Consider the following 57,671-nt stretch of genomic DNA (forward strand, 5'->3'; position numbering starts at 1 on the left):
TGGATGTCGCTGAAGCGCATCATCGGCTCCCACTTCGCCAACTACCGCGAGGCCTGGGAGGCCAACCGCCTCATCGCCAAGGGCAAGATCCACCCCACCCTGTCCAGGACCTACTCCCTCGAGGAAACCGGCCAGGCCGCCTACGACGTCCACCGCAACCTGCACCAGGGCAAGGTCGGCGTGCTCTGCCTCGCCCCCGAGGAAGGCCTCGGCGTGCGCGACGAGGAGATGCGCGCCAAGCACCTCGACGCCATCAACCGCTTCCGGCCCTGAACATCCGGGAGTGAAGCCCATGAAAACCAGAGGAACAGACGTGCAAGACATAGTGGGACCCGGCCGTGCCGTCGGAATCGTGGGACTCGGGACGGTCGGCGAAGCGTTGCTGAACATGGTGGCCGCCACCGGGTGCCCGGTGGTCGGCGTGGACCACGACCCCGACGTCGTCGCCAGGGTCGGGCAACGCCTCAAGCGCAAGGACACCGGCGAGACCGGAGGGTCCGTCTCCTGGACACTGTCCGCCGAGATCACCGCGCTGGCCGACGCCGGTGTCGTGGTGGAGGCGGTGGCCGAAGACCCCGCCGCCAAGCGCGACGTACTTCGCCGGCTGCGTCAGGTCTGCCCACCCGACACGGCCATCGTCACCACGGCCTCCTCGCTGCCGCTCTTCCCCCTCAGCACCGCCGCGGGGCGTCCCGACCGGATCGCCGGCCTGCGACTGCTGCGCCCGCCGGCGGTCGGCAGGCGCGCCGAAGTCGTACGCACGTCACTGACGTCCGACGAAACTGGTGACCTGGTGGAACGCCTCGCGACAGCCATCGGCCTCGAATGCGTCGTTCTCGGGCACCGTGCGAGCGGTTTTGCCGCGCGGCTCGTCCACCTGTACCTCAACCGTGCTGCGGCCATGGTCGCGGAGGGTTTCGCTTCCCCCCGAGACGTCGACACCGCGATGCGCCTCGGTTGCGGACTGCCGTCCGGTCCGTTGGAACTGATCGACGAACTGGGCGTGGACGAGGTCCACAGCTGCCTGGAGTCCCACTGGAAGCGCACCGGTGAGGAAGCGTTCCGCCCGGTGCCGCTCCTGACCTCGATGCTTCGAAGGGGCACCCTGGGAAGGAAGACCGGCCAGGGCTTCCACCGCTACGACGACCAGGGTCTGCCGGACGAGAGGACCCCTGACGAACGGGGGCGTCCCGACTCCCCGGCATCCGGCGAGCCGGTACGCCACGTCGGCGTGTTCGGTTCCGGCACGATGGCTCGCGGGATCGCGGAGGTGTGTGCCACGTCCGGCCTCCGCACCACCTTGGTGGCTCGAAGCACGGACAAGGCCCGGAGCGCCGCGACGGCCATCGAGGCATCCCTGGTCAAGGCGGTGCGCCGGGGCAGGATCACCCCGGCACGGAAGAGGGACGCGCTGGCCGCGCTCGCCACCGTCGACGACATCTCGGCGCTTTCCGGCTGCGACCTGGTCATCGAGGCTGTCGCGGAAGACCTCCAGATCAAGCGCGGCGTCTTCGCGCGGCTCGGGGCGGTCTGCCGACCTGGTGCGATTCTGGCCACCACCACCTCCAGCCTGTCCGTCGCGGCCTGTACGGCTCCGGCCAACCGGCCCGGGGAGACGCTCGGCCTGCACTTCTTCAACCCCGCGCCGGTGATGAAGCTGGTGGAGCTGGTACGGGCGCCGGACACGGCCGCACACGTGACGGAAGCGGGCCGCGAGTTCTGTGCCGTCCTCGGCAAGGTCCCGGTGGCCTGCCCGGACCGAGCGGGTTTCATCGTCAACCGCCTCCTCTTCCCATATCTCAAGGATGCGCTGCGGTTGTCGGACGACGCCGCTCTCGACGTCGTGGCGCTCGACACCGCGGTGGAGCGGGGATTCGGATACCCGATGGGACCGTTCACCCTGCTCGACGCCATCGGCCTGGACGTCTCCCTGGCGATCCTGGAGCGTCTGCACGCCGAGTTTCCCGAGGCGGGCTGCGAACCACCAGCCGTTCTCAGGGAGCTGGTGGACGAGGGCTGTCTCGGACGCAAGGCGGGCCGGGGACTGCGCCGGGCGTGAGCTGTCGCTCAACCCTCCGGAGTGCCCACTGAGTTGAGCGCGACGGAGAGCTCCGCACGGCCCCGCAGCCCCAGTTTCCGGTAGATGCGGGTCAGGTGCTGTTCGACGGTACTGGGGGTGACACCGAGCTGCTCGGCGATCTCCCGGTTGGTCAGACCGTCCTGGGCGAGATGGGCCACCCGGTGTTCGGCCCTGCTCAGCGTATGGAGCTCCTCCGTCGCCGCCGGCGGCCTCATGCCGGGCCCCGCGTCGGTGCCGGCGCCGCACAACCGGTCGTACAGCATCTGCGCCTGCTTGCGCAGCCACGGGCTGCCCGTGTCCGGCTGTGCCAGCTCCTCCTCCAAGAGGCGCACCGCCTCGTCCCTGTCACCGAGCCCGGCGAGCGCTTCGGCGGCATAGACGCGCCAGGCCGTGAAGACGGACACCCTGAGCTGCCACGCGGCCATCAGGTCCCGGCACGCGTAGAAGTCGCCGAGCGCCGCTTGGTGACGCCCCGCAGCCAGGTGGAGGCGACCGCGCGCCTGCAAGTAGTGCAGTCCGGGCAGGGACTGGAACATCGACTGCGGTACCGGGACACGGAAGCATTCGGCCGCCGCCTCGAGGTCCCCGAGACTGACGCAGGCGAGAACCTTGGCGGACAGCGGCAGACCGACAGCCACCCCCCAAGCCGACGGGGGCAGCAGCGTCAGGGCCTGCTCCGCGCGGGTCAGCGCGGTCGTGAAATTGCCCAGCCAGCTCTCCAGGGTCGCGCTGGCGGTCAACAGGACGGCCCGGCAGGTGGTCGTGCGCTCCGAGCACCCCACGACCAAGCGGTCGCACCAGTCCGCGGCTCTCTCGAGGCGGGAGGCGCGAATCAGCGAGATCAACGCGGCCATCGTCGGCGCCAGGAGCGGCTGGTGCGGCACCTGCGCCTGCAGCAGCTGCTCGGCGGCTCCGCACGCGTCGTCGGTGGGTCCCTCGGTGAGCAGCAGGGCGAGCACCAGCGCTCCGTCCCACTGCGGATCCACTGACACGATGCGCCGGCCCGGATCGTGCGGGGACTCCAGGGGGCTGTGCCGATATCGCGCGCCGTAGGTGGGAAAGAAGTACGCGAACCACACCCGCAACACGTCGAGGCGGGCGCGTGCGTCCTGGGGCAGCTCCTCCCGCACGGCATCGAGGTCGGCGAGGAGAGCGCTGACCTCCTGTGTCCGCCCCGACCACAACAGATACATACCCAGCAGCAGACTGTGTTCCCGGCTCAGCCGGCCGGCCCGGTGCTCATCGAGCAGATCGGTCAGGTGCCAGCGAACCGCCCCCGGGTCCACTTCCCACTCCGCCTGCGCCAGTTCGGCCCGGACCACCGCACGCTGCGAGTCGTCGGCGGCGGCGTAGGCGGCCCGAAGGAAGGCGATGGCCCGTTCGGCGTCGTGCTCGTGCAGGGCCTGTGTGGCCGCTTCCCGCAGGGCAATGACCGCCCAGGGGTCCTGGACGGGCCGCGCGTGAATCAAATGGCCGGCCACTTCGCCCAGTTCGGCGTTGCTCTCGCGCAGTGCCAGCGCGGCGTTCCGATGCAGCCGTGTCCGTTCGTCGCTCGGAGTTCTCTCCAGCACCACGTCACGAGCCGCCTCCAGGTGGTAGCGCAGGCCGTCGGTCAGGCCGGCTGCCTCCAGGGCATTGCGTGACCGTGCCGCCTCACCGGCGGACATGCCCAGGTGGTGCAGGAGGCGCTCCACTCGCTCCGCGGTGGCCGACTCTCCGAGGACGGCGAGAGCCCGCGCGGTCCGCAGCCCGTCGTCGGACATCAGACCGTGGATGTACTGAACGGCGAACCGCACCGCGTCGGCACCAGGTGGAGGGAGGACCGCGCCCTGCTCCACTTCGGCCGGCGCACCGGAACCCGACCAGTCCTTCAGAAGCGCGTGCAGCAGGAGCGGGCTCCCCCCGCACGCCCGCCGCCACAGGGACACGGTCCGGTCGCCGACGCCGCTCCCCATGTGCTCTGCGAGCACTCCTTCGACACACGAGGCGCACAACGGGGCAAGGCGCAGCAGCGAGCAGCTGGGATTGCGCATGTACTCGGCGATCAGTAACGGACTCTGCTGGGGAAGGTCGGAGCTCCCGGTGAGCAGGATGAGGGCACGCAGTGGCGCCACACGGTGGATGACGTAGAGCAGACACCGCAGGGACTCACCGTCGATGTCGTGAACGTCGTCGACGGCGACGATCAGCGGTGTGCGCTCGGCGGCCGCGCAGACTGCGTCGTGCACCGCGGCGGCGACCATGGCGGGCGACTCGCACACGGCCGCGATCTCGTCCATGGAGTAGCCCAGACAGGACAGGAGTTGGGCGACGACGCCCAGAGGGAACGAGCGCTCCGCCACCGATCCCGTGGCGCTCAGCACGGTCACGCCCGCCCGTTCGGCCTGTCCTGTGACGTAGTCGACCACCCCGGTCTTCCCGGCACCTGGGGGGCCGAGAACCAGAGCGGCCTGTCCCCTACCGTCACGCGCCTGTCTAAAGAGTCCGTCAAGAAGTTGTTGCGCTCGGCATCGCTCTGCCAACTCCATGTCGGACATACTCCTTCCACGGCGCCTGGTTTCGGCCGCCACATGCACTGCTCATGCAATCAAAGCATGTCCGGCGAGACCCCCCTACCTCGGTGGCCCTCACTCTGCCGGTGCCCACCCGCCGCGACGCCGCAGGGGACGGCGGCCGGACCGGTCGCGCCCTCTTTGCGCGGCGAATTAGGGGGGAGCCACCACCCCCCTAATCGTCAACGCCCATGGAATTGGGGTTTCTTGCGGCACGTCTGACCATTGGCTAGCGTGCGAAGTCTTGCGGAGCCCCTCTCCTTTACCGGCTTTGTGGGCCCGGGGGACCCGACCGGCAGCAGCGAAGGGATGACGGAACAGTGGACGTATGGGTTACCGGTCTGGGCGCCATGACGCCGCTCGGCGGGGATATGCCGAGCACGTGGGCCGCAATGCTGAGCGGCGCCAACGGAATTGGGTATCTGAAGGACGAATGGGCCCAGCAGCTGCCCGTCCGAATCGCCGGGTGCCTGGCGGTGGATCCCGCCGGCTTCCTCGCACGGACCGAAGCCCGTCGACTCGACCGTGCGGAGCAGATCGCCCTCGTCGCGTCCCGGGAGGCTTGGCGGGACGCCGGCTCCCCGGAACTTCCCCCCGAGCGTCTCGCGGTCGTCATGGGCACCGGCATCGGCGGCGTCACGTCCCTGCTGGACCAGAACCACACGCTCGAGGTCAAGGGGCCGCGGCGGGTCTCACCCCACACCGTGCCCATGCTGATGGCCAACGGCCCCGCCGCGTGGGTCAGCATGGACCTGGGCGCACAAGGCGGCGCCCATGCTCCCGTCAGCGCGTGCGCGTCGGGGGCCGAGGCCATCGCCCTGGGCCTGGACCTCATCCGGGCGGGCCGGGCCGATGTCGTCGTGGCCGGCGGCGTGGAAGCCAGTGTGTTGCCCCTGCCGCTCACCGGCTTCGCGCAGATGATGGCGCTGTCCACGTCCAACGACGATCCGGCGCACGCCAGCCGCCCCTTCGACGCCCGGCGCAACGGCTTCGTCCTTGCCGAGGGGGGTGCGGTCGTCGTCCTGGAGCGAGCGGACCACGCCCGCGCACGCGCCGCTCGCGCCTACGCGACGGCCCTGGGAGCGGGCACCAGTTCAAGCGCCGCCCACATCACCGCCTCGGACGTGGCGGGACAGGTACGCGCCATGACCCTGTCGCTGCGCGACGCGCGGATCACCGGGCAGGACGTGGGGCACGTCCATGCCCACGCGACGTCGACGCCTCAAGGCGACGCGTGTGAATCCGATGCCATTGCCCAGGCCGTCGGTACGCACGCCGTGGTCACCGCCACGAAATCCATGACCGGCCACATGCTGGGGGCGTCCGGGGCCATGGGTGCGGCCGCGGCGATCCTGGCGCTTCGCGACGGCGTCGTGCCCGCGACCCGCAACCTGCGGGAGATGGATGCGCGCATCGATCTCGATGTGGTGACGGACGAGCCGCGCACGGGACAGTTCCGGGTCGCATTGTCCAATTCCTTCGGCTTTGGCGGGCACAACGTCTCACTCGTCTTCGGCCGCCCCTGACACCGGCAAGGCTCGTCAACTACCCGATCCTGGGAGCAAGTTGGCACTGCGGCTTGGCGCGTCACCGTCTCCGAGCGACATTGCCTCGACTTTTCCATCGAAAGAATTCCATGACATCCGAGATACCTGAAAACAGGTGCCCCATCCGCCTCGACGTGGATTTCTACAGAGATCCGCATGCTGTCTATCGGGCGATAAAACAACGCGGAAACAAACCCACTGAAGTCGTACTCGAAACGGGTATGGCCTACCTGCCGCCGAACCTGCGTGCCTGGGTGGTGACTTCCTACGAGGATGTCGAATTCGTACTGCGGGATCCCCGTTTCCGCAAAAGCATAGACAAGGCAATGCCGTTGTTTGCGGCGAGCGCCCAAGGCGGCGGACAGGAGCAGGACCGAAGCTCGCTGCTCTACGACAACATGGCGAACAACGACCCGCCGGTCCATACCGCCCTGCGCAAACCGCTCAACAGCTCCTTCACCGCGCGGGCGGTGGCTCCCAAGCGCCAGGCCATGCGGGAACTGGCCGAATCGGTCCTGGACGCCGTCGCAGGACACGAGTCGTTCGACCTCGTCCAGGATTTCGCCTTCCCTTACTCGATCGGCGTCATCTGTGACACGCTCGGGGTTCCGCGCGAGGATCGCGAGACGTTCCACCAATGGGTGCAGACGATCACCAGTGACGCGGAACCCGAGGTACTCCGGCGCGACGCGCAGCGGATGGTCGGCTACCTGCGCGGCCTCATCGCGCAGAGACGTGAGACGGGCACCGATGACATCCTGACGCAACTCGCCGTCTCGCTCAGCGAGTCGCAGGCGGTCGCCCAGGCGTACGCGCTGCTCGCCGCCGGGTACGAAACCTCGGCGAACCTGATCGTCACGGGGCTGCTGGTGCTGGAGTCGGAGCCGGATCTGAAGGCGCGTGTCTGGGGGGACCGGTCGCTCGTGCCGGCCGCCGTGGAAGAGATGCTGCGCCATCAGTCCCCCTTCAATCTGTCCCTGTACCGGTACGCCACCGAATCGGTCGAGGTGGGCGGGGTGACCATTCCGGCCGGCTCCATCGTGTTCCTGGCCTTCGCCGCGGCCAACCGCGACGGCGCGCGTTTCGAGGATCCCGACCGCTTCACGGTCGACACGCCGCGCCGTGAACACCTGGCCTTCGGCGGCGGCATCCACAACTGCATCGGCAAGCACCTCGCGCGTCTGGAGGCGGAGGTCGCGTTCGACGTCCTGGTCCGGCGCTGTCCGGAACTCGCCGTCCGCACGCCGCCCCAGCACAGGGAGTGGAAGGCCAGCCCCACCTTCCGGGGACTGAGGAGTCTCGTCGTCGCCCCTGGGCCACTGCGATCCGGCCCGGGCACGGCAGAAGCAGGTGAAGCAGCCTGATGAGCGCACGGACCCACCGGCCGCGACCGACACGGACGTACGCGGAACCAGACGCAGCCTCCATGGCCGTCATCGGTCTGTCGTGCCGCTTTCCCGGCGCCTCCGATCCGGGCGAGTTCTGGCGCAACCTCATGTCCGCGGCGGACAGCGTGGGCAGCGCTCCGCCCGGCCGCTGGGAGGAACGTGCCGGGCCGGCGCCCGCCGAACCCCGCACTCCCATCCGGCACGGCGGCTTCATCGAGGGCATCGACGAGTTCGACGCCAGGTTCTTCGGCATCGTCCGACGCGAGGCCGAGCACATGGATCCGCAGCAGCGGCTCCTGCTCGAGCTCGCATGGCAGGCCCTGGAGGACGCCTCCGTTCCCGCACAGGACCTGCGCGCGGCGCGCTGGGGTGTCTATGTGGGGGCGAGCGCGGATGACTTCAGGACGCGGTACTTCGCCTCCGGGTGCCTCGACCGGTTCGGGCACATGGGCTCGAGCCGCTCGCTGCTGGCGGGACGCATCTCCCACCACCTCGGTCTGCGCGGCCCCAGCGAAGTCGTCGACACCGGTCAGTCGTCCTCCCTGTGTGCACTGCACCGGGCAGTCGCGAGCCTGCAGCTGGGCGAATGCGATGCCGCGCTCGTCGCCGGCGTCAACCTCAACCTCCTGCCGGACGTCACCGACCAGGTGCATCTGTGGGGCGGTCTGTCCCCTGACGGCCGCTGTCGCGCCTTCGACGAGCACGCCGACGGATACGTCCGCGCCGAGGGGGGCGGCGTCGTCGTGCTCAAGCCGCTCGAGGCCGCCGTACGCGACGGTGACCACGTCTACTGCGTGGTGCGCGGCAGCGCCACCAACAACGACGGAGGCAGAGCCGGTCTCGGTGTTCCCAGCGCGGACGCCCAGCGCGAGGTGATCGAGGCCGCCCACCGCGCCGCGGGGATCACGGGTGCGTCGGTCGGCTACGTCGAACTGCACGGCACGGGCACACCCGTAGGTGACCCGGTTGAGGCCGAGGCACTCGGCGAGGCCGTCGGAAGGCGGCGCCCGCGGACAACGCCGTTGCTCGTGGGCTCGGTCAAGTCGAACATCGGGCACCTGGAGTCGGCGGCTGGCATCGCCGGATTCATCAAGGCGTGCCTGGTACTGCATCACGGGCAGCTGCCGCCGACCCTGCACCATCACCGCAGCCCCGAGGCACTGCCGTTGGCGGACCTCAACCTTCGGGTCGTCGGCGTGGACCACGACGAGAGCCTGGGAACCGACGAACTCGTCGGGGTCAGCTCGTTCGGCATGGGCGGCACCAACGTCCACGTGGTCCTGGCGAGTTCGCCCGTCGCTACGAGTCCGTCCGGTCGGCCCGGGTCCCGGACTCCGGCCGAGCAGCCCACCGCGGACACCGTGTGGTGTCTGTCCGGTCGCACCCGCGAAGCGGTCCGCACGCTGGCTCGCGCCCTCCTCGAACACACCTTCCCCACGGAGCGCTACACCGTGGGCGATGTGGCCTGGTCCCTCGCCCAGCGCGACGAGGGCGAGCACCGCGCCGCGGTGGTCGGCGGTTGCTGGGACCGGATGCGCGACGGACTGCTCAAGATCGTGGCAGGCCACGACCTGGCCATACCGGCGGACTGGCTGCACGACGGAGGAGCCGAACGAGTCGCCTGGGTATCCGTCGCCGGTACCTACGCCGCCCACGGAGACATCGCCGAGGTCGCAGCTCGACTGGGAACAGGACTGCGCAAGGTGCCCGGCCTGCCCACGTACCCCTTCGAACGCGACACCTTTCACGGACCCGCACCGCGCCGCTCCCTCGCCCCGGCCCCCGAACCGGCCACCGCGGCGCCGGACGAGGCCGTCCCACGCTCCCTGCTCGACGGCTGGGAGCAGGCTGCCGATCCCTCCGAACGGCTCTGGCTCATCCGGTCCTTCCTGGAGCGCGAACTCCTCGACGTTCTGGGCGAGACGGGCGACGGCCGTCCGAGCGTGGATCCCGACAGCACCTTCCAGGACCTGGGCGCCGACTCCATGTCCCTGCTCGAGCTCCAGGACCGTCTCACGACCGCCACCGCCGTGGAGATCCCGGAGTCCGCGCTCTTCGACCACCCGACGATCAACGACCTCGCGGCACACCTGAACACCGAACTGGAGGCACTCCGTGGCTGAGCACACAACGGAGCCCGAAGACATAGCCGTCGTGGGTATGGCCTGCCGCTACCCCGGCGGCGTGAACACCCCGGAGCGCCTGTGGGCCTTGGTCGACGAGGGCCGGGACGCCATCACCGACTTTCCCGGCAACCGCGAGTGGCACACCGAGGATCTGTACGACCCGAGCTTCGTGCGGCAGGGCGGGTTCCTGCACGACGCGGACCTCTTCGACGCCGACTTCTTCGGGATCAGGCCCGCTGAGGCGATCTCCATGGACCCGCAGCAGCGGGTGCTCCTGCAGGTCGCCTGGGAGGCGATCGAGCGGGCGGGCATCGTCCCGTCGAGCCTCAAGGGTTCACAGACCGGCGTGTTCGTCGGGCTGATGCCGAACGAGTACGGGATGCCGCTGTGGAAGTGGCAGGACGAGACGGCCGGTTTCATGGGCACCGGCACCTCACCGAGCGTGGCGTCCGGGCGGATCGCCTACCTCCTGGGCCTGGAAGGTCCCGCCCTGACCATCGACACCGCCTGTTCGTCGTCCGGCGTGGCGATTCACACCGCCGTACGGTCCCTGCGCAGCGGCGAGACGGACCTGGCGCTCGCGGGCGGCTGCACCGTGCTCACGGGGCCCGGTATGTTCGTGGACTACGCGAAGAAGGGTGCCCTCTCGCCGGACGGACGATGTCGCACCTTTTCCGACACCGCCAACGGAACCGTCTGGGCCGAAGGCGCGGGCGTCCTCGTCCTCGAACGCCTCTCGGCGGCACGGCGCAACGGGCGCCGCATCCTCGGTGTCATCAAGGGAACCGCCGTCAATCAGGACGGCGCGAGCAACGGCCTCACCGCACCGAGCGGCAAGGCTCAGGTCAAGGTGATCCGGCAGGCGCTCGCCGACGCCCGGCTCACGCCCGGCGAGGTCCAGCTCGTGGAGGCGCACGGGACGGCCACCAAGCTCGGCGACCCCATCGAGGCCAACGCCATCCAGGCCACCTACGGAGCGGACCGCGGCGACGAACCCGTGTGGATCGGCTCCTTCAAGTCGAACATCGGCCACTCCATGGCCGCAGCGGGAGTCGGCGGTGTCATCAAGTGCCTGAGCGCGATGCGCGCCGGCACCATGCCCAAGACACTGCACGTCGAGGAACTCAACTCCCACGTCGACTGGTCCTCGTCGGTGAACGTCCTGCGCGAGAGCAGGCCCTGGCCCACGGCACAGGGCGGCGTACGCCGGTGCGCCGTCTCCTCGTTCGGTGTCAGCGGCACCAACTCCCATGTGATCCTGGAGAGCTGGGACGAGGAGCCGATGGTCTCCGCGACCCCGGCGGACGCCTCCGACGGCACCACTCACGCCCTCACCCTCTCCGCCAAGACGCCCGCGGCTCTGCGCTCTCACGCCGCGAGGGTCGCCGAACACCTCATCTCCGGGACGTCGTCCGTGGCGGCGACCGCGCAGGCGCTCGCCACACAGCGCGAGCACTACGCCCACCGCGCCGTCGCCGTCGCGGGAGGACGAGAGCACCTGGCCGCCGCGCTCCAGGCGTTCGCCGACGGCACCGACTCCCCAGCGGTCGTGCACGACGAGGCACGGCGCATTCGACGCCCGGTCTTCGTGTTCCCCGGGCAGGGGTCCCAGTGGGACGCCATGGCCGTGCGGCTCCTGAAGGACTCCGACGTCTTCCGGCTGAGGGTCGAGGAGGTCGCGGGAGCCTTCAAGCCCTACCTCGACTATGACCTGCTGGCGGTGCTGGCCGGCGAGGACCGGGAGACGAACCGGGAGCGCACGGACGTCGTCCAGCCACTCACCTTCACCATGATGCTGGGCCTCGCCTCGATGTGGGAGCTCGCCGGTGTCCGGCCCGCCGCGGTGATCGGCCACTCGCAGGGCGAGGTCGCCGCCGCGTGCCTCGCCGGTGCTCTCAGTCTCGACGCGGCGGCCCGTGTGGTCGCCTGCCGCAGCCGCGTGCTGGAGGACGAGGGACGCGGCGGCATGGTGGCCGTGGCGCTCGGCGTCGAGGAGGCGGTGACCGCCACCCGCGAAGCAGGCGCGCATCTCGCCGTCGCGGCCACCAACGGCCCCGCCTTCACCATCTTGTCCGGTGACGACGAACCGGGTATCCGGCGTCTGCTGGACCGGTGCGAGGACCGGGACGTGTACGCCCGCCGGGTCCCGGCCAAGTGCGCCTCGCACTCACCCGTCATGGCCGAGCTCGAAGGCCGGATCATGGCAGGACTCGACGGCCTCCAGGCCTGCGCGGAGGACGTGGCCTTCTTCTCCACGGTCGAGGGCGACCGGGTGCGGGGGCAGGATCTGACCGCCGCGTACTGGTACCGGAATCTGCGCGAGCAGGTCCGGTTCGCCGAGACGGTCACGGCCATGGTGTCGCACGGCTACGACGCCTTCATCGAGATCAGCCCGCATCCCGTGCTCCTCACCTCGCTGCGCCAGATTCTGGAGCAGGCCGGCAGCGACGCCCCGGTGTGCGCCACCCTCCGCCGGGACCAGGGTTCGTACGAGCGGTTCCTGACGGCTGCCGCCGAGGCCTACGTACAGGGCCACGACGTCGGCTGGGCCGCCCTGCACACCGGTGCGTGGTCCGGGGGGCCGGCTCCGGACGGTCTCCCCACCTACCCGTTCCAAGGACGCAGGTTCTGGCTTCCGTCGCAGATGGAGACCACGGCCGTCTCCCCGCCCGCCGCCGTCCGGCCGAGCGCCGGCAGGACGCCGATCGCGGCCGGCGGCCACCCGTTCCTGACCTCCGTGGTCGAGACGGTCGACGGCACCATGGTGATGAGCGGGCGCCTGTCCGTGCGAAGCCACCCGTGGTTGATGGATCACCGGGTCGAGGACACGCCCTTGCTGCCCGGCACCGCCTTCGCGGAGCTACTGCTGACGGCGGGGCGCGAACTCGACTGCCCGGCCCTCGACGAGATGGTGCTCCGGGACCCGCTGCTCCTGCCGGTGGACGGGTCTCAGGTCGACGTACAGGTGACCGCGCGACGCGCCGACGCACAGGGGAAGCGGGCCGTGGCGGTGTACTCGCGCCCGGCGGCCGACACCGAGTGGCGCCAGCACGCGGAGGGCTTGGTGTCCCCCGAGCTCCCTCGGCCGACTCCCGCCGGCCTCACGACCGAGCCCGGTGCCGGACGCCTGGAGGCCGACACGCTGTACGCGCGGCTGCGCGGGATGGGGTACGGCTACGGCGACGCCTTCCAAGGCGTACGCGGTGGAGAGCACGGCGACGGCTGGGCCCGCTCCCGGGTGGTCCTGCCGGACAGCGCTCGTATCAACCACCACGGCTTCGCGCTGCACCCGGCGCTGTCCGACGCGGCACTCCACGCCGCCGTGGCCTGTGGCCTGATCGAACCGCCGGCAGCAGGGGACATCGCCGTCCCCTTCGTGTTCAACGGGGTACGGGTCGGTGACGGCGACGCTGCCGACCAGTGCTGGGCCGCTGCCCGCCGCGTGGCTCCCGACACGATCGCCCTCACCCTGACCGACGACCTCGGCCATATGCTGCTGAGCATCGACAGCATGGTGGTCCGCGGTCTCGAGCGGCCCGCTCGGCAGCCGGACCACGTGGAGGCCACGCTCTACACGACCGACTGGACGGAGGCCGAGGGCGAACGGGGTGTGGAACGTCGCCTGTGCGTCGTGGGCGCCGACGGGCCGCTCGCCGCGTCCCTGCGGAACACCGCACACGGTGGGATAACGGTGGCCACGCTCGACGAAGCGGTCATGGTCGTCAGGGCTCTGCCCGGAGACTGGCAGGTCGTCCTGTCCACCCCGTGGACGGGCCCCGGGACCGTGACCGCGGCTGACGTCCATGACACGGCGGCGTGGGCGCTGGAGGCCGTCCAGCGGTGGATGCTCGCCGAGGACCTCTCCGAGCGTGCTCTGCTCACGTTCGTCACCCGGAACGCGGTGGCTGTCCCCGGTGACGAGGCGCACGACCTGGCCGCGAGCGCTCTGTGGGGGATGGTCCGCACCGCCCAGACCGAGAACCCCGGTCATGTCCGCATCATCGACGTCGACGACGCCGCGGTCGCCGAACCGGACCCGGTCAAGGCGGCGTTGCGACGTTCCGAGGCCCAGCTGGCCGTACGCGCGAGCCGGGTGCTGCGCCCGCATCTGTGGCCGCACACCTCCGCCGGCGCCCCGTTCCCGGACTGCGGCGACGACACCGTCGTCATCACCGGCGGCACCGGCACGATCGGCCGTGCCCTGGCCCGCCACCTCGTCACCCAGAAGTCCGTGCGGTCCGTGGCGCTGCTCAGCCGCAGTGGCCGGCAGGCGCCCGGTATCACGGCCCTCACCTCCGAGCTGGAGCGCCTGGGCGCCTCGGTTCGCGTGCTCGAGGCCGACACCGCCGACGCGGAGCGCCTGCGCGCGGCCCTGGCCCAACTGCGTGCGGAGCGTCCGCTGGCGGGCGTCGTCCATGCCGCGGGCCTCCTCGACGACGCCATCGTGCCGAACATGACGCCCGAGCAACTGCACCGTGTCCTGGCGAGCAAGGTCGACTCGGCGCTCAACCTGGACGCTGCGACGCGTGCGGACGACCTTCGCTTCTTCACCGTCTTCTCCTCCCTGTACGGCGTGCTCGGCGGCCCCGGGCAGGCCAACTACGCCGCGGCGAACACCTTCCTGGACCACTTCGCGCACTGGCGCCGGGCCCAGGGGCGGCCGGCCAACTCCGTCGCGTGGGGTCTGTGGGACGAGGCGACGGGTATGACGGGGCACCTCGACGAGGCGGATCTGCTGCGACTGCGGCGCAACGGAGTGGCGCCGTTCACGGTGGCGGAGGGGCTCGCCCTGTTCGATGCCGCACTCGGCAGCAGCACCACCGCGGTGATCGCGGCACGTCTCGCGGTGTCCGATGCGACCGACGACGCGACGATGGACGCTCCGTTCCTGTTCTCCCGCCTCGCAGGGCGTGGAGCGACCCGGACCGGGGGGATGCGCAAACCCGCACCCGCACCCGCCGCCCCGCCCGCACCCACCGTCACCGCTGCCCCGCCGGCCCCGAGCGCCCCGGCTCTCCGGCCTCCGACGCGGCAGACGCCTGCCGCTTCCGCTCAGCCACGCGCCGAGGCCGACCGGCCCACGCGCCCGCAGGAGGCGGCCACCGTCCTCGACCTCCTGAACTCGCCGGAGGCATCACACGACCAGCGCGTCGCCGGCCTGCTCACCGTGGTCAAGGAGAGTGTGGCCGAACTGCTCGGCACCGAGCACCGGCGCGTGGACGCCCAGCAGTCCTTCTACGAGATGGGCTTCGACTCCCTCACCTCCATGGAGCTGCGCGTCCGCCTCGGCCGCAGGCTCGACATCCGGCTGGGCGCCACCGTGGTCTTCGACCACCCGACTCCGGAGGCACTCGTCTCGCACATCGTGGATCTGTTCCGGCCCGATGACGGTCGGGAGTCCGACGAGTCAGAGGAGCCCGGCCCAGGCCAGGTCAGCGAGCCGGACGTCGCCCCGGCCCCGGTTGCGGCGCCCGCGAGGCAGGGGGCGCGACAGAACGCGGACGCCGGCAGGACGAGGGAGGAACAGCCCTCCGTGCCCGACTCCGCCCCGTTCCCCCTGACCAAACTGCAGGAGGCATATCTTGCGGGCCGGGCCGGTGACTTCGAACTGGGCAACGTCTCCACGTACTTGTACGTGGAGGTCGACCTGACCGGCTTCGACGTGGCGGCGGCCGAGCACGCGCTCGACCGGCTCGTACGGCGCCACCCGATGCTGCGGGCCGTCTTCGACCCGGAGACCGGGACCCAGCGGGTGCGGGGCAGCGTGCCCCGCGTGTCGATCCCCGTCGAGGACCTGACCCGGCTCACGGAGGACGAGCGTGGAAAGCGGCTCGCCGCGATACACACCGAGCTGAAGGCCAAGGAGTTCGACGTCACGAGCTGGCCCCTGTTCGTGGTGCGCGCCACGGCCGTCAGCTCGACCGTGACGCGGCTGCACTTCGGCATCGACGTACTCGTCTCGGACGGCAGCAGCACCTCCGTCCTCTTCAAGGAGTGGGCGGATCTCTACGCGGACCCCGACACGGAACTTCCGGAACTGCGGTCGGGATTCGACGAGTTCACGCTCAGGATCCGCGAACAGGCCGCGGCGGCGGAGAGCGACCGGAGCAGGTCGTACTGGGGCGGTCGGCTCCAGAGCCTGCCCCCGGCTCCGGAACTGCCGCTCGCGGTCCGCCTCGCCGACGTACGGCGCCCCGTGTTCACCAACCGCTTCCTGCGCGTCGAGGCACCGGAGTGGGAACAGTTCAAGCGCAATGCCGCGGCAGCCGGTCTGACGGCGTCGGGCGCCGTGCTGGGGGCGTACTGCCACGTGCTCGCCGCGTGGTCCAAGACACCGGACTTCACCATCACCTGCCTGGTGTCGCAACGGGACGCGATAGCCGGTATGGACACCGCGAACGTCATAGGCAACTTCTCCTCCACGAGCCTGCTCGAAGTGCGGGTCGACCAGGCCGCTCCGTTCCGGGACACGGCCCGCCGGATCCAACGGCAGCTGATGCAGGACATGGAACACACCGCCTGTTCCGGCCTCGATGTGCTCAGGGACCTCGGCCGTATGGACGCGAGCGCGGGGCGGGCGCGCATGCCTGTCGTCTTCAACAGCACCATCGGCGGGGCCGCCGCGGGCGGGCAGGAGGCCGGTCCCGTGGGTTCGCTGTGCCGCATGGGTGAGACCGGCACGCCGGTATGGAGCGGGGTCCGCACCCCGCAAGTCATCCTCGACCACACGGCGTTCGAGGAGAACGGCGGTCTGATCCTCAACTGGGACGTGGTGGAGGAAGTGTTCCCGGAGGGCGTCGTGGACTCCATGTTCGCGGCATACGAAAGGCTGATTCGTGAACTCTGTCGCTGACTCCGCGTGGTTCGCGCCCGCCTGGGCGAACGACCCCGAGCTCGCGCCCGGTGCCGGCAGGCTCCAGCGCACCCAGGAGCCCGGGTTCCCCTCTGACCACACCCTCCATTCCCGTTTCGTCGAGCGAGCCGCGCGTACTCCCGACGCTGTCGCCGTGATCACACGGGACCGGCGGCTCAGCTATGCCGACGTCGACGCGGAATCGGCTCGTGTGGCCTGTCTCCTGGCAGAGCATGGCACGACCACCGGAACGTTGGTCGGGGTGGTGATGGACAAGGGCTGGGAGCAGGTGGTCGGCAGTCTGGGCGTGTTGCGGTCGGGAGGCGCGTACGTCCCCATCGACCCGAACTGGCCGGCCCAGCGCCTCGCCGCGGTGATCGCCGCCGCGGAGCTGGACACGATCCTGACCCAGCCCGCGCTGCGCAACGCCGTCGACTGGCCCGACGGCCTCACGGTGCTGGAGGTCGAGGCGCCCGACCCGTCCGAGAACGCCGCGGTCCACACGGCGCCGGACGTCCCGGTGACACCTCGTGACGTCGCATACGTGATCTACACCTCCGGCTCCACGGGCGTCCCCAAGGGGGTGGTGATCGAGCACGGACCAGCGGTCAACACGATCCTGGACGTCAACGACGAACTGTCGCTCACCGCGGACGACCGCGTCCTCGGCCTCTCGGCCCTCAACTTCGACCTGTCGGTCTACGACATCTTCGGACCTCTCTCCGCCGGTGGCGCGGTCGTGCTGCCCGGTCCGGAGGACGCCCGCGAACCGGCGGGCTGGCTCTCCCTGATGGCCGAGGGGAGGGTCACGGTGTGGAACAGCGTTCCCGCCCTGATGGCCATGCTGTGCGAGCACCTGACGTCGTCGCAGGACACAGATCCCCGGTCCCCGGACGCCCCGTCCTCGCTGCGCGCCGTCCTCATGAGCGGGGACTGGATTCCCGTGGCCCTGCCCGTCGAGATCCGGCGGTTCTTCCCTCAGGCGGCCTTGTGGAGCCTCGGGGGTGCGACCGAGGCGTCGATCTGGTCGATCTGGCATCGGATCGTTCCCGAAGACACGGCGTTGCCGTCCATCCCCTACGGCACGTCCATGCGGAACCAAAAGGTCTTCGTCGCCGACACGCTCCTACGGCCACGCCCCACGTGGGTCGTAGGCGAAATCTGCATCGCCGGCGTCGGCCTGGCGCGTGGATACCTCGGCGACCCGGAGAAGACCGCGAAGAGTTTCACCGTCTCTCCGTCCACCGGAGATCGCGTGTACCGGACCGGTGACTGGGGACGTCTCCTGCCCAACGGCGAGATCGAGTTTCTCGGCCGCGACGACATGCAGGTCAAGGTCGGCGGCTACCGGATCGAGCTGGGCGACGTGGAAGCCGCGCTGCTGCGATGTCCCGAGGTCGCGGGCGCCGTCGTCACGGCCCCCGGCGACCGGAGCCGCAGGCGACTCGTGGCGCACGTCGTGCTGGCGGCGGGCGCCAGGCGAACGGGCGCGGACATCAAGAAGGCCGCGGAAGAATTCCTGCCGCCGTACATGCTTCCCGCCCTTGTGACCGTGTGGGATGCACTGCCCCTGACGGCGAACGGGAAGGTGGACCGCGCCGCACTGGCCCGGCACGAGGAGGAGCCGGATACGGAGGATGAGAACGCTCGCCCTGCCACCGAGGAGGAACAGGCTCTGCTCTCCCTGTGGAAAGCCTTCTTCGAAACGTCCTCGCTCTCCGTCCTGGACAACTTCTTCGAACTGGGCGGGGACTCTCTACGGGCCGTACGTCTGATGGCAGTGGTGCGGAAGGAACTGGAGGTCTCATTGCCCGTTTCAACGCTTTTCTCAGCGCCAACAGTCCGGTCACTGGCGGTCCGCATACAGCAATCGCGCGTGAGGGCATAGCTACATAAGTGTCCGGCTGGTGCCGTCGGCACCAGCCGGACATGTGCGTTGGGCGGCGGACCGGCGCCTCAGAGACAGCGCCCATGCCGCCCGGCGTGGCGGTCAACGTCTCGTCGTCACTTGGTGAAGACGAGACTGACGTTGTGCCCGCCGAACCCGAACGAGTTGGCCAGCGCAGCGGACCACTGCCCGATGCGCCGCTCACCGCGCACCACGTCCAGTTCCACGCGCGGGTCGAGTTCATCGAGGTTGCGCGTGGCCGGCACCGTGCCGTCCTTGAGCGCGAACAGAGCGGCCATGGCGCCAACAGTTCCGGACGCGCCCATCATGTGACCTGTCATCGACTTCGTCGCCGTCACCGCGGCGTGAGTGCCGATCACCCGGCCGATCGCCTCGGCCTCCGCCAGGTCACCGGACTCCGTCGAGGTGGCGTGGGCGTGCACCAGCCCGATGTCCGCCGGGGCCAGGCCGGCGTCGCGCAGCGCCAGTTCCATGGCGAAGGCCTGGCCGTCCGCGTCGGAGGCCGTGATGTGGTTCGCGCTCGAACTCACTGCACTGCCGGCCAGCGTGCCGTAGGCACCTGCTCCACGGGCCCGGGCGAACTCGGCGCGTTCGAGCACCATCATCCCCGCGCCCTCGCCCATGACGAACCCGGACCGCTCGACGTCGAACGGGCGGGACACGGTCTCCGGGTCCACGGACCGCGTCGACAGGGCCTTCATCTGGGCGAATGCCGCGATGGTGAAGGGGTGCAGACATGCCTCCACCCCACCTGCGACGACCACGTCCGCCCGCCCGCTGCGGATCAGATCCTGCCCCAGGGCGAGGGCCTCCGCCCCGGACGCACAGGCACTCACCGGAGTCCTGGCGCCTCCCTTCGCGCCCAGGTCCATGCTCACCCAGGCAGCGGGCCCGTTGGGCATCAGCATGGGGACCGTGAACGGCGACAGCCGGCGAATCCCTGCGCGTTCGAAGATGTCGTCCTGCCCCAGCGTGGTGAGAACACCACCGGTCCCCGTACCGATGACGACGGCGAATCGCTCCGGTTCGACCTGCGGAGCACCGGCGTCCCGCCAGGCTTCGCGCGCACTGAGGATGGCGGCCTGCTCACCGCGGTCCAGCTTCCTGGCCTCGGTCCTCGGAAGCAGGGAGGCAGGGTCCACCGTGAGCCGGGCCGCAACGTGCACGGGCAGGTCCGCGGCCCACTCCTCCTCCAGGAAACGCACCCCCGACTTACCGTCCAGCAGCCCCGACCACGACGACGGCGCATCGGCTCCCAGTGGCGTCATCGCACCGACGCCCGTCACCAGCACACGACCGTTACGGGTCACACGAGCCTCCTTGAATTTTGTAGATATTACATAGTGCCCGACCTACCTTCACGGGGATCATGCCAGCTTTCAAAAGGGAAATCAGGGTAGGAGCCGACCGATTTGAAAGCGGGAGATTGTGTCATTCCAACAATTGGGGTACCTCAGGCGGGAGCGCAGAGGGGACACTGCGCCAGGGTGAATTCGCCCAGGCGCGCTCGGCGGCCGGTCCGTGGTTCAGGTGTCCTGGTGCTGCCTGCGGCTGAGGCTGAGCAGTGTGTAGACCAGTAGGGCAGAGGCGAGGCCGACGGCCCAGCCGTAATCGGCCAGGGGCTTGAGGAACGGGATGATGCCGTCGGTGGGGAAGGGGCCCTGCTTGACGCCCTTGGCCACCGTCGAGTACGAGCCGCCGACGGCCAGGACGCCGCCGATCACGAACGCGGCCACCGCGCGCAGGTTCCAGCCGCCGGTGTACCAATAGCGGCCGTCGGACAGGTACAACTCCCCCAGCGCCAGGCGGGTACGGCGCACGATCCAGTAATCGGCGACGAGGATGCCGGCCACGGTGCCGAGCAGGCCGCCGACGAAGCCGAGCCACGTGTAGATGTACACGTGCGGGTTGGCGATCAGCTTCCACGGCATGATCAGGATGCCGACCACACCGGTGATCAGCGCGCCGGTGCGGAAGCTGACCAGTCGCGGCAGCAGGTGCGAGAGGTCGTACGCCGGGGACACGACATTGGCGGCGATGTTCACCGACAAGGTCGCCACCATCACGATCAGCAGCGCGAACAGGGCGCCGACGGTGTTGCTCATCCTCGCACTCAGTGCGATCGGATCCCAGATCGGCGCCCCGTAGACGGCCTGGGAACCGGACGTCACCAGCACCGAGAGGATCGCGAACAGCGTCATCGTGGTCGGCAGGCCCAGGGTCTGCCCCCACAGCTGGGCACGCTGGCTGCCGCCGAACCGCGTGAAGTCGGGGATGTTCAGCGACAGCGTGGACCAGAAGCCGATCATGCCCATCAGGGAGGGGAAGAACACCTTCCAGAACCCGCTCCCCCAGCCCAAGCTGGAGGGCTGGTCCAGCAGCGGGCCGAAGCCGCCCGCCTTGGCGGCCATGACCCCCAGCAGCACCAGCGCACCGACGATCACCAGCGGCGCCGCCCAGTTCTCCACCCTGCGGAGCGTCTCCATACCACGGGTGATGATGGCGACCTCGATGAGCCAGAACAGACCGAACGACAGCCACTGGGTCCACGGCGTGCCCCCGATCGAGCCGGCGTGCAGCCAGCCGTGGCCGAACAGCTTGCCCGCCAGCAGGAAGATGCCCTCCCCACCGATCCACGTCTGAATGCCGAACCAGCAGCACGCCACCGCCGCCCGCACCATCGCCGGCAGGTTCGCCCCGCGCACCCCGAACGACGCCCGCGCGAACACCGGGAACGGGATCCCGTACTTGGTGCCGGCATGACCGGTCAGCAGCATCGGCACCAGCACGATCACGTTCGCCAGCGCGATCGTCAACACCGCCTGCTTCCAGTCCATCCCCAGCGCCACCAGCCCCGAAGCCAGTGTCCACGAAGGAATACAATGCGCCATTCCCACCCAAAGGGCGAGATAGTTGTAAGTCCCCCATGTCCGGTGCGCGATCGGGACCGGCACCAGGTCCGCGTTGGCGAAACGCGAATCGTCCAGCACCGCCGGATCGGACAACGCCACCCGGCCGTCCGCATACACCTGCTGCGCGACGGCCGGATCGGCCAGGGTTCTTCCATTGGAGGACATCAGGACCACCTCGTATCGCAAGACTCATGTGACGATGCGGACTCCGGGGAGCTCAACTCATTCCCGGGAGTGCGACGAGCAATGGACGAGCCGACCAACCGCGCGAGCAGACGCACCGCCGACGGGCGTCGGCCCGTCGGCGGCGTCAACCGCGCACAGCGGGCAGACCCTCGCGCGGCCAGTGCGATCGACGACGAAATCGCTGGTCAGCGCCCTGCAAGGCAGTATGTGTTCTCTCTTGCGCGACCCACAGGGCGGAGAAGTTGTACGTGGTCCAGGTGCGTGCCAGGAGCGGGTTCCACGCGCCCTTCGGGGAGGGTGACTTGGCCGGACAGGGGTATGGCCGTGGGAGCGGTGTCGGTCATGGGCTGGCCAATCGGGGTGAGAGGGGTGGGGAGAGGCCGTGCGGGCACCAGCCCCCTCCCCGGCGGCGGGGAGGGGAGACCAAACGGGGCGTGGGGGGTGAACTCGAAGAAGTGGCTCAGGCGTTGACGGCCGGGATCACCTGCGTGCCGTAGGCGTCGATGGTGGCCTCCTGCGCGTCGTGCATGTCGTACACCGCGAACTGGTCGACGCCCAGTGCGCGGAGCGCGGTCAGTTTCTCGATGTGCTTCTCTGCCGGCCCGATGACGCAGAACCGGTCGACGATCTCGTCCGGCACGAACTGGGTGTCCGGGTTGTCGCTGCGCCCGTGGTGGGCGTAGTCGTAGCCCTGCCGTGCCTTGATGTAGTCGGTGAGTGCGTCGGGGACCTGGGCGGAGTGCTCGCCGTACTTGGCGACCAGGTCGGCGACGTGGTTGCCGACCATGCCGCCGAACCAGCGGCACTGTTCGCGCGCGTGGGCGAGGGCCTCGGGCGAGTCGTCGGCGGTGACGTACGCGGGGGCCGCCACGCAGATGGTGACCTCGGACGGGTCGCGTCCGGCGGCCGCCGCCGCGTCCTTGACGGCCTTCACCATGTACTCGGTCAGGTACAGGTCGGAGAGTTGGAGGATGAACCCGTCGGCCTCCTCGCCGGTCATCTTCAGCGCCTTCGGGCCGTACGCGGCCATCCAGACGGGGAGTTGGGCGCCCGGCTTGATCCACGGGAACCTCACGACCGTGCCGCCGCCGAGGTCTGCGGAGTCGCCCCGGCCGAGGGCGCGGATGACCTTCATCGCCTCGCTGATGCGGGCCAGGGTGTTGGGTTTGCGGCCCGCGACCCGCATGGCGGAGTCGCCGCGGCCGATGCCGCAGACGGTGCGGTTGCCGAACATGTCGTTGAGGGTGGCGAAGGTGGAGGCGGTGACCTCCCAGGTGCGGGTGCCCGGGTTGGTGACCATCGGGCCGACCTTCAGCTTCGTGGTGTTGGCCAGGATCTGGCTGTAGATCACGAACGGCTCCTGCCAGAGCACGGCGGAGTCGAAGGTCCAGCCGTATGTGAACCCGTTGCGCTCGGCCCGTTTCATCAGGCTGATGACACGGGAGGCCGGCGGGTCGGTCTGCAGGACGAGTCCGAAGTCCATGAGCGCTGCTCCTAGTTGAGGTACTGACAGGTGGAGCGCGGGGTGAAGGCGCCGTGCCCGGCGTGCCCGGTGTACTCCCGCTCGTTGATGACGACTTCGCCGCGGGAGAGCACGGTCTCGACCTGGCCGGTGATGCGCCTGCCCTCGTAGGCCGAGTAGTCGACGTTCATGTGGTGGGTCTCGGCGGACATGACCTGCTCGGCGTGCGGGTCGTAGATCACGATGTCGGCGTCGGCGCCCGGGGCGACGGTGCCCTTCTTCGGGTACAGGCCGAACATGCGGGCCGGGGTGGCGCAGGCGATCTCGATCCAGCGGCGGCGGGAGATGTGCCCGTCGACGACGGCCTGGTGGAGCAGGTCCATGCGGTTCTCCACGCCCGGCAGGCCGTTGGGGATCTTGGAGAAGTCGCCGCGGCCCAGCTCCTTCTGGCCGGCGAAGCAGAACGGGCAGTGGTCGGTGGAGACGACCTGGAGGTCGTTGGTGCGCAGGCCCTTCCAGAGTGCGGCCTGGTGCTCCTTGGGTCGCAAGGGCGTGCTGCACACGTACTTGGCGCCCTCGAAGTCCGGCTCGGCGAGGTTGTCGGTGGACAGGAACAGGTACTGCGGGCAGGTCTCGCCGAAGACGTTCAGCCCCTCGTCCCGGGCCCGCGCCAGTTCGGCCACCGCCTCCATGGCCGAGACGTGGACGACGTACAGCGGGGCGCCCGCGACCTGGGCGAGCCGGATGGCGCGGTGGGTGGCCTCGGCCTCCAGCAGGGCCTTGCGGACCTCGCCGTGGTAGCGCGGGTCGGTCTCGCCCCGGGCGAGGGCCTGCTCGACCAGGACGTCGATGGCGATGCCGTTCTCCGCGTGCATCATGATCAGTCCGCCGTTCTCGGCGGAGCGCTGCATGGCGCGCAGGATCTGCCCGTCGTCGGAGTAGAAGACCCCCGGGTAGGCCATGAACTGCTTGAAGCTCGTCACCCCCTCCTCGATCAGGAGGTCCATCTCCTTGAGCGTCTCGTCGTTCACATCGGAGACGATCATGTGGAAGGCGTAGTCGATCGCGCAGTTGCCCTCGGCCTTGGCATGCCAGGTGTCCAGGCCCTCGCGCAGGGTGTGGCCGACGCTCTGCACCGCGAAGTCGACGATCGTCGTCGTACCGCCCCAGGCGGCGGCGCGGGTGCCGGTCTCGAAGGTGTCGGAGGCGAAGGTGCCGCCGAACGGCAGCTCCATGTGGGTGTGCGCGTCGACGCCGCCCGGGATGACGTACTTCCCGGTGGCGTCGATGAGCCGGTCGGCGGTGAAGGCCTCGGCGGCGGGGGTGCCCGAGGCGGCGAGGGCGGCGACGCGGCCGTCCTCGACCAGGACGTCGGCGTGGATCTCGTCCGACGCGGTGATGACGAGACCTCCACGGATGACGGTACGGCTGCTCATGCTGCTCCCTCGGTCAACAGTGCGGTCAGGGTGCGGTCAGCGGTGTGTACGCCCCCGGCGCCCGGTCCCGGTAGAACTGCCAGCGGTCGCGGACCTCCCGGAGTTTGGCCAGGTCCAGGTCGCGGACCACCAGTTCGGTCTCCTTGTCGCTCGCCACCTCGCCGACGAACTGGGCCTCGGGGTCCACGAAGTAGGTCGTGCCGTAGAAGTCGTTTTCGCCCAGGTCCTCCACGCCGACCCGGTTGATCGCGCCGACGAAGTACTCGTTGGCGACGGCCGCCGCCGGCTGCTCCAGCTGCCACAGGTAGCGGGACAGGCCGCGCGAGGTGGCCGAGGGGTTGAAGACGATCTCGGCGCCGGCGAGGCCCAGCGCCCGCCAGCCCTCGGGGAAGTGGCGGTCGTAGCAGATGTACACGCCGATGCGGCCGGCGGCCGTGTCGAAGACGGGCCAGCCGCTGTTGCCCGGGCGGAAGTAGAACTTCTCCCAGAATCCCTGCACTTGGGGGATGTGGGTCTTGCGGTACTTGCCGAGGTAGGAGCCGTCCGCGTCGATCACGGCGGCGGTGTTGTACAGCACGCCCGGCTGCTCCTCCTCGTACATCGGCAGCACGAGGACGATGCCCAGCTCGCGGGCGAGGGACTGGAAGCGCTGGACGGTCGGCCCCTCGGGAATCCGTTCGGCGTACTCGTAGAAGGCCTTGTCCTGGACCTGGCAGAAGTAGGGGCCGTAGAAAAGCTCCTGGAAGCAGAGGACTTGGGCGCCCTGCGCGGCCGCGTCGCGGGCCGCCTGCTCGTGGACCTGGATCATGGATTCCTTGTCGCCCGTCCACGCGGTCTGGAACAGGGCGGCACGGATCACTCGGCTCATCGGGACCTCCGGTAGCTCGGTGTGCCGTGAGCGTAGAAAGCCCGCGCGGGCCGTTCGATGGGCAGCGTGTCACGTCTGCGGGCTGTTCGCGTGTCACCGTGTCACGTGTGCCGGATCCCATGTTTCACCGCCGTTTTCGCAGGTCGTCGCATGTTTCACCCCTGTTGCGCGTCATGCGCGAGGAGCGCGATGTGCACGGAGGCCGCCTGTTCGAAGTCGTCCAGGTCGACGCCGAGGCGAGCCTGTATGGCCTCCAGGCGGCGGTAGAGGGCGGGCCGGGAGACATGGTGGAGCTGGGCGGTGCGGGACTTGTTGCGGCCGGTGGCGAGATAGGTCCGCAGGACGTTCAGCAACTCCGGTTCGGACGCGCACAGCAGCCCGTCCAGCTCACGTTCGGCGAAGGACTGCACCTGCGGGTCGTCGCGCAGCAGCCGGACCAGTCCGCGCAGGTGGACGTCCTTGAGGCGGACCACGGCCGGCAGGTCGAGGGCGGCCGAGGAGTCGGCGACGGCGTCGGCGACATGCCGGGCCTCGCGCAGCCCGGCCGGCACATCGTCCCAGCCGGTACGGGGATCGGCGGCGGCGACCACGGCCCGCGACCCGGTGCGCAGCCGGGCCGCGAAGTGCGCGGTGAGGGCCTGGGCGTCCTGGTCGCGGGCGAGGCTGAGCAGTACGGCGGCCCGGCCGTCGGCGAGCTCGGCGACCAGCCCGGACATCCCCAACAGGCGTAGCACGCGGTCGAGTTCGTCGGGTGCGAGACCGAGGACGACGAGCGGGACGAAGGTGCGACGGTTGACCGGCAGCCCGGCCGCGCGCGCCCTGGGCAGCAGCCGGCACGCCGGTACGACACCGGAGAGCAGGTCGGTGAGCAGGCTCTGCGCGGACTCCTCCTCCCAGGAGTGCGCGGAGCCGCCGCCGAGCATGCGGTGCAGGACCAGCGCCTCGGCGGCCCGGTCGGCGAGCAGCCGCCCGGTGGCCGTGTCGCCCCGGTAGCCGCACAGCAGCAGCCGGCCCCAGCGCTCCCCGCGGCCGCCGAGTTCGGCGCTGATCCAGCCGCCTTCGGCGCCGGCACCGGCCTGCCGGGCGATCCGCTCCCAGTCGCGCAGCACGTCGTCCACCGCGGACCGCTCCCCCGCCGTGGCGAGGACGCGGTGGGCGAGGTTGGTGACCACGACGGGGCAGCCGCTGTGCCGGGCGACCTCGTCGAGCAGCCGCTGCAGGGGCGCACCGGCCGTGATCAGGGCGGTGAGTTCGGTGCGTACGGTCTCCGAGAGGCTGACGGCGGCGAACTTCCGCCGTACCAGCCGGGACTGGACCTCCTCGGTCAGCTCGGCGAACGGGAAGGGCCGGTGCAGGACGACCATGGGCAGTCCGCACCGCTCGGCGGCCCGGCGCATCACCTCGGGCGGCGCCGGGAAGGCCCGCCCGAGGCCGAGCACGACGGCGGCGGCCTCCGCCCGGTGCAGGGACTGGATGTACTCGGCCTGCCTGGCCTCGTCGCCGGCCAGGAGCACGCCGGTGGTGAGCACCATCTCGCCGCCGCTGAGCATCACCCCGACGTCGGCCGCCTCGGCGACATGCACCCAGCGCACCGGCCGGTCGAGCTGCCCGGCGCCCGCGACCACCTCGGGTTCTCCGGCGAGCACCCGTTCCAGGGTGAGCACCTGGCGGACGGAGAGGGCGGGCTCCCAGGCGTGTCGGGACTCCGGGGTGGTGGTCATGGCCGTACCGCCGTTCTCTAGTACGCGCTCCTGAGAGCCTGTTCGAGGATCGCCGCGCCCTCCTCGGCCTCCGCGACGGTGAGCGACAGCGGTGGGGCGATGCGCAGGGCGCTGGTGTTGTGGCCGCCGCCCTTGCCGATGAGCAGCCCGCCCTCGCGGGCCGCCTCCAGCACGGCGGCGGCCGCCCGCGGATCGGCCTCGTCGGTGCCGGGCCTGACCAGTTCGATGCCGATCATCAGCCCTCGTCCGCGCACCTCCCGGACTCCCGGCAGTTGGGCGGCGACGGCCCGCAGCCGCTCGATGAGCAGGCCGCCGACCCGGCGGGCGTTGCCCTGGAGGTCGTGTTCGAGGAGGTAGGTGAGGTTGGCGAGACCGGCGGCCATGGTGAGCTGGGTGCCGCCGAAGGTCGAAATGCTGTTGGAGTCCAGGCAGTTCATGATCTCGGCGCGGGCGATCACCCCGCCGATCGAGGCGCCGTTGCCGATGCCCTTGGCGAAGGTGACGATGTCCGGCGGGCCGCTTCGCGCATGTGCCTGCCAGCCCCAGAAGTGCTCGCCGGTGCGGCCCCAGCCGGTCTGCACCTCGTCGGCGATCCACAGGATGCCGTGCTCCTGAAGGACCTCGCGGAAGGCGGCGTAGAGCCCGTCGGGCGGGGAGGTGAAGCCGCCGACGCCCTGGATGGGCTCGGCGATCAGCGCGGCGGGCGGCCGGGTGTGGCCGAGGATGTCCTTCAGGTCGGCGACGCAGGCGTCGATGAACGCGCGGTCGTCCAGCTCGGCGAACGGGCCCCGGGTGCGCACGCCGCCGTGGACGTACAGGGTCTGCAGCGGGGACAGCGAGGTCGGCGACCAGCTGCGGTTGCCGGTGATGCCGACGGTGCTGAAGGAGCGGCCGTGGTAGCTGTTGCGCATCGCCAGGATCGTGTTGCTGCGCCGGTGGGCGGTGGCGAGCAGCAGGGCGGTGTCGTTGGCCTCGGTGCCGGAGGTGGTGAAGAAGACCCGGGCGTCCGGGATGCCGCTCACCTGGGCGACGCGCTCGGCGAGTTCGACCATCGGCCGGTTGAGGTAGAGGGTCGAGGAGTGGATGATCCGCCCGGCCTGCTCACTGACCGCCTTGGTCACCTCGGGCAGCGCGTGCGCGGTCATCGTCGTCAGGATGCCGCCGAAGAAGTCCAGGTACTTGTTGCCGGCGGAGTCCCAGACGTGGCGGCCCTCGCCGTGGGTGATCTCGAGCGGCTCGTCGTAGTAGAGGGCGAGCCAGTCGGGCATGACCTGGCGGTGGCGGGAGTAGAGGTCGTTCACGGCTGCACCAGCCCTTCGTAGGCGTCGGGGCGGCGGTCGCGGTAGAAGGCCCACTGCTGCCGCACTTCCTCGATCAGGTCGAAGTCGAGGTCACGGACGAGGAGTTCCTCGGACTTGTCGCTCGCGGCCTCGCCGACGAACTGCCCGCGCGGGTCGACGAAGTAACTGGTCCCGTAGAAGTCGTTGTCGCCGTACTCCTCCTGGCCGACCCGGTTGATGGCGGCGACGAAGTACTCGTTGGCGACGGCCGCCGCGGGTTGCTCCAGCTGCCACAGGTGGGCGGACAGTCCGCGGTGCGTGGCCGACGGATTGTAGACCAACTGGGCGCCGTTGAGCCCGAGTTGCCGCCAGCCCTCCGGGAAGTGCCGGTCGTAGCAGATGTAGACGCCGACCCTTCCCACGGCGGTGTCGAAGACCGGCCAGCCCAGGTTGCCGGGTTTGAAGTAGTACTTCTCCCAGAAGCCCTTGACCTGCGGGATGTGGTGCTTGCGGTACTTGCCGAGGTAGGTCCCGTCGGCGTCGATCACGGCGGCGGTGTTGTAGTAGAAGCCGGACTGCTCGACCTCGAAGACGGGGACCACGACGACCATGCCGGTCTCGCGCGCGAGCTCCTGCATCCGCCGCACGGTCGGCCCGTCGGGCACGGGCTCGGCCCAGCGGTAGTGCTCCGGCTCCTGGACCTGGCAGAAGTACGGCGAGTTGAAGACTTCCTGGAACCCGATGACCCTGGCACCCTGCCGGGCCGCCTCGCGGGCGTGCCCCTCGTGTTTCGCCACCATGGACTCGGTGTCGCCGGTCCAGGTGGCCTGGACCAGGGCGGCTCGTACGACGTTGGCCATGAGCTGCTCCTTCGACGGGACCGTCAGAGCCTCTACGCCCGTAGAGGGGGTCGTAGAGGGACGAAAGTAAGCCTCCGGGAGGTCCTTGCCAAGACCATCGTCGTCAACCCGCGGAGTCGATCACGTTTCACACTCCTGTGGGTGAGCGAGGGCGTCACTCGAAGGGGTGAAACAGAGCATATCGGGACAAGGCGACGGATTGCCGGTCACGTCGTGTGCCCGGCGACCCGCAGTGCGTGCACGAGATCCCAGTGCCGCTCGTCGGAGACGGCCTGCGCGGCGTGCAGCAGCAGGGGCACGAGCCGGTGCGGATCGGGTACGACGCTCCGGGCGGCCTCCTCCGCCGTACGGCCCCGCACACAGGCGTCCAGTAAGGCCGCCGCCTCCCGCCGGCGCCCCTGCTCCTCCAGCCGCAGCACGGCCGCGCCGATCTGCTCCGCCGGGCGGGCCACGCCCTGCCGCAGCATCTGCCGCCCGTCGGCCTCCCGCCCGGCGGCGGCGAGCGCGTCGGCGGCCGCGACCAGCCGCTCCGGGGGCAGTGAGGCGGTCTCCCACAGCAGCGTGGCCCAGTCGGCGCCGAGTCCGGCGCGGTGCAGGGCGTCGGCGAGCGCCGGGAAGCGCTCGGCGGGCCACTGCACGATCTCGACGAGCAGCACATGCGCCTCCCCGCTGCGCCCTTCGCCCCGCAACCGCCCGAGCCGCTCCACGACCTCGGCCACCGCCGCGCCCGCCCCCGCGTCCACCACCTCGACGGGGACCGCCGCGGGCTCGCCCACCTGCCCGGCTCCGGCGAACCGCGCCCCACGCGGCGCACGACGCGCGGGCGCCTCCGGCGCGACCGACGGGGACACCTGCCGCGCCTCGGCGACGGCCCCGTCCTCCTCCACCATCCCGGCGAACCGCGCACTGCCGCGGCGGCGCTTACGGCGCTTGACGGCCGGGGCGGGCTCGGGGGCCGAGGAAGAGGGCAGGGTGGCACCTCGGGGCTCGACCGGGATGGTACGGGGAGCGGACGGGGTGGCCTCCGACGGCGGGGCGGCGGGCGCGACCTCATCGGCGAAAGGAGAGAAGGGGGTGCCGCGTGCCGCCCGGCCGGCACCCGGGTAGGGGGCGGCGGCTTGCGCGGACTGATCGGCGGGCGGAGGCAGCGGGGTGGCCGGCGCCGCCCGACCGACACCGGGAGAGATCGAGGCGCCTTGCGCGGCCTGACCGACATGAGGAGAGAACGGGGTGGCCGGCGCCGCCCGGCCAGCGCCAGGAGAGACCGAGGCGGCTTGCGCGGCCTGACCGACATGAGGAGAGAACGGGGTGGCCGGCGCCGCCCGGCCAGCGCCAGGAGAGACCGAGGCGCCTTGCGCGGACTGACCGACGTGGGGAGAGAGCGGGGTGGCCTGCGCCGCCCGACCGACACCGGGAGAGACCGAGGCGGCTTGGGGGGACGGCGCCCCGGCATGGGGAAGGGGCGCGGCGGCAGGGGCGGGCGTGACCGTGCGCGGGGCTGGAGCGGGCGCTGCGGGGTGCGGGGCCCGAGTCGAGCCCTCGGCGTGCGAGCCCGAGCCGGACCCGCCGATGCGCGTCCGTGTCGAACCGTCAGCCGAAGCGGACACCACGTCGTACGGGGCCCGAGCCGAGCCGTCAGCGTACGGGGCCGAGGCGGACGCGACGGCGTGCGCGGCCCGAGCGGAGCCGTCCACACGGCCGGCATCCCCGAAGGCCTCCGGCACCTCGGCGGGCGCCGTCCGCGCCGCACCCGCATCCACCACTCCCCGCCCCTCCAACTCCGCCAGCCGTGCCCGGAGTTCGGCGCACCTGGCGGTGGCGCGGTCGTGGTCGTCCTGGGCCCAGGCGAGGTCGAGGCGGAGGGACTCGGGGTGCTCGGCGGGGGACGGGTCGGACAGGCGGCGGGTGAGTTCGGCCTGGCGTTCGGCGGCGTAGCGCTGTTCGCGGAGCATCACGTCGAGACGGTCGAGCAGAGCGTCCCGCGCGCCGGGCCGGGCGTCGTACGCCGTGAGCGCGGCCCGGTACAGGGCGCGGGCCCGTTCCCGCTCGGCGGCAGCGGCGGCGGGGCCGTACGCCGCGGCGAGGTCCTCCAGCAGCGCCTCCACCACGTCCCACGGCAGCACCTCGCGCCCGTCCAGGCAGGCCCGCATGCCGTCGGGGTCGCGCTGCCAGAAGACCCCGCTCCACCCTCCGCCCTGGTCGAGGCGCGCCAGCAGGCCGTCCAGATAGCTCGCGAACTCCCGCACCCCACCGGGGAGTCGATCCACCGCCATCGCTCAGCTCCCGCCCGACCGTCGGCCCTTCCGGTGGGTAGGCAACACGAGTCGTGTTACGGCACCGCTACGCAGAGTTTTCCGGCAGAGCGCGGGAGCCTCACGCGACCACGAACGCACACCGTGCGACCAGCTCGTCCATCGACAGCCCGAGGGCTGCGGCCAGCGCGGCCACCGTGAAGAACGCGGGTGCCGGCGCCCGGCCCGTCTCGATCTTGCGGAGCGTCTCGGCGGACACGCCCGCCTGCGCGGCGACCTCGGTCATGCTCCGGCCGCCGCGCGCCTCGCGCAGCAACTGCCCGAGCCGCTCGCCGCGTTCGCGCTCTTCGGGGGTGAGGGGGGTGCGCACCATGCGCCCATTCTAATACCGGCCCCACCCCGCTCCCCATTAAAAACCGGTATAGTAATTGGCATGGTGGAACTGAAGACGAACACGTCGATCGACGCGATGTACGCGGCCGGGCAGGTCGTCGGGCGAGCCCTGACGGCCGTACGACGGGCCGCGGACGTCGGCGTCTCCCTGCTGGAGCTGGACGAGGTGGCACGGGAGGTGCTGCGCGAGGCCGGGGCGTCGTCGCCGTTCCTCGGCTATCGCCCCTCCTTCGCACCGACCCCCTTTCCCGCCGTCATCTGCGCCTCGGTGAACGACGCGATCGTGCACGGCATCCCCACCCCCTACCGGCTCCGCGACGGCGACCTGGTCTCGATCGACTGCGGCGCCACCCTGGACGGCTGGGCCGGCGACTCGGCGATCAGCTTCACGGTGGGCCGCCCCCGCCCGGCCGACCTCCGCCTGGTCGAGACGGCCGAGCGGGCGCTGGCGGCGGGCATCGGGGCGGCCGTCGTCGGCAACCGCATCGGCGACATCGCCCACGCCGTCGGCCGGGTCTGCCGTACGGCCGGCTACGGCATCCCGGACGGCTTCGGCGGCCACGGCGTGGGCCGGCACATGCACGAGGACCCCGAGGTCCCGAACGAGGGCCGCCCGGGGCGAGGGCTGCCGCTGCGCCCCGGCATGGTCCTCGCCATCGAGCCCATGCTCATCGCCGGCGGCAAGGACGCCTACTACGAGGCGGGCGACGGCTGGACCCTGCGCACGGCGGACGGCTCCCGCGCGGCCCACGTGGAGCACACGGTGGCCATCACGGACGCGGGTCCCAGGATCCTCACGGCGCGGGAAGCGCCCTGAGGCGACGCGGGGCCGCTTCCCCGCAGGCGAACATGCCCACCCCCACAGATCGTGACATCGTGGGCATGAGCAACCCACCCCGGGTTACCCGGCCGCTCCGCATGTCGTCAGCGAAGGAGCCCACGCCATGACCAACGGCTACCCTCCTGACCCCTTCGGTGAATTCCTGGCCCGCTTCTTCGGCGGATCCGGCGGAGCCCGCGGCGCGCCCCGCCACATCGACATCGGCCGCCTGCTCAGCCAGCCGGCCCGCGAGCTGGTCAGAGGGGCCGCCCTGTACGCCGTCGAGCACGGCAGCCGGGACCTGGACACCCAGCACCTGCTGCGCGCCGCCGTCGCGGCCGAGCCCACGCGGAGCCTGCTGAGCCGGGCGGGCGCGGACCCGGACTCGCTCGCCTCGGAGATCGACGACCGGGCCGGCCCGGTCCAGCACCCGCCGGGCGAGGTGCCCCCGCCGACCTCGCTGTCGCTGACGCCGGCCGTCAAGCGCGCCCTGCTGGACGCGCACGACATGGCGCGGGCGAGCGGCGCCGGGTACATCGGCCCGGAGCACGTACTGAGCGCGCTGGCGGCCAACCCGGACTCGGCGGCCGGGCACATCCTGAACGCGGCCCGGTTCTCGGCCGGCTCCCTGCCGCCCGAGGCCCAGGAGGGCACCCCGGTCCGGGTGGAGCGGCAGCGCGCCACCGGCACACCCACGCTGGACAAGTACGGCCGTGACCTGACCGACCTGGCCCGGCAGGGCCGGATCGACCCGGTCATCGGCCGGGACACCGAGATCGAGCAGACCATCGAGGTGCTGTCCCGGCGCGGCAAGAACAACCCGGTGCTGATCGGTGACGCGGGCGTCGGCAAGACGGCCATCGTGGAAGGCCTCGCCGAGCGGATCGCCGACTCGGACGTCCCGGACGTCCTGGCGGGCCGCCGCGTCGTCGCCCTGGACCTGACCGGCGTCGTCGCCGGCACCCGCTACCGGGGCGACTTCGAGGAGCGCCTGAACAACATCGTGGAGGAGATCCGCGCCCACTCCGACAAGCTGATCGTGTTCATCGACGAGCTGCACACCGTCGTGGGCGCGGGTTCCGGCGGCGAGGGCGGCTCGATGGACGCCGGCAACATCCTCAAGCCCGCGCTGGCCCGGGGCGAGCTGCACATCGTGGGCGCGACCACGCTGGAGGAGTTCCGCCGGATCGAGAAGGACGCGGCGCTGGCCCGCCGGTTCCAGCCGGTCCTGGTGCCCGAGCCGACCGCCGAGGACACCATCGAGATCCTGCGCGGGCTGCGCGACCGGTACGAGGCCCACCACCAGGTCCGCTACACCGACGAGGCGCTGGTGGCCGCCGTGGAGCTGTCCGACCGGTATCTCACCGACCGGCGGCTGCCGGACAAGGCGATCGACCTGATCGACCAGGCGGGCGCCCGGGTACGGCTCGGTGCCCGCACGAAGGGCGCGGACGTGCGCGCCATGGAGCGCGAGGTGGACCAGCTTGTCTGCGACAAGGACCAGGCGGTCGCCGGCGAGGACTACGACAAGGCCAAGGAGCTGCGCGACCGGATCGGCGAGCTGAAGCAGCGCATCGCCGAGGCGAGCCACGAGGACGAGGCCGACGAGGGGCTGGACCTGGAGGTGACGGCGGAGGCCATCGCCGAGGTGGTGTCCCGGCAGACCGGCATCCCGGTCAGCCGCCTCACCCAGGAGGAGAAGGAACGGCTGCTCGGCCTGGAGGAACACCTGCACCAGCGGGTCGTCGGCCAGGAGGAGGCGGTCGCCGTGGTCTCGGAGGCCGTGCTGCGCTCCCGTGCGGGCCTCGCGAGCCCGAACCGGCCGATCGGCAGCTTCCTGTTCCTCGGCCCGACCGGCGTCGGCAAGACCGAGCTGGCCCGGGCGCTCGCCGAGGCGCTGTTCGGCAGCGAGGACCGCATGGTGCGGCTCGACATGAGCGAGTACCAGGAGCGGCACACCGTCTCCCGGCTGATCGGCGCCCCGCCCGGGTACGTCGGCCACGAGGAGGCCGGTCAGCTCACCGAGGTGGTGCGCCGGCACCCGTATTCGCTGCTCCTGCTGGACGAGGTGGAGAAGGCCCACCCGGACGTCTTCAACATCCTGTTGCAGGTCCTGGACGACGGCCGGCTGACCGACTCCCAGGGCCGGACGGTGGACTTCACCAACACGGTCATCGTGATGACCAGCAACCTCGGCTCGGAGGCGATCACCCGGCGCGGTGCCGGGATCGGGTTCGGGCCGGGCGGCGCGGGGGCGGACGAGGAGGCCCGGCGCGAGCGGATCCTGCGGCCGCTGCGCGAGCACTTCCGGCCGGAGTTCCTCAACCGCATCGACGAGATCGTGGTCTTCAGGCAGCTGACCGGAGGACAACTGCGGCAGATCACCGACCTGTTGCTGGAGGGCACGCGGCGGCTGCTGGACGGGCAGGGCGTCACGGTCACGTTCACGGACGCGGCCGTCGACTGGATCGCCGAGCGCGGCTACCAGCCGGAGTACGGCGCCCGGCCGCTGCGCCGCACCATCCAGCGGGAGGTGGACAACCAGCTGTCCCGGCTGCTGCTGAACGGCACGATCTCCGAGGGCAGCCGGGTGACGGTGGACGTCCGGGACGGACGGCTGGACTTCCGTGCCCAGGAAGGCCAGCCGCCCGCACCGGAGTTGTAGGCCCACGACACGCCTACGACACGCTGCGGCCTACGGCGCCGGGTCCACGACCATCGCCGAGCCGCCGCCGCGCCGTACCTTCTCGGCGGCGGCCAGCCACTTGCCGCCCGGCAGCCGTTGTACACCGGTCGCCGCGCCGATCTCGGGGTTGAGCTTGAAGGAGTGGCCGATGGCCTCCAGCTGTTTCCTCAAGTCGGAGTTGTAGAGCGCCGGTTCGAGTTCCGTCTGGGCCGCGTTGCGCTGGCTGGCGCGGGGTGCGGCGATGGCGTCGACCAGCGGCAGATGCCGGTCGAGGAACTCGGTGAGGGTCTGCAGCACGGTGGTGATGATGGTCGCGCCACCCGGCGAACCGAGTGCCACCACGGGCCGGTTGTTCTGGTCCAGCACGATCGTCGGGGAGATGGAGGAGCGGGGCCGCTTGCCCGGGCCGGGCAGGTTCGGGTCGTGCACGGCCGGGTTGGCGGGGGCGAAGGAGAAGTCGGTCAGCTCGTTGTTGAGCAGGAAGCCCCGGCCGGGCACGGTGATGCCGCTGCCGCCGGTCTGCTCGATGGTGAGCGTGTAGGAGACGACGTCGCCCCACTTGTCGGCCACGGTCAGATGCGTGGTGTTCTGGCCCTCGTACGTCGTCGGGGCCGCCGTACCGCCCTTGCCGCAGGCCGCCGGGTGGCGCGGGTCGCCGGGGGCGAGCGGGCTGGTGAGGACCGCGTCGTCCTTGATCAGGCAGGCCCGCGAGTCGGCGTACCGCTGCGACAGCAGTTCCTTCGTCGGTACGTCCTCGAAGGCGGGGTCGCCGACCCAGCGCCCGCGGTCGGCGAAGGCGATCCGGCTGGCCTCGATGAAGTGGTGCAGGTACTGTGCCTCGCTCGCCTTCGACAGGTCGGTGTTCTCCAGGATGTTGAGGGCTTCGCCGACCGTGGTGCCGCCCGAGGAGGAGGGGGCGATGGAGTACACGTTCAGGCCGCGGTACGACGTCCTGGTGGGCGCCTGGAACTTGGCCCGGTAGACGGCGAGGTCCTTCTCCTCCAGCTTGCCGGGGCGGGCGTTCCAGCCGGAGGCGGTGTCGACGGGCGGGTGTTCGGCCGTCTTGACGATGTCGTCGCCGATGTCCCCGCGGTAGACGGCGTCGATGCCCCGGCGGCCCAGCTCCTCGTAGGTGCGGGCGAGTTCGGGGTTCTTGAAGGTGGAGCCGACGACAGGCAGCTGTCCGTTGGGCAAGAACAGCTTCGCGGTGTCCGGGAAGTAGCGGAACCGGGTCTCGTTGGACGCGGTCTGCGAGCGGAAGGTGTCGTCCACCGTGAACCCGTCGCGGGCGATCCGCTCGGCCGGCCTCAGGACCGTGCCGAGCCGCTTGGTTCCCCACTCGTCCAACGCGGTCTGCCAGGTGGCGGGAGTGCCGGGGGTGCCGACGCTCAGGCCGCTGCTGACGGCGTCGGCGAAGGCGAGCGGCTTGCCGTGCTCCAGGAACAGGTCGGAGTCGGCGCTGAGCGGCGCCGTCTCGCGGCCGTCGATGGTGTGCACGGTGCGCGACTTGGCGTCGTAGTAGACGAAGTAGCCGCCTCCGCCGATGCCGGCCGAGTAGGGCTCGGTGACGCCGAGCGCGGCGGCGGTGGCGACGGCCGCGTCGACCGCGTTGCCGCCGTGTCTGAGTACCTCGATGCCGGCGGCGGAGGCGTCCGCGTCGACGCTGGAGACCGCGCCGCCGTAGCCCACCGCCACGGGAACCTTGGTGGGCGTGCCGGTCGTTGTCGCGGCGGGCGGCGCCGCCGCCCCCACCGACACCAGCGCGGCCGAGACCGCCAGAACCGCCATTCTCCGCGTGCCAGGACGACCCATCCGTACCTCCCGTCGGGACAGTCCGCGCAGCGTAACCAGATTGCCGTAGTACCGACAGTACGCCTGGGTGTCCTGCCACACGACCGTCACGTGTCGAACACGGGTACGTAGCGTTGGCCCGGGACCGCTACCATGCGCGGCCATGAACGACGACGTGCGCAACATCGTCCTGGGCCTGGTGGCGACCGGGATATCGGCCTCGCTGGGCTGGCTCGCCCGTACGTATCTGTGGCGGCGCAAACTGCGGCGCAAGCAGGAGTTCTTCGGGCTGCCGGACAACTCCGAGTCACTGCTCGTCGTTCCTCGCGCGTCGGGTGGACCGGAGCTGTCGGTGAAGCGCTACGACATGTACGCCCTGCTGGAACTCTCCGCCCTGATCAAGGACTGTCATGCGCGCGCCCAGGTGGTGGGACATGACGGGGCCCAGCAAGGGTTCGGCGAGCGCACCGAGTTCTGTGTCGGCGGGCCCTACTCGAACCGCCGGATGGCGGCCCACCTCTCCTCGCTGCTGCCGGGTGTGTGGGTCAACACGGAGACCGAACCGGTCGCGGAGCGAGGCATGTTCCGGATCGGCGGGGAGCAGTACCGCATGGAGCGCGGCCGGAGCGAGTACGTCCTGCTCGCCCGGCTCACCGCGAGCGGGCAGACGGACGCCCGCCCGGTCTTCCTCTTCTGCGGCCAGCGAGCCATCACCAACCAGGCCGCCACCCGCTATCTCGCCCGCCACCACGAGCGGCTGCGCCGCAAGCACGGCACCGGGTCCTTCGTGCTGCTGCTGAGGGTGGTCAACTCGCAGGCGTACGGCCCTGATGTGGTCGAACTGGTCGCGGACGTGACCCGGGCGGCGCGGACGCCGCTGCCCGAGACGGCCTCCGCCGACACGGCCGCTTAGCGGTTCAACAAACTTTACCGGTACGTAACTTACTGGCGGGTTACTTGCGGTAAGGGGCCAGGTTACCGTCGGGTCACTTTGCATTTGGACTAGTGAAGGAGTGACCCATGGGACACGGTCGCACCGCACTGCGCGCCTCCGCCGCGGGAGCCGTCTCGGCGGCGCTCATCGCCGGCGGCGTCGGTCTGGCGCCCGCCGCTCAGGCCGGTACCCCGTCCACCCGGTTCGTCGACATCACCGGCGACGGCGGCACCGTACTGAAGGCGAACGTCGTCACGCCCTCCGGCGCCGACGGCTCGCACAGCTACCCGCTCATCGTGCTGCCCACGAGCTGGAGCCTGCCCCAGGTGGAGTACCTGGCGCAGGCTCAGAAGCTGGCCGACGCAGGCTACGTGGTCCTCACCTACAACGTGCGCGGTTTCTGGCAGTCCGGCGGCAGGATAGAAGTGGCCGGTCCGCCGGACATAGCGGACGCCTCCAAGGTCATCGACTGGGCCCTCGCCAACACCCCGGCCGATCCGCGGCACGTCGGCATGGCCGGGGTGTCGTACGGCGCCGGGATCAGCCTGCTCGCCGCCGCCCATGACAAGCGGATCAAGGCCGTGGCCGCGCTCAGCGGCTGGGCGGACCTGGTGAACTCGATCTATTCGGGCCGCACCCAGCACGTCGAGGCGCTGGGCGTGCTGGACGGGTCGGCGACCCTCACCGGCCGCGAGAGCCCCGAACTGCGCGAGATCTTCGACAACCTGTACTCCTCGAACCTGTCGAAGGAACAGGAGATGATCGACTGGGGGCGGAAACGTTCCGCCGCGACCTATGTCGACCAGCTGAACCACAACGGCACGGCCCTCATGCTCGCCAACGCCTGGGGCGACACGGTCTTCCCGGCGAACCAGTACGCCGACTTCTACCAGAAGCTGACCGTGCCCAAGCGGCTCGAACTGCGCCCCGGCGACCACGCGACCGCCGAACTGACCGGCCTGTTCGGGCTGCCCAACGACGTCTGGACGGACACCGAGCGCTGGTTCGACCACTATCTGAAGGGCGCCGACAACGGCATCGACCGTGAGCAGCCGGTCCAGCTGAAGTCCCGTAGCGCGGGGGGATACGAGGGCTACCCGAACTGGAAGTCGGTCGAGGCGACGCGGAGGAAGTTCACGCTGATGGGCTCCACCACGATCCACGCGAACGTGGACTCCGGCGCGGACGGCGGAATCGTGTTCCTGTCCAGCATCCTCGACCAGATCGCCCAGCTGCCGCCCATGGCCTCCATCCCGCTGCTGCCGCGCCGCTGGGCGGCCGTCTGGCAGTCGGAGCGGTACGGCAGCACCCAGAAGGTGCGCGGCACGGCCACCCTGCACACCACGCTCACCCCGACCGCGGAGAGCGGCACCCTGATCGCCTACCTCTACGACGTGGGGCCGCTCGGCATCGGCAAACTGGTCACCAACGCGCCCCTTACCTGGCACGGGCGGACACCCGGCGAGCCGTTCGGCGTCGACCTGGACCTGTTCTCCACGGCCTACGACGTCCCCGCCGGGCACCGCCTCGCGCTGGTGGTCGACACGGTCGACCCGCTGTACATCGAGCACAACCCGTCCGGCGCGCAGCTGACCTTCTCCTCGCCCCCGGACGACCCGTCGTACGTGTCCGTCCCCGTGCGCGAGCAGTGATCTCCGGCTGCCGCCGGACGAGCATGGCCCGTGTGAACTGCCGCCCCCTGGGGTCTCGCAGCATGCAGAACGGCACATCTTAGTCGAGGTTGGCGGCGACGGGCTTCCCGGCAGGGAGGAACTCCTCCTCGCACAACGGGGCATCCGCGTGGAGTACGTGAACCGGCCGGTGTCGAGGAGGAGATACCGGCTCAGGTCTCGGCGATCTCCGCGTACAGCTGGGACAGCTCGGGGACACCGCTCGCGGCCCAGTCCTGCCCGGCGCCCGCCACCTCGATCTCACGGCCGGAGGCCAGCCGTACGACGGGCTCGCCGTCGGCGCGGATCAGCCAGGCGGCGCCGGGCACGGTGCGCACCACGACCGTGCCCAGATACAGTCCCGCGTCGTTGCCCAGCCGGGGCAGGATCTCGGCGTCGTCGCGCCAGCGTGGGACCAGCTGGTCCAGGGCCTCCAGGGAGGCCGGGGTGTCGTCGAGGCGGACGCCCGCCCGGGCCGCCTGCGAGCGGAGCAGTTCACACTCGGACAGCAACTCGGCGATCCCCTCCGGGTCGGCGGGGGTCGCCCCACCCCCGCCTTCACCGTGCTTCTTGTTCCGGTGGCCCAGGAACGGAAGGTTCATGGACCCAGCGTGGCATCAGACGTCGAGGTCGACCACCACCGGAGCGTGATCGGAGGCACCCTTGCCCTTGCGCTCCTCGCGGTCGACGTAGGCGTCCTTGACGGCCTTGGCGAACGGCGCGTTGCCGTACACCAGGTCGATGCGCATGCCGCGGTTCTTGGGGAAGCAGAGCTGGCGGTAGTCCCAGTACGTGAACGGGTGGTCGTACTTCAGCGGGCGCGGCACCACGTCGTTCAGGCCGACCTCGCGCAGGGAGATGAGGGCGGCGCGCTCGGCCGGGGTGACATGGGTGGAGCCCTCGAAGACGGCCGGGTCGTAGACGTCGTCGTCCGTCGGCGCCACGTTGTAGTCGCCCATGACGGCGAACGGGCGGCTGCCGCCGGCGTCACCGGCGACGGCCGCCTTCAGGGCCTCGAACCACTGGAGCTTGTAGGCGTAGTGCGGGTGCTCCACCTCGCGGCCGTTGGGGACGTACACCGACCAGACGCGGACCGGGCCGCAGGTCGCCGAGATGGCGCGCGGCTCGGTCACGCCCTCGAAGCCGGGGTCGCCGGGCAGGCCCTTGACGACGTCCTCGAGGCCGACGCGGGAGAGCACCGCCACGCCGTTCCACCGGCCGGTCGCGTGGACCGCCGACGCGTAGCCCAGCTCGCGCAGCTGGTCGGACGGGAACTGTTCCTCGGCGACCTTGGCCTCCTGCAGGCAGAGCACGTCGGTGCCGCTGCTCTCCAGCCAGGCCAGCAGCCTCGGAAGGCGGGCGGTGATCGAGTTCACGTTCCAGGTGGCGATGCGCATGTCCCACAACCTACCCGGAGCCGCTGACAACGGGCTCAGACCTCGGCAGACGCCCCCGGGGCCAGCCGCTGGTGGTCCGTGCCGCCCAGGGCACCGATCTGGCGGTCGTAGATCGGTCGGGCCAGGTCGGTCAGCAGGGCGTCGTGGACGTCGTAGGCGCGCCGCGGCCGCACCTCGCGGACGTAGTCGATCACCTCGGAGATCTTGTTCCACGGGGCCATCACCGGGAGCATCAGCGTCTGAACCGGATGGGCGGGGACGGTGAGGGCGTCGCCGGGATGGAAGACCTTGCCGCCGTCGATGAGATAGCCGACGTTGGTGATGCGCGGGATGTCCGGGTGGATCACGGCGTGCAGTTCGCCGTGGACCTGCACGTCGAAGCCGGCCGCGGTGAAGGTGTCGCCGTGGCCGACGGTGTGCACCCGGCCCGGGAAGGCCGCCGTGATCCGTTCGGCGACGGACTTCAGCGTCCAGATCCGGGCCGCGGGGTTGTTCTCCATGGCGGCCCGGAGCCGGAACTCGTCGAAGTGGTCCGGGTGTTCGTGCGTGATCAGGATGGCGTCGGCGCCGAGCGCGGCGTCCTCCTCGCTGAAGCCGCCGGGGTCGATGACGAGCGTCTGACCGCCCTTGTCGAGGCGGACACACGCGTGGGACTTCTTCGTGAGCTTCATGTCACACCATCCTGCCGTGCCTGCCGTGTACGGCGGCACGGGGCTCACCCGGCGTTCACTCGGCGGGCGTGGTCTCCTCCTGGACGACCTGCTGAGCCACCCGGAAGGCGCTGTTCGCGGCCGGCACCCCGCAGTACACGGCGGCCTGCAGCAGCACCTCCTTGATCTCGTCCGGGGTGAGCCCGTTGCGCAGGGCGGCCCGGACGTGGAAGGCCAGCTCCTCCAGATGGCCGCCCGCGACCAGCGCGGTCAGGGTGACGCAGCTGCGGGTACGGCGGTCCAGGCCCGGCCGGTCCCAGATCTCGCCCCAGGCGTAGCGGGTGATGAACTCCTGGAACTCCCCGGCGAACCCGTCGGACTGGGCCAGCGCCCGGTCCACGTGCGCGTCGCCGAGCACCTCCCGGCGGATCCTGAGCCCGGTCTCGTAGCGGTCGGGCCGCGCGGCGGGCTGTGCCGGTACGGCGGCCGGGGCTATCTCGGCGACCGGCGTGACGTGGGGCGCCGCGGCGATGGCCGGGTTGACGGGGGCGGCCGGCAGGGCGGTCTGGCCGGTGTCGTAGGGCTGGTGCCAGGCGGTGGAGAAGTGGTGCACCAGCAGGTCGGTGACGGCCGCCGGCTGCTCGACGGGGACCAGGTGGGAGGCGCCGGGGACGACCGCGAGCCGGGCGTCCGGTATGCCGGCGACGAGGGTGCGGGCCTCGGCGGGCCCGGTGACCTGGTCGTCGGAGCCGACGAGCACGAGCGTCGGCACGCCGACCCGGCCGAGCTCGGTCCTGACGTCGAAGGAGGCGAGCGCCTCGCAGGCGGCGATGTAGCAGCCCGGGTCCGTGGTGCGGACCATCTGCACGGCCCACTCGGTGATCGCCGGCTGGGCCGCGGCGAAGGAGCCGGTGAACCAGCGGTCCGGCGAGGTTCGGGCGATGGGGTCGAGCCCGTTGGTACGGACGATCACCCCGCGCTGCCGGAACTCGTCGGGGGTCCCGAACCGGGGCGAGGCCGCGACCAGCACCAGCGAGGCGAGCCGCTCGGGGTGGCGCAGGGCCAGTTCGATGCCGACGGCACCGCCGAGCGCGCAGCCCGCGTAGCCGAACCGCTGCACGCCGATCGAGTCCAGTGTGGCCAGCAGCCGCATGGCCAGCTCGGCGACGGATCCGGCCGGGTGGGCGGGGGCCCCGCCGTGACCGGGAAGGTCGAACCGCAGGACCCGCCACTGCTCGGCCAGCTCCGGCACCTGGCGGTCCCACATGTGCCAGGTGGTACCCAGTGAGGGACCCAAGATCAGGACCGGAGCGTCTTCTGGCCCGTCAAAGCGGTATTGCAGGGTGTTCGGGGGTGTCTCACTCACGCCCCAGACCCTCTCACGTCTCACGGACGCCCCTATAACGGGGGAACGCCGGGTACCGTTCTGACCAGGTTGAAGACCTCGCGGGCGGCATATCGCTTGAGGCATCGGATGATCTCGCGCCGGGTCTTGCCTTCCTGGGTGCGGCGTTCGTAGTACGCCTGGGTTCGGGGGTCGTGGCGCAGGCGGGTGAACACGATGCGGTGCAGGGCGGCGTTCGCCCGGCGGTCGCCGCCGTGGTTGAGCCGGCGCGTGCTCCGACGGCCCAACGAATACTCGACTGGGCTGACTCCGCAAAGGGCAGCAAAGGATGCCTCGGTCTCCAGTCGCTCGGGGTTGTCTCCCATGGTGATCAGGAGAGTGACGGCGCTGTCCGGACCGATGCCCACCTGTTCGATTAGCTGTGGGGCGTGGCGTTCGACGAGCCGGGTCAGGCGCTGGTTCAGCTCATCGATCTGCCCGGTGAGCTGCTCAACGCGCTCGGCGAGCATACGCAATGTCAGGTGAGTGGCCTGGGCCACCGCGTCCTCGTCTCCCCCACCGCCGGATAGGCCGAGGCGTGCGCAGGTGCGGAACAGCTCGCGGTTGCCCAGGCTGGACAGTCGTTCCCGCAGGGCGGGATCGGCGATGACCAGGACGGCCTTGAGCTGGTTGATCGCCTGGGTACGGGCCTTGACCGCGGAGTCCTTGGCGAGCTTGAAGATCCGGGCGCTGTGCACCGGACCGTCGCCGGACTTGGCCCGGGCCCGGGCGCGGCCACTGAGCACGGCCCGCGCGGCGGCCTGCGCATCGAGCGGATCCGACTTCCCCAGCAACCGGCGGGCCGAGCGGTCGGGGCGGTTCACCTCGTATACCTCGACCTGCTGCGCCAGCAGGTAGCGGGACAGGCCCGCGCCGAAGGTGCCGGTGCCCTCTACACCGGCCCGGCGCACCGTCCCCCGCTTGCGGGCCCACACGAGCAGCCGCCGGTAGCCGGCCACCGTCGCCGGAAAGGACTCGGTGCCCAGGATCTTGCCCAGCGGGGACACCACGGCGGCGACGTGCACCTCACCGTGCGTGTCCACGCCGAGCACGACCTCTCTCCGCACGGGAGGATCCGTACTGGAGGAGGTGCTGCGCTGTCTGGTCGTCATGGTGGTTCGCCTCCCGCGGGGTGACACGCCGAGTGGACGGCACCGGCCCGCTCGGGCGGTCTGAACCGTGATGGCGCCTGGAACTCGGCAAGGCCCCTATAGGGACACGCCCCGTGGCTCGGTGACAGCAGACGCCATCCCGCAACGACAGTCGACAAGTCCGTGACTGGACACTTCGGTCAAAGATCTCAAGAGTCAGACCCCCGTCCGGGACGGCACTGCACAACCGTCCCATCGATCCCAGCGCAACGGCACGACCCGACCACGGCCGGATGGTTTCGTCCGAACCGGCGCCCAACCTGGCCGGAGCAGGCTGACACTGAGATGACTCCCCGCCCACTCGCGACCGGCAATGACGGACAGCCTGTGACCCGCCTTACTGGTCGCCCTCCATCGGCCATCGCACGAACGGCTTCGAGCCCTCATTCTGGTGCACGGTTGTCCGCAAGTCATGGAGCGGGCTGCCAAAGAGACGGCCTAGCAACTCGGCAAGAGCACCGGCGAGTGCTGGGCGGCGGCCAAGAGCGGCCGGTGTCGGCCGGTCAGTCGGGAACAGGCGCTGGATGCCCTGCGGCAGAACGTGGCGCCGTGCATCCACTGCGGACCGGATACGGAACTCGGCCTACTCGAGTAACGGGGAACCAGCAGCACCGCACGAAGGGGCGCCCGCGTGGAAGGCATGGCGCATGTGGGCGCTGCCGGACCCGATGCTCGCGGCCCCCGTCTCCGACCCGGCGCCGCCCGATGGGTGGGCCGCCGAGGAGAAGTGGGACGGTTCTCAAGACACCTCGTGATGTCTCATTCGCGTTGGCACCGTTCACCTAGGTCACGACTGGTCCTTCGTGCGTGCGGCTGAGGCTTGCCGGGTGTCTGCGCCGGCGCTGACGTGCCGCTGGGTCTCCTGGGGGCCGTGCCAGTCCAGGCAGACGGCGGTGGCATCGTCTTCGAGCCGGCCGTCGGCGGCGTCCCGGACCGCGGACGTCAGCGCCAGCGCGGTCTCCCTCGGGTGCAGATTCCGGGTGCACCCCAGCAGGGCGGGCAGATCGACCTTCTCTCCGTGACGTTCGAGCATGCCGTCGGTGAACATGAGCAGACGGTCACCGGGCCGCAGGTCGAGGTCCTGCACACGGTACGGGTGGGGAGTCAGCTCAGACAGCCCGAAGGGATGGTCCACCTCGCAGGTGATCGTCTCCACAGCCCCGTCGCGCATGCGCAGCGGCCAGGGATGACCGGCGTTGACGAATTGGGCCCGCCCGGTATGGAGATTGATGCGCAGGAGCTGCCCGGTGGCATGACCGTGGCCGTGTTCGATCAGTGCCTGGTCTGCCCGGTGGGCCTGTTCGCCCAGGCCGGTGCCCGCCCGGCGGGCACCGCGCAGGGCGCCCACCAGGACCGTGGCGGCCAGGGCGGAATCCATGTCGTGGCCCATGGGGTCGGTCACCGACACGTGCAAGGTGTCGCGGTCCACGGTGTAGTCGAAGGTGTCGCCGCTGAGGTCCTCGGAGGGCTCCAGGTTCCCGCACAGGGTGAACTGTGCGGCCTCGCACGACAGCGACAGGGGCAGCAGCTGGTACTGGATTTCAGCTGCCAGGGTGGCCGGCTTGGAGCGTTTGCCCCAGGTGTAGAGATCGGTGAAGCGGCCGTTGGCGATCACGATGTAGGCCAGGATGTGGGCGGCTTCCCCGACTGCGTCGAGCACGTCCTCGCCAGGGCCGGTCGGCAGGAGCAGTTCCAGCAGCCCGATCGCATCCCCGCGGTTGGTGACGGGCACGATCACCCGCTGCCCCTCGCCGGTCGCGTCCTGATACAGGCGCTGGGTACGGATCACCTCCTCGTAGACACTGCCGAACAGGGGAACCCGCTCGGCCTGCCGCCCACCTTGAGTGGGAGCGGTGGACAGCCGAGCCACCGCCTTCCCCGTCAGGTCCACGATGAGGAAAGAGACCTTAGTGGCCTCGAAACGCCGCCGCAGGTCCTCCGCGATCACGTCGACGGCGTCCGCCGGCGCCGCTGTCTCCGCTGCTGTCAGCAATCGAGTGAGCCCACTTTGTCCACCGCTCACGACCGCAGTCCCTTCCGCAACCCCCCACCAGCTTGGTAATCACCGCAGTGAGCGTCAATCCGTGAACAGTCACGCTCCGGCGTTCGCCCGCGGACGGGGCCGCCACGGCTGCTCTGTACAAAAGCGGCTCGACGGGCCCCTGTCTTATGAGACACACCAGAGTCTGGAGAACGATCGCTGGCGAGCGCTGCTCTCTCTGGATGCCGGGCGTTTGGTGTTGCGCTCTCGCAGGGGCAGGAACCTCGCACCCTCCTTCCCCTAGGTCCGTTCCGGGCGCGGTCCAGCTGCCCGACGCGACGGCCCTGGACGGCGAGCTGGTCGTACGGGAAATCCAGCAGGCTCGCCTTCGAGCGACTCCAGGGTCGCCTCCAGCGGCGCGGTGCCGGCGCTGCCCGGCTCGCCGAGCAGTGGCCCGCCCACTTCGTCGCCTTCGACTTGTTGCGCCTGGCGGGCACCGACACGACCAGGTGGCCGTACGCGGGCGCCGCAGGGCTGCTCTGGAACGCCTCTTTGCCGAACAGAACCTCACCGCGCCGTGGGCGCTGTGCCCGTCGTTCCCGCTGACCTGGGGATTCACGAAACTGCGGACAGAGCCCTGAAAACGGCCAGGGCTACTTGTCGCCCCACTTGGTCCGGCGTTCAACGGAGTGGGGAGTTTCAGCGAGCGTCGCGCCCGCTGCCGACCACGCGGCCGGTACGTTGGCGGCCACCGGTCCCGGCTGACGTGGACCTGCAACGCAGCCGGCCCGCAATCCCGCAGTTCAGGGGCGGCCACTCCGCCGACATGACCGCCGAATACCGAGCCGGGTCCCATGGCCGGCCGCTTCACCGTGCCGTCGGGCCCGTTCCGCGGGGAATTCCTCGATACCGATGACCCGCAGCAGTTCCAGCCGCTCGCGAGCCTCGGCGACGCCGAGCGCGGCGCCGTGGTCGGCGAGCAGAAGACGGATGCCGCACCGGCCGCTCCCAGGAAGGCGCTGTGCACGGTGGCCAGCGGGGAGTCGGGCGGTGCGTCCAGGTCCACCCGCTTCTCAAGGACGGGAGCGCCTCCGTTCAGTACCTGGACCAGGGGCGAGTGGGTCGCCTCCCCGACCGGGGGCAGATGACCGCGCCAGTCCTCCTGCCAGGCTTCACGGCTCTCCGGGCCGGTCACGGCAACTCGGTGCACCTGACGGGATCCGACCCGCAGGTCCACCGCGGCCCAGTCGGCGAGGCGGGGAGCAAGGCCGCGGCTCAACCGGGCGAGGGCGTCGTCCACCTCCAGGGTCTGACCGAGCACCTCGGTGATCTCCGCGACGAGTGTCAACCGCTCGGCGAGACTCTCCAGAGCGCTCGCACGAGCGGCTCGTTCCGCCTGTTCCATCCGTTCTGACTGCCCCGCACGTTCCGCGCGTTCCCTACCGGCATGGCGGTCCGCCGCGGTCTCGACAATCAGCACGACCAGGCCACGCAGACGCCGGAGACGTCGTCCGCCAGGGGTGGCCGACGAGGAGATCGGGACCAGCCGTCCGTCACCACGCAGGCATCTGTCGTCGTCCCCGCGTGCCGAACGCCTCTCGGCCAGTGCCCACAGCAGCGGGCAGCGCTCCCGCGGGACGAGGGCACCTCCCGGGTCGCGATGGCACAGGGTCGTGCGTGGAACTCGCCGTCACCACCCGCCACACCAACGGCGGGGCCATGGGCGCCATCGTGGGGCGCCACCACTGCGGTCCCGTCAGCGGCTCCCCCGGCTCGTTGGCTGAACCGGAGGAGCCTGAGTCGAGCCAGCCCCATGGATACGCTGCTGAACGCGGCCCACCTCCGGGTCCCCCTCCCGAGTCCCCCACCCACACCCGAATGCCTGCCGCGATGTGCGACAGGCGCTCAATCGAAGCCGCGACCGGTCGTGCGCAGGGCCCCGGGAGGAGGGGATGCTCTGGGACGCCGCGATCAAGACGTCTTCTTCCGGCTGCGGTTGATGCACTCCGAACGCACGGCCGTCCGCGCCCCCACCGGAGACCCTCGAACCGACTCTGAAGACGGTCAGCCGAGCCAGGACGACACCCGGCCTCGTGATCCTGCCCCGGTATCTGATGGTCGAACAGTCCTCCGCCCGGATCAGGCGCGCCGGCAGCCACCCGCGACCATGGACGGCACATCCCGCGATCCGAGCGGTACTGATCGTCCGACGGGCAGGTCCCACCGTCATGGCCGAGTGGAACCCCGAGTGAGCTCCGCTCCACCGGCCGGTGCGCGCCGTGGAACGGGATGCACGAGAACGGCAACCTGGGGTAATAGTCGAACTGTCGTCCTCGCAATTCCGTACGGCACCGGCGGCCCGGACGGGAAACCCGAGGTCTGGGATGTGATCATGATGGAAGACTCTCTGAACGGCACCCCGATGCGGCTCGAGGGGGACTTGGTTCCGCCACGGACACCGCTCCTGAACAAGATCAGCGAGTTGCAGACGGAAATCAGTCAGCTGCAGGAGGCCGTCGTCTCCCACACCGTGGTGGACCAAGCGATCGGTGTGGTCATCGCCCTCGGTGGCCTGCGTCCCGTGCAGGGCTTCCAAGTGCTACGAGAGGTCTCACAGCACACCAATACGAAACTGCGGCAGGTCTGCGAACTGATCGTGGACTGGGTACACGGCGAACAGCTGCCCGACGAGATCCGCACCTCCCTGGACAAGGCACTGGCCACCGCACGGTCCATCTGAACGCAGCACAGCTCTGCCGCCCGCGTTCTGAGCCGGACGGCAGGGCGGGCGGACGAGTTGAATGCCAGCTCACTTCCGAACCCGCACGCGACGCGACCTCCGCTCAACGTGTCCCCGCACCCATCTGACCAAAACGTCGCACGCCAGACTTTCCGGCGGTCGCTGATCACGCACGCTACGAAGCGCCGGGGCCAAACCGGAACGCCGCTCGGGACAACGTCGTAGCCGGTCCGTTCTCGTCTGCGTCATGCGCTGAGCGAGACGCCGTATGTACGCGGCCGGTGCCCGCCGAGGCCGCGTACCGGCACCGGGCGGCAGGCCGGCGCGGGCCGAACAGCCGCTCCGTACGCCTGGGACGCTGTGCGTTGGAGATCCTCCATGGCGTCCGGGATGACGGTGCGTCGGTGTCATGCCAGCCAGCTGCCCGCCACGTCGGCGGTTTCGCGCAGGGCCGCGAGCTGGCTGCGGGTGAATCCGGCGATGGGCCGGGCGTGATGCGTCGAGATCGCTCCCAGCAAGGCACCACGCTCGTCGAGCAGCGGGACGCAGTGGCAAGCGCGGCTGCCGACGTGCAGGATCACGTGCCGGGAACATCGGCGAGCCGCACATGGCCCATGGCGGTCTCGGTGATCTCCCGTACGCGGCGCAGCCCCGCGCCGAGGACCGCGCCCTGCGGAGCCGTCGGGCTTGTGCTGCCGGACAGGCGGAGCCCCGGAAGCCGGGGAGCGCCGGCCCGGGCGCGGTGGGGAAACCAGCCGCCGGTCCGCTCATCCGGCCCGGCGATGCGGTTGACCGCGTCCGCAGGACGCCTGGCCGGACGGACTCGGACGGGCGCTGACGTGAGTGTCGATCTCCTGGCCCACGGGTGGCCGCCTCGCCCTCCTCGCTGCTCGGCAGGCCGCCCGTACATGATCCGGGCTCTTGCGTTGTCTCCTTGCTGGCGCGTGCACACCTAGTGTCACGGTCGCAGGATCATCGCGTACGGCGGGATTCGCCCTCAGGGCGAGACGCCCTCGTCCGACTGTGGCAGTCGCAGGGCGAGCAGGGCGATGTCGTCGTGGGCACCTGCCACGAGTCCGTTCATCAGCTCGTCGCTCAGCTCGTCGATGTCCTGGTCGACCAGGGCGGCAGCGTGCTGCCGGAGCCGGGTCATGCCGTGATCCATGGATTCGCCGCGCCGTTCGATCAGACCGTCCGTGTACAACAGCAGGGTGCTGCCCTCGGGCAGGGGCAGGCAGGCACTGGGCCGTTCGGCGTGCGGGTCGACGCCCAGCAGCAGGCCGTGTGCTTCCCAGAGGTAGGTGGTGTCGCCGTCCGCAGTGACCAGCAGGGGTGGTGGATGTCCGGCACTCGCCCACTCCAGCTGGTACGGCCCTCCTTCCTGGCCCTTGAGCAGTGCGTACACGCAGGTGGCGGTGCGGTGGCTGTAAAGGGCGTCGACTGCGACGTCCAGGCGGCGCAGGATCATGCCGGGGGGCTCCCCGCGGTCGCAGGCGATGCCACGCAGCATGTTCCGGATCTGGCTCATGGTCACGGCGGCATGCAGATCGTGGCCGGTGACGTCGCCGATGATCAAAGTGGTGTCACCGCTCTCCGGCAGGACGAAGCTGTCGTACCAGTCACCGCCGATCTGCGCAGTGGCAAGCGCCGGGGAGTAGCGGGCGGTGACGCGAAGACCCGGTACGACGGGCAGGTCCGGCAGCAGAGAGCGCTGGAGGCGCTCGGCGACGGCCTGGGTCTCGGCGTAGAGCCTGGCGTTGTCGAGGGCCAGCGCGATGCGGTGGGTCAGGTCCTCGACCAGCGCCAGGTCCGCCTCGCCCCACGGCGGGTGTCCCTCGCCCCGGACCAGGGTCAGCGCACCCAGCACTCGCCGACGTGCCCGCAGGGGTGCCACGATCACGGAGTCTCCCCCGAGTCGGGCGAACGGTTGCATGGTTGCCGTGTGCAGCGGATCGGACGCCTCCTGCGCGGTCGGCAGCCGCCCGGCCGACAACAGCAGCGGGCCGGCGCCGCGAAGCACCCGGGACAGCGGGCCTGTCGCCGTCTCCGGCACCGGCGGCAACGGTCCCGTCAGGCCGGTCAGGGCGGCATTGGGGTCACGGTGCGAGACACAGACCCGCTCGACGGCGCCGTCCTCGTCCATCAGATCGGCCGCGGACCAGTCGGCCAGTCCCGGCACCAGCACGCGGCACACCCGCCTGAGCCCCTCGACCGCGTCCAGCGTGCTCGACAGCGCCGCCGCGCTCCGGGTGGCGAACGCCAGCTGGTCGAGCGCCGCTCGCAGCGCCGCGTCCGCGTCATCCTCGTCCATGGCGACCACCTACCCGCCTGGGGGCTCTACGGCCGCTTCCGTCCTGGGAAACCACTCCCCGGGCCGTGCACCGCGTTCGTATACGGCAGGGGCCCGGGCATGTCCTTACGGTCTCCCCAGGGCCGAGTCTCCTGCTTCCGGCGTGTTACCGAGCGTTCTGATCGGCCGGTCCGGCCGGCTCTCGCTCTACGATCGCAGCATGCGCGGACGTCGCACGGCCTGTCGGACACCCTCTGGACGCCTCCGGCCCCCGTCGCGGGTCAGGTCTCGGGCCTGACCGACATCCAGTCGGCGCGGCCGCCCGCCCCGAGCACGTCGACATCGGCACCGAGCTCGTCGGTCGATCCCTCCCCCAGTTCGCGCCGGGTGATGCGGCCGACCACGAACGGGAAGACCGGCCGCAAGGGCTGGCACCAGCGCAGCCACGGGGGCGCGTAGATGCTCCGGGCACGGTGTGTGATGCCGGTGGCGGGCCAGTCGGCCACCTGTGCGGGACTGTGGACCCGCCGAGCGAAGGGCGGCTGGTGTCGGCGGAGGACTCCCAGCACCGGGTGCTCGTCCATTCCGGCGATCATGTCGGTGCCGGTCCAGTGCAGGTAGGCGATGCCGACCGCGACCCCCTCGGGGGGCGACCTCACCGCGCAGCGCCAGGGCGAAGGACTCCGCGCCTGCCTTGGACGCGCAGTACGCGCTCATCATCGGAGCGGAGCCGAACGCTGCGGTCGAGGCGATCTGGAGGAAGTAACCTCCGGTCCGCTCGAGTTGGGGAAGGAAGGCCCTCGCGGTGTTCGCCGCCCCGACCAGGTTGACGTCGACGACGCGTCGCCACAGCTCGGCCTCGGTGCGGGTGAAGGGCCCGCCGACGGCGATGCCGGCGTTGGCCACGACGACGCCGGCCGGTCCGAGCCGCTCCTCGACCTGCCGCGCAGCCCTGTCGAGGGCGGCCTGATCGGTCACGTCCGCCTCGATGCAGACGGTCATGACGGCCAGTGACGCCGCCACCTGGGACAGCGTCTCCTCCTCACGACCGAGCAGAGCGATCCGCATGCCCTCCGCGGACAAGCGCCGCACCAGTGCCTCGCCGACGCCGCGCGCCGCCCCCGTGACCACAGCGACCCGGCCCCGCAGTGGGCCGTCGCGCATGGCGGGAGGCGGGCGGCTGCCGAGGACAGTACGCATGCGACCCTCATCTCTCCCGCTGCCGTGGTCGGCCGCCTCCCCGCGTGGTCGGCCGCCTCCCCGCGTACCCGTAACTCACAGCCGGTCACCGCGCACGAGGGCTGGATCGTCGGCGGCATCGAGGCTTGAGCCGCGACCGCCCATGTAGGACTTCCGGACGGGAGCAGCGTGCTCCCACGGTCGGCGACCTGCTGCTTGCCGAACGACGGTTCGCGGGGCCCGTGCCCGCGCCGCCGCTCATGCCGCGTCGCGCCAGGCGGCAATACCGGTCACCGTGACCGCGACGGTGACCGGCTCCGCGGCAGCGTGGGTGACGAGGTGGGTGATGAGGGCGTCTGTCACCCGGTCGTGGACGTTTCGGGCGATGTCCAGCGCCCGCCGATCCTCCGTCAGGACGCAGCGCACCTCGATGTGCCATCCCGAACCGTCCGGCGCCCGGTCGGCGCGTATGCCGGCCTCCGGCGGCGTGGTGTCCGCCCGGGTGGGCGCGGCGGCTGCCGCGAGGCGCCGGGCGAGGCGGGGTTGCAGGGCGGCCACGCCAGGAACCGCGAGGGCTGCCTCGGCCGCGACGCCGAGGAGCGCGGTGGTGCCGGTGGCGGTCATCATGCGCCACCGCCCGTCGGGAGGCGGGGACCAAAGGTCGGTCCCGGTTCCAGTACGTCGGCCACGGTGATGTCGACGGCTGTCACCGTGAGCCCCAGGTCCTGTCCGGCCGAGTGGAGGACCGATCGGCGTACCTGGTGGACCCGGTCGGGCAGCGGGCGGTCGAGGGCGGCGGCCAGGGTCATGGTCACCCGCACGTCGGTGCCGTTGCCCTCGGGTACGAGCCGGCAGGTCGCGGCCCTGGCACCGGGGACCGTGTCCGCGGCCCGCCTCAGCACCTTCGCCGCGGCGCTCTCGGCGATCCGCAGGTCCCGGTCGGGGTCGGCCAGGGGCAGCAGCCGCCCGAACCGGACCTCTGCCCTGACGATGTCCATGACCCGGTCGGCGAGTGCGTGCAGGCCCGGAGGGTCCTCGTCGCGCAGCGTCCGGGCGGCCGCGTTCACCGTGGCCAGTCCCTCGACCGCCTCTCGGCAGTATGGACAGGACACCGGGTGCGGGTCCGCGGCCGGCGGTGCGTCCCGTGCCTGTTCCCAGACCCGGCTGAGCAGGCGGCCGCAGGGCAGTACCTCATCGCCTGCGATCGGGGGCACGTCGGCGGCGGCCCAGCCGTTGCGGGGCCCGTCGGCTCCGGGCGGTTCGGGAGGCCGCGTGTGCGGGTCGTCTAGCGCCATGGGCCCATCGCCTCCTGCAGGGATCGGCGTGCCCTGAACAGTCTGCCGCGTACCGTCTGCTCGCCGGTACGCGTCACGTGCGCTATCTCCTTGTAGGGCAGGCCCTGCACCTCCCGCATGATCCAGCAGACCCGCTGTCCGGCGTCCAGCTCGGCGAGTGCGCGGAACAGGGCGGCCGTGGCCGCGTCCTGCTCGGCGGTCCGGGCGGGCTGGCTCCACGCGTCGCCCGCCGCGGGTTCGGCGACGGCGTCCAGGGGGAGGGGCGGCGGCCGGCGGCGGCACATGGTCTGGCAGCGGTTGACGGTGATCCGGTACATCCAGGTGCGGAACTCCGCCCTGTGGCGGTATTCCGGCAGGTGGCGCCAGGCGCTGACGAAGGCGTCCTGAACGGCCTCCTCGGCGTCCTGGGGGTTGCCCAGCATGCAACGGGCCAGGGTCAGCAGGGACCGGCTGTGCCGCTGGACGAGAACGGCGAAGGAGTCCTCGTCTCCCTCGGCCGCCCGTACCGCCAGCAGGCGGTCGGGCAGGTCGCACCCCAGTCGTGGGGAAGCAGTGCGTTCGATCATGACGCTCCCACGCAGGCTCGGAACGAGCGTGTACCCCTGATACGAGTTGTGACGCACATCACATGCCAGACGCGTGAGGATTGTGCCGCCCGGTATGTCCAACGTTCGACGGGCGCCATTCCGGTGTCCGGCCGACCGATCGAGGCGACCGCCATGACGGACAACATCACCAGCGTCGGCGGGGGCAGCCGGCCCGAAGCGGGCGTGAGCGCGCTCAAGGGCCGCACCGGGGCCGGGGCTCCGGCCGAGACACGGGGCAGGACCACCATCGCGGACGGTGTGGTGGCCAAGATCGCGGGCATGGCCGCCCGCGAGGTACCGGGCATCTACAACCTGGGCGCCGGCATGGCCCGCGCCTTCGGAGCCATGCGGGAACGCGTCCCCGGCGCAGGCGGAGGCGGAGCGGTCACCCGCGGCGTCAAGGTCGAGGTCGGGGAACGCCAGGCCGCGGTGGACCTGGACGTCGTCGTCGAGTACGGCGTCTCCATCGTCGACGTCGCGGGCGGCGTACGCACCAACGTCATCAGCGCCGTGGAGCGGATGACGGGCCTGGAGGTCGTCGAGGTGAACATCGCCGTCGACGACGTCCACCTGCCCGACGACGAGGAGGAACAGACCGAACTGGACGAGGGCCGCGTGAGATGACCGCTGCCGGGAGCACCGCCGTGTCCTCGGGCCCGAGCGGATGATCACGGCGAGAGAGACGCTCGCGAGACGGGTGAGTGCGAGATGAACACAGCAACGACGGGACTCGCGGCCGGCATGGCCCTCGGCTTCGCCGGCTACTTCGGCGGCTTCTGGGCGTTTCTGCTGGTGCTGGTCCTGGGTGCGGCGGGGCTGATCGTCGGCCTCGTCGTACAGGGCGACCTGGACCTCCGGACACGGAGGCAGCGGTGAAGACCCGGCCCGGTTCCCCCGGTGAGGGGTCGGGCCCGCCGGCGCCGGCCGCCGGGCTGCCGCCCCCGGCCGAGCGGGGCGCCACCGTCATCCCGGACAGGGTGGTCGCCCGTATCGCCGCGCAGGCCGCGCGCGCGGCGCAGGCGCGGCGCGCCGCGGTACCGCCCGATCGGGGCGGACCTGCGGCACCCCAAGCCTCCGCCGCCGTCCGTACCGGATCGGTGCGCCTGCATCTGACCATGGACCTGCCCTACCCCACGGACATCCCGCGTGTCTGCGAGCGGATCCAGCGGGACGTCGCCGAACGGGTCGCCCAGCTGACCGGGCTGCGAGTGGGAGAGGTCCTCCTCACCGTCCGGCGGCTGGTGACCGCCACCGACCCGAGCCGGGGGCGGGTCCGGTGAGCGGCCGGGCGGCCCGGGTCACCGGGCACGCCGTGCAGGAAGGGCGATCGTGATGACATCCGGTCCACATCCCCCGGGCCGCGGCTCCGCGTCGTCCGGGCACCGTGCCGCAGTGCCGCTGACGAAGGAGCCCGATCCTCCCGAACGCGACGTGTCCCCCTCGGACCTCACAGCCGGTGAGCACGAAGGAGGGCACCGAACCCGTCGCAAGTGGTCGGCGCGCAGCGTCACGGCGGCGCTGGTCGCCGCGGTGATCCTCGTGGCCGCGGTCGCGACGCTCGTCGACGTCGTCGCCGTACGGGCGGGACGTCCGGCCACGGCCTGGCGACGGCACCTGGCCGACGAACTGGCGACCCGCCCGGTGGACGACGTATGGATGCTGACGGGGGCCGCCGTGGCCGCCGCCGTCGGCGTCTGGCTGATCGTCCTGGCCCTCACCCCCGGTCAGCGACGCTGGCTGCCCCTGCGCTCACCCGCCGGCTGCCCGCGACTGCGGGCCTTCGTGGACCGCAACAGCGCCGCCGTCCTGCTGCGCGACGCCGCCATGCGGGTCCCCGGAGTCGGCGCGGCGCACGTCCTGGTGGGCCGCCACCGCATCAAAGCCCGCGCGGACGTCCGCTTCCGAGACCCCCGACAGGTGAAGGACGACCTCACCGCCGTCCTCGACGAGGAGCGCGACCGGCTTGCCCTCGCCCGTCCTCCCCGCATCGCCGTACGGACGCGGCGACGCACCCGCTGACACAAGACCCGCAGCACCGGAGCCCGCCATGACGCCGCGATCGGCTCTCAACCGCAGTCTGCTGGCCCTCGCCGGACTGGTCCTCCTCGGCGGCGGACTGCTCATCCTCTTCGCCGGGCTCGACCTCTACCGGCGGCACGATCTGGCCCCACCCGCCGGCTGGCCCCTGACCACCCCGGCCGACGTCCTGCTCGGCCCCGCCGACCGGGCACGCTGGAGCAGCCAGGGCTGGTGGTGGTGGCCCGCGGTCATCGCCGCCCTCGTCCTCACCGCCCTGCTCGCCCTGTGGTGGCTGCTCGCCCAGCTGAGCCGACACCGCCCCGGCTCACTGCCCGTCGGCGGCACACCCCCGCAGGAAGGCGTCGAACTGCGCGACCACGCACTCAGCGAAGCGATCGCGAACGAAGCCGGTGCCCTGCCAGGGGTAGGCCATGCGGCCGTAGTCATCACCGGCCGACCGGGCCGCCACCGCACCCGCATCAAGCTCACCCTCACCCCCGAGGGCACGCCCGGCGCCACTCTCGGTGCCCTGTGCGAAGGCCCGATCGGCACCGCGCGTCGGTCCACCGGCCTCACCGACATGCCAACCGAGGTCCGCCTACAGGTCAGCCGCCACGGACCACACCGCGTGGAGTGAGGAGGAGATCGGCCGTTCCCGCCGACGCCCTTGCGGCCCATAGCAGTTCGCGGGCGCGCCGGCACCACTCCCCGAAGGAGAGATCATGATCATCCTGGGCGTCATTCTGCTCGTCGTCGGCTTCCTCACCGGCCTGTCCATCCTGTGGACCATCGGGATCATCCTGCTGGTCGTGGGAGCCATCCTGTGGATCCTCGGCGCGATGGGACACGCCGTCGCCGGTCGACGCCACTACTGGTAGGCGGGGTCGGTTGCCCTGCAGGGCAGTGATCCATGCTGCGGGCAGGCCGGCAGACGGCGCGGACCCCACCAAGATGTTCGCGGCGGCGGACGACGACGGCGAAGAGGTCGATCCGGCTGAGGCCGCCGCCGGTGCTGACCAGCCGCCGCGGCTCGGCCGGGGCGCGCCCGGTGGCCGTTGTGCCGGTCCTCGCCGCACGAGCGCACGGCCGACTCGATGGGGAGTCGGTGGATCGACCCCCACGATCCGGGCGGGAGTTCCCCACCGCGTCGACCGGTGAGTCTCCGTCGGGAGTTCGTATGCACAGCACCTTCGTGAAGATCCGCCAGAACGTCCCCCCCGGGCCACGGCGATGACGGGCGGTGAGGGGCAAGGACCCGCGGAAGGCTCCACC

43 protein-coding genes and 3 pseudogenes (1 of these 46 running past the window's edge) are annotated in these 57,671 nt (G+C 70.9%); 22 read left to right on the top strand and 24 right to left on the bottom strand.

Annotated elements, in window-relative coordinates; all coding sequences use genetic code 11:
• Both ABT288_RS10300 and ABT288_RS10305 read left to right on the top strand, forming a co-directional pair.
• A pseudogene (locus ABT288_RS10300) lies at positions 1-273 on the top strand (crotonyl-CoA carboxylase/reductase); the annotation flags it as partial.
• A 40-nt stretch (positions 274-313) separates the two neighbouring features.
• A complete protein-coding gene (locus ABT288_RS10305) occupies positions 314-2,059 on the top strand; it encodes a 3-hydroxyacyl-CoA dehydrogenase family protein (protein ID WP_351604746.1) in 1,746 nt (581 codons plus the stop codon).
• A gap of 8 nt (positions 2,060-2,067) precedes the next feature.
• Here the strand turns inward: ABT288_RS10305 and ABT288_RS10310 are convergent, their stop codons facing one another.
• A complete protein-coding gene (locus ABT288_RS10310; RefSeq protein WP_351604748.1) occupies positions 2,068-4,617 on the bottom strand; it encodes a LuxR C-terminal-related transcriptional regulator in 2,550 nt (849 codons plus the stop codon).
• A gap of 335 nt (positions 4,618-4,952) precedes the next feature.
• On the opposite strand from ABT288_RS10310, the gene ABT288_RS10315 reads away from it, so the two are divergent.
• From ABT288_RS10315 to ABT288_RS10335, 5 genes are all read left to right on the top strand, one after another.
• Positions 4,953-6,158 (top strand): beta-ketoacyl-[acyl-carrier-protein] synthase family protein, encoded by a 1,206-nt coding sequence (locus ABT288_RS10315; RefSeq protein ID WP_351604750.1) that lies wholly within the window; start codon positions 4,953-4,955, stop codon positions 6,156-6,158.
• A gap of 155 nt (positions 6,159-6,313) precedes the next feature.
• Complete coding sequence (locus ABT288_RS10320; RefSeq protein ID WP_351604752.1) at positions 6,314-7,543, top strand: cytochrome P450; 1,230 nt, start codon at positions 6,314-6,316, stop codon at positions 7,541-7,543.
• Between the two features lie 62 nt (positions 7,544-7,605).
• Entirely contained in the window at positions 7,606-9,690 is a 2,085-nt protein-coding gene (locus ABT288_RS10325; RefSeq protein ID WP_351604754.1) for a beta-ketoacyl synthase N-terminal-like domain-containing protein, read from the top strand.
• A complete protein-coding gene (locus ABT288_RS10330; protein ID WP_351604756.1) occupies positions 9,683-16,546 on the top strand; it encodes an SDR family NAD(P)-dependent oxidoreductase in 6,864 nt (2,287 codons plus the stop codon). The genes ABT288_RS10325 and ABT288_RS10330 overlap by 8 nt, the downstream gene beginning before the upstream one ends.
• On the top strand, positions 16,530-18,434 hold the full coding sequence (locus ABT288_RS10335) for an amino acid adenylation domain-containing protein (protein WP_351604757.1): 1,905 nt from the start codon (positions 16,530-16,532) through the stop codon (positions 18,432-18,434). The genes ABT288_RS10330 and ABT288_RS10335 overlap by 17 nt, the downstream gene beginning before the upstream one ends.
• A gap of 116 nt (positions 18,435-18,550) precedes the next feature.
• Here the strand turns inward: ABT288_RS10335 and ABT288_RS10340 are convergent, their stop codons facing one another.
• The 10 genes from ABT288_RS10340 to ABT288_RS10385 form a co-directional block, all read right to left on the bottom strand.
• The gene (locus tag ABT288_RS10340; protein ID WP_351604759.1) at positions 18,551-19,765 is read right to left on the bottom strand and encodes a beta-ketoacyl-[acyl-carrier-protein] synthase family protein; all 1,215 of its coding nucleotides are present in this window, start codon (positions 19,763-19,765) and stop codon (positions 18,551-18,553) included.
• Between the two features lie 216 nt (positions 19,766-19,981).
• Positions 19,982-21,532, bottom strand: a complete 1,551-nt coding sequence (locus ABT288_RS10345) for an NCS1 family nucleobase:cation symporter-1 (RefSeq protein ID WP_351604761.1) — start codon at positions 21,530-21,532, stop codon at positions 19,982-19,984.
• A 481-nt stretch (positions 21,533-22,013) separates the two neighbouring features.
• On the bottom strand, positions 22,014-23,036 hold the full coding sequence (locus ABT288_RS10350; protein WP_351604764.1) for a TIGR03842 family LLM class F420-dependent oxidoreductase: 1,023 nt from the start codon (positions 23,034-23,036) through the stop codon (positions 22,014-22,016).
• A gap of 11 nt (positions 23,037-23,047) precedes the next feature.
• A complete protein-coding gene (gene hydA, locus ABT288_RS10355; protein ID WP_351604767.1) occupies positions 23,048-24,451 on the bottom strand; it encodes a dihydropyrimidinase in 1,404 nt (467 codons plus the stop codon).
• Between the two features lie 25 nt (positions 24,452-24,476).
• Positions 24,477-25,319, bottom strand: a complete 843-nt coding sequence (locus ABT288_RS10360; RefSeq protein ID WP_351604769.1) for a nitrilase-related carbon-nitrogen hydrolase — start codon at positions 25,317-25,319, stop codon at positions 24,477-24,479.
• A 155-nt stretch (positions 25,320-25,474) separates the two neighbouring features.
• A complete protein-coding gene (locus ABT288_RS10365) occupies positions 25,475-27,040 on the bottom strand; it encodes a PucR family transcriptional regulator (RefSeq protein WP_351604771.1) in 1,566 nt (521 codons plus the stop codon).
• Positions 27,041-27,057: 17 nt separating this feature from the next.
• The gene (locus ABT288_RS10370; RefSeq protein WP_351604917.1) at positions 27,058-28,308 is read right to left on the bottom strand and encodes an aspartate aminotransferase family protein; all 1,251 of its coding nucleotides are present in this window, start codon (positions 28,306-28,308) and stop codon (positions 27,058-27,060) included.
• Between the two features lie 29 nt (positions 28,309-28,337).
• The gene (locus ABT288_RS10375; protein ID WP_351604774.1) at positions 28,338-29,180 is read right to left on the bottom strand and encodes a nitrilase-related carbon-nitrogen hydrolase; all 843 of its coding nucleotides are present in this window, start codon (positions 29,178-29,180) and stop codon (positions 28,338-28,340) included.
• Between the two features lie 206 nt (positions 29,181-29,386).
• Positions 29,387-31,453 (bottom strand): hypothetical protein, encoded by a 2,067-nt coding sequence (locus tag ABT288_RS10380; protein ID WP_351604776.1) that lies wholly within the window; start codon positions 31,451-31,453, stop codon positions 29,387-29,389.
• Positions 31,454-31,553: 100 nt separating this feature from the next.
• A complete protein-coding gene (locus tag ABT288_RS10385) occupies positions 31,554-31,805 on the bottom strand; it encodes a helix-turn-helix domain-containing protein (RefSeq protein ID WP_351604779.1) in 252 nt (83 codons plus the stop codon).
• A 60-nt stretch (positions 31,806-31,865) separates the two neighbouring features.
• Between ABT288_RS10385 and map the strand changes: the two genes are divergently transcribed.
• Positions 31,866-32,642: a type I methionyl aminopeptidase gene (map, locus tag ABT288_RS10390; protein WP_351604782.1), complete on the top strand. Its 777-nt coding sequence runs from the start codon at positions 31,866-31,868 to the stop codon at positions 32,640-32,642.
• A 127-nt stretch (positions 32,643-32,769) separates the two neighbouring features.
• Complete coding sequence (locus ABT288_RS10395) at positions 32,770-35,310, top strand: ATP-dependent Clp protease ATP-binding subunit (protein ID WP_351604785.1); 2,541 nt, start codon at positions 32,770-32,772, stop codon at positions 35,308-35,310.
• 30 nt (positions 35,311-35,340) lie between these two features.
• On the opposite strand, the gene ggt is transcribed toward ABT288_RS10395, so the two are convergent.
• A complete protein-coding gene (gene ggt, locus ABT288_RS10400) occupies positions 35,341-37,119 on the bottom strand; it encodes a gamma-glutamyltransferase (RefSeq protein WP_451335770.1) in 1,779 nt (592 codons plus the stop codon).
• Between the two features lie 166 nt (positions 37,120-37,285).
• On the opposite strand from ggt, the gene ABT288_RS10405 reads away from it, so the two are divergent.
• Positions 37,286-38,035 (top strand): hypothetical protein, encoded by a 750-nt coding sequence (locus ABT288_RS10405; RefSeq protein WP_351604791.1) that lies wholly within the window; start codon positions 37,286-37,288, stop codon positions 38,033-38,035.
• A gap of 107 nt (positions 38,036-38,142) precedes the next feature.
• Positions 38,143-39,708 carry an alpha/beta fold hydrolase gene (locus ABT288_RS10410; RefSeq protein ID WP_351604794.1) on the top strand — a complete coding sequence of 522 codons (1,566 nt, stop codon included), beginning with the start codon at positions 38,143-38,145 and terminating at the stop codon, positions 39,706-39,708.
• Between the two features lie 191 nt (positions 39,709-39,899).
• Here ABT288_RS10410 and ABT288_RS10415 read toward each other — a convergent pair whose 3' ends face one another.
• The 5 genes from ABT288_RS10415 to ABT288_RS10435 are packed head-to-tail and all read right to left on the bottom strand — an operon-like array spanning position 39,900 to position 44,269.
• Entirely contained in the window at positions 39,900-40,328 is a 429-nt protein-coding gene (locus ABT288_RS10415; protein ID WP_351604797.1) for a DUF6278 family protein, read from the bottom strand.
• Positions 40,329-40,343: 15 nt separating this feature from the next.
• Positions 40,344-41,123 (bottom strand): exodeoxyribonuclease III, encoded by a 780-nt coding sequence (locus ABT288_RS10420; protein ID WP_351604800.1) that lies wholly within the window; start codon positions 41,121-41,123, stop codon positions 40,344-40,346.
• A gap of 35 nt (positions 41,124-41,158) precedes the next feature.
• Entirely contained in the window at positions 41,159-41,794 is a 636-nt protein-coding gene (locus ABT288_RS10425; protein ID WP_351604802.1) for an MBL fold metallo-hydrolase, read from the bottom strand.
• 55 nt (positions 41,795-41,849) lie between these two features.
• Positions 41,850-43,139 carry a bifunctional 3-oxoadipate enol-lactonase/4-carboxymuconolactone decarboxylase PcaDC gene (gene pcaDC / locus ABT288_RS10430; RefSeq protein ID WP_351604803.1) on the bottom strand — a complete coding sequence of 430 codons (1,290 nt, stop codon included), beginning with the start codon at positions 43,137-43,139 and terminating at the stop codon, positions 41,850-41,852.
• A 32-nt stretch (positions 43,140-43,171) separates the two neighbouring features.
• Positions 43,172-44,269 carry an IS110 family RNA-guided transposase gene (locus ABT288_RS10435; RefSeq protein WP_351604805.1) on the bottom strand — a complete coding sequence of 366 codons (1,098 nt, stop codon included), beginning with the start codon at positions 44,267-44,269 and terminating at the stop codon, positions 43,172-43,174.
• A gap of 508 nt (positions 44,270-44,777) precedes the next feature.
• Here ABT288_RS10435 and ABT288_RS10440 point away from each other — a divergent pair.
• Positions 44,778-44,903: pseudogene (locus tag ABT288_RS10440) on the top strand (DUF6233 domain-containing protein); the annotation flags it as partial.
• A gap of 192 nt (positions 44,904-45,095) precedes the next feature.
• Here the strand turns inward: ABT288_RS10440 and ABT288_RS10445 are convergent.
• Positions 45,096-46,301 (bottom strand): PP2C family protein-serine/threonine phosphatase, encoded by a 1,206-nt coding sequence (locus ABT288_RS10445; protein WP_351604806.1) that lies wholly within the window; start codon positions 46,299-46,301, stop codon positions 45,096-45,098.
• Positions 46,302-47,143: 842 nt separating this feature from the next.
• On the opposite strand from ABT288_RS10445, the gene ABT288_RS10450 reads away from it, so the two are divergent.
• The 3 genes from ABT288_RS10450 to ABT288_RS10460 all read left to right on the top strand — a co-directional run bounded on the left by ABT288_RS10450 (position 47,144) and on the right by ABT288_RS10460 (position 49,029).
• On the top strand, positions 47,144-47,437 hold the full coding sequence (locus ABT288_RS10450; RefSeq protein ID WP_330337001.1) for a hypothetical protein: 294 nt from the start codon (positions 47,144-47,146) through the stop codon (positions 47,435-47,437).
• Positions 47,434-47,703, top strand: coding sequence for a hypothetical protein (locus ABT288_RS10455; RefSeq protein ID WP_351604808.1), 270 nt, complete (start codon positions 47,434-47,436; stop codon positions 47,701-47,703). Before ABT288_RS10450 ends, ABT288_RS10455 begins: the two co-directional genes overlap by 4 nt.
• 978 nt (positions 47,704-48,681) lie before the next feature.
• Positions 48,682-49,029, top strand: a complete 348-nt coding sequence (locus ABT288_RS10460; protein ID WP_330337002.1) for an ANTAR domain-containing protein — start codon at positions 48,682-48,684, stop codon at positions 49,027-49,029.
• Between the two features lie 407 nt (positions 49,030-49,436).
• Here ABT288_RS10460 and ABT288_RS10465 read toward each other — a convergent pair whose 3' ends face one another.
• The 6 genes and pseudogenes from ABT288_RS10465 to ABT288_RS10490 all read right to left on the bottom strand — a co-directional run bounded on the left by ABT288_RS10465 (position 49,437) and on the right by ABT288_RS10490 (position 54,359).
• A complete protein-coding gene (locus ABT288_RS10465) occupies positions 49,437-49,784 on the bottom strand; it encodes a GAF domain-containing protein (protein WP_351604919.1) in 348 nt (115 codons plus the stop codon).
• 242 nt (positions 49,785-50,026) lie between these two features.
• A complete protein-coding gene (locus ABT288_RS10470) occupies positions 50,027-51,340 on the bottom strand; it encodes a PP2C family protein-serine/threonine phosphatase (protein WP_351604811.1) in 1,314 nt (437 codons plus the stop codon).
• A 260-nt stretch (positions 51,341-51,600) separates the two neighbouring features.
• Positions 51,601-52,483, bottom strand: a pseudogene (locus ABT288_RS10475) (SDR family oxidoreductase).
• 273 nt (positions 52,484-52,756) lie between these two features.
• A complete protein-coding gene (locus tag ABT288_RS10480; protein WP_351604814.1) occupies positions 52,757-53,125 on the bottom strand; it encodes a hypothetical protein in 369 nt (122 codons plus the stop codon).
• Positions 53,122-53,793 carry an Asp23/Gls24 family envelope stress response protein gene (locus ABT288_RS10485; protein ID WP_351604817.1) on the bottom strand — a complete coding sequence of 224 codons (672 nt, stop codon included), beginning with the start codon at positions 53,791-53,793 and terminating at the stop codon, positions 53,122-53,124. The genes ABT288_RS10480 and ABT288_RS10485 overlap by 4 nt, the downstream gene beginning before the upstream one ends.
• Positions 53,784-54,359 carry an RNA polymerase sigma factor gene (locus ABT288_RS10490; RefSeq protein ID WP_351214702.1) on the bottom strand — a complete coding sequence of 192 codons (576 nt, stop codon included), beginning with the start codon at positions 54,357-54,359 and terminating at the stop codon, positions 53,784-53,786. The genes ABT288_RS10485 and ABT288_RS10490 overlap by 10 nt, the downstream gene beginning before the upstream one ends.
• A gap of 153 nt (positions 54,360-54,512) precedes the next feature.
• Between ABT288_RS10490 and ABT288_RS10495 the strand changes: the two genes are divergently transcribed.
• The 7 genes from ABT288_RS10495 to ABT288_RS10525 form a co-directional block, all read left to right on the top strand.
• A complete protein-coding gene (locus ABT288_RS10495) occupies positions 54,513-55,004 on the top strand; it encodes an Asp23/Gls24 family envelope stress response protein (protein ID WP_351604819.1) in 492 nt (163 codons plus the stop codon).
• A gap of 84 nt (positions 55,005-55,088) precedes the next feature.
• On the top strand, positions 55,089-55,256 hold the full coding sequence (locus ABT288_RS10500; protein ID WP_030645371.1) for a hypothetical protein: 168 nt from the start codon (positions 55,089-55,091) through the stop codon (positions 55,254-55,256).
• Positions 55,253-55,660 carry an Asp23/Gls24 family envelope stress response protein gene (locus ABT288_RS10505; protein ID WP_351604822.1) on the top strand — a complete coding sequence of 136 codons (408 nt, stop codon included), beginning with the start codon at positions 55,253-55,255 and terminating at the stop codon, positions 55,658-55,660. Before ABT288_RS10500 ends, ABT288_RS10505 begins: the two co-directional genes overlap by 4 nt.
• 112 nt (positions 55,661-55,772) lie before the next feature.
• A complete protein-coding gene (locus ABT288_RS10510; RefSeq protein WP_234357808.1) occupies positions 55,773-56,399 on the top strand; it encodes a DUF6286 domain-containing protein in 627 nt (208 codons plus the stop codon).
• A gap of 28 nt (positions 56,400-56,427) precedes the next feature.
• Positions 56,428-57,036, top strand: a complete 609-nt coding sequence (locus ABT288_RS10515; RefSeq protein ID WP_351604825.1) for an alkaline shock response membrane anchor protein AmaP — start codon at positions 56,428-56,430, stop codon at positions 57,034-57,036.
• A gap of 85 nt (positions 57,037-57,121) precedes the next feature.
• On the top strand, positions 57,122-57,277 hold the full coding sequence (locus ABT288_RS10520; RefSeq protein WP_099054839.1) for a DUF6131 family protein: 156 nt from the start codon (positions 57,122-57,124) through the stop codon (positions 57,275-57,277).
• 352 nt (positions 57,278-57,629) lie between these two features.
• Positions 57,630-57,671: the 5' end (the start) of a PP2C family protein-serine/threonine phosphatase gene (locus tag ABT288_RS10525; RefSeq protein WP_055707164.1), read on the top strand. The gene runs 1,200 nt beyond the window's last position; the window shows 42 of its 1,242 coding nt (coding positions 1-42); the start codon lies at positions 57,630-57,632; the stop codon falls past the right edge of the window.

The sequence above is a fragment of the Streptomyces sp. NPDC001093 genome, from assembly GCF_040298985.1.
GTDB lineage: Bacteria > Actinomycetota > Actinomycetes > Streptomycetales > Streptomycetaceae > Streptomyces.

Coding starts and splice junctions, on each gene's coding strand:
- ABT288_RS10310 (WP_351604748.1), bottom strand. CDS start 4,617: ATGTCCGACATGGAGTTGGCAGAGCGATGCCGAGCGCAACAACTTCTT.
- ABT288_RS10325 (WP_351604754.1), top strand. CDS start 7,606: ATGGCCGTCATCGGTCTGTCGTGCCGCTTTCCCGGCGCCTCCGATCCG.
- ABT288_RS10345 (WP_351604761.1), bottom strand. CDS start 21,532: ATGTCCTCCAATGGAAGAACCCTGGCCGATCCGGCCGTCGCGCAGCAG.
- ABT288_RS10350 (WP_351604764.1), bottom strand. CDS start 23,036: ATGGACTTCGGACTCGTCCTGCAGACCGACCCGCCGGCCTCCCGTGTC.
- hydA (WP_351604767.1), bottom strand. CDS start 24,451: ATGAGCAGCCGTACCGTCATCCGTGGAGGTCTCGTCATCACCGCGTCG.
- ABT288_RS10360 (WP_351604769.1), bottom strand. CDS start 25,319: ATGAGCCGAGTGATCCGTGCCGCCCTGTTCCAGACCGCGTGGACGGGC.
- ABT288_RS10365 (WP_351604771.1), bottom strand. CDS start 27,040: ATGACCACCACCCCGGAGTCCCGACACGCCTGGGAGCCCGCCCTCTCC.
- ABT288_RS10370 (WP_351604917.1), bottom strand. CDS start 28,308: ATGCCCGACTGGCTCGCCCTCTACTACGACGAGCCGCTCGAGATCACC.
- ABT288_RS10375 (WP_351604774.1), bottom strand. CDS start 29,180: ATGGCCAACGTCGTACGAGCCGCCCTGGTCCAGGCCACCTGGACCGGC.
- ABT288_RS10380 (WP_351604776.1), bottom strand. CDS start 31,453: ATGGCGGTGGATCGACTCCCCGGTGGGGTGCGGGAGTTCGCGAGCTAT.
- ABT288_RS10385 (WP_351604779.1), bottom strand. CDS start 31,805: ATGGTGCGCACCCCCCTCACCCCCGAAGAGCGCGAACGCGGCGAGCGG.
- map (WP_351604782.1), top strand. CDS start 31,866: ATGGTGGAACTGAAGACGAACACGTCGATCGACGCGATGTACGCGGCC.
- ABT288_RS10395 (WP_351604785.1), top strand. CDS start 32,770: ATGACCAACGGCTACCCTCCTGACCCCTTCGGTGAATTCCTGGCCCGC.
- ggt (WP_451335770.1), bottom strand. CDS start 37,119: ATGGCGGTTCTGGCGGTCTCGGCCGCGCTGGTGTCGGTGGGGGCGGCG.
- ABT288_RS10405 (WP_351604791.1), top strand. CDS start 37,286: ATGAACGACGACGTGCGCAACATCGTCCTGGGCCTGGTGGCGACCGGG.
- ABT288_RS10410 (WP_351604794.1), top strand. CDS start 38,143: ATGGGACACGGTCGCACCGCACTGCGCGCCTCCGCCGCGGGAGCCGTC.
- ABT288_RS10415 (WP_351604797.1), bottom strand. CDS start 40,328: ATGAACCTTCCGTTCCTGGGCCACCGGAACAAGAAGCACGGTGAAGGC.
- ABT288_RS10420 (WP_351604800.1), bottom strand. CDS start 41,123: ATGCGCATCGCCACCTGGAACGTGAACTCGATCACCGCCCGCCTTCCG.
- ABT288_RS10425 (WP_351604802.1), bottom strand. CDS start 41,794: ATGAAGCTCACGAAGAAGTCCCACGCGTGTGTCCGCCTCGACAAGGGC.
- ABT288_RS10435 (WP_351604805.1), bottom strand. CDS start 44,269: ATGACGACCAGACAGCGCAGCACCTCCTCCAGTACGGATCCTCCCGTG.
- ABT288_RS10450 (WP_330337001.1), top strand. CDS start 47,144: ATGGCCGGCCGCTTCACCGTGCCGTCGGGCCCGTTCCGCGGGGAATTC.
- ABT288_RS10455 (WP_351604808.1), top strand. CDS start 47,434: ATGACCGCGCCAGTCCTCCTGCCAGGCTTCACGGCTCTCCGGGCCGGT.
- ABT288_RS10460 (WP_330337002.1), top strand. CDS start 48,682: ATGATGGAAGACTCTCTGAACGGCACCCCGATGCGGCTCGAGGGGGAC.
- ABT288_RS10470 (WP_351604811.1), bottom strand. CDS start 51,340: ATGGACGAGGATGACGCGGACGCGGCGCTGCGAGCGGCGCTCGACCAG.
- ABT288_RS10480 (WP_351604814.1), bottom strand. CDS start 53,125: ATGATGACCGCCACCGGCACCACCGCGCTCCTCGGCGTCGCGGCCGAG.
- ABT288_RS10485 (WP_351604817.1), bottom strand. CDS start 53,793: ATGGCGCTAGACGACCCGCACACGCGGCCTCCCGAACCGCCCGGAGCC.
- ABT288_RS10490 (WP_351214702.1), bottom strand. CDS start 54,359: ATGATCGAACGCACTGCTTCCCCACGACTGGGGTGCGACCTGCCCGAC.
- ABT288_RS10495 (WP_351604819.1), top strand. CDS start 54,513: ATGACGGACAACATCACCAGCGTCGGCGGGGGCAGCCGGCCCGAAGCG.
- ABT288_RS10500 (WP_030645371.1), top strand. CDS start 55,089: ATGAACACAGCAACGACGGGACTCGCGGCCGGCATGGCCCTCGGCTTC.
- ABT288_RS10515 (WP_351604825.1), top strand. CDS start 56,428: ATGACGCCGCGATCGGCTCTCAACCGCAGTCTGCTGGCCCTCGCCGGA.
- ABT288_RS10520 (WP_099054839.1), top strand. CDS start 57,122: ATGATCATCCTGGGCGTCATTCTGCTCGTCGTCGGCTTCCTCACCGGC.